This window comes from Rhodanobacter sp. PCA2, assembly GCF_013620825.1.
In the GTDB taxonomy this organism is placed as follows: Bacteria; Pseudomonadota; Gammaproteobacteria; order Xanthomonadales; family Rhodanobacteraceae; genus Rhodanobacter_A.
The window spans coordinates 111,657-169,327 of record NZ_NJIC01000009.1 but is presented as its reverse complement, the minus strand read 5'-3'; the positions used below and the strand labels follow the sequence as shown (position 1 = coordinate 169,327).

Below are 57,671 nucleotides of genomic sequence, written 5' to 3'. Positions count from 1 at the left end.
GATCGTGGACTAAATGTGCTACCAAGCATCTTCGCCACTCGCGTGCTGGTAGTGCTGGAAAAGACATAGTCAGCACGGACCATTCTTCGAGATGATGCGGCTCTGGTCGCAACAAACTCCTTTCCGAAGAATCGGGTCAATTGTCCGATGGTTCGAATCGGACATATAGCCTTCACTCTCTCCCGCTTCAACCATCCCATCTCTGATCAGTTGACTGCAAATATCCCAAAGCTTTTACAACGGCCAGCTGAACCCAAGTACTTGATCGCAACGTGAGTTTTTGCACCTGCGGCGGACACTCTTTCCACGTGAAACTTTAAAGTGGTATACGCCGGACTGATGCCACACCCATCAACAAGCAGATTCATCGGGAATAGCCTCATTTTTCATCTGCCTTTTTGAAGCGCAACTCCGTCGCACCCGCGTCGCCCCATCTGGCGCCTGCATCCGGTGCAATGGCTTCGATCCGCACCGTTATGGCCTGTCCACCGCTGGGCACCTCGACCGACCACCAGCCTGCACCCGGCTCGGCAGCTATATCATGCTTCTGGATCGTTTTGCCATCGACGATCGCTTCTTGAACTATCCGATCCGGTAGCCCTCCAGGGGCATAGCCGTCGTGGATGTCCAACTGCAGACCTTGCTGCGAGCCGCCTGGTTGCGTACACACAACCTCGGCGAAATCTCCCGGACGAGGCTCTCGCGGCAACTGGAAGACCACACTATCGCCGTTGAGCGTGGTCAGCTCGCCACGGTCCATATGGCAGTCGACCTCTGTATGCGGCAAGCGAAGTGCAAAACGGTAATGCAGGTCGTCTCTATTCCACTCCTGCACAGCTACCCACGACTGGACTCTGTCATAGTAATGGGAGCTCACAAGGCAAGTTGCCAAGGCGGCCAACGCGCCTGCCACGAATGCTATACCTGCCCGCGGCTGCTGAGACATGCGCACGAGTGCCACCGTCACTACCAGCGCCTCCAGTGCATCAGTCACGATCAGGAATCGTCCTTGCATGGCCACCAGAACATGGATGCCCATTTTCAACAGGATTGTGCCGATCAGAACCAGCATCAGCGCGCTGCGCTCTCTTATGGCGACGAATACAGCACCCACGAACAGCACATGCAACGCGATCAATCCCCAGTAAACGTAGGGGGCCATCTTGGTTGCAAAACTCGTGGCGGCCGTGCGATTGACCTCGCCTTGAACGTTCGGATCGGTCAGCGCCCAGTATTCCAGCGTTCCATCCTTGTCGCTGGCCGCCGCATAGAGCGCTCCCAAGCGCTGAACGACATGAAGTCCCGGGCGCCGCATGATCTCTTCGATGGCGAGCTTTGCCTGCCCGCGCGCGATGTCGCTTGCCCCATATTCGCCTGCCTGCCCGCCACCCGCCGCCGGTGGCGCCTGCTTCACGATGCGGTTGGAAGGATCGAGCAAGGACGGATCCTTGGCGGCGATGAATGGTTGTGGATCGACCCATCCGAACCCGGCTCCCGGTGCATACGAGCCCAAGATGGATGATCCGCCGTGACTTGTTGTCAGGGCAAAGTTTCCCGTGGCTGCATGCCGCTGCATGCCTATACAGATCAACAGCAGCCATGCGGTTCCGGCAAACGCAAGTGTGCGTTTGAGCCGCAGGCCGGAATCGGTCGGCACCCAGCTCGCTGCAATCGCCAGCGGCAACGCGGCCACGAACATTTCCTCGCGTATGTATCCCGCAACGCACCAGAGGAGCGCGGCCCAAACCGGATACCCCTTTCGGCTTCCCCACAAATTCCGCACCACGAGGCAGGCCAGGGGGATGACCGGCAGCATCACCCAGTTGTCCTGGGCCACGACACTGGAAAAAATCACCAGCGCGGGCTGAAAGGCAATAATGGCCGCTGCCAGGAAACAACCCCACCACGGGACCCGATTCCGCAGCAAAAGAAGTGGAAACAACGGCAGCAAGCCAAGCATGATTGCTGTTGTCATCCGTGCCGTGGTGGTCGGATCCGACGGCACCATGACGATCACCAACGACAAGATCGTCGATGTTCCTTGGCTGAACAGGTTCCAGTACCAGCCGCCGGTGGTGATGCCCTGCGTTGCCAGGGCGTCGGCAAAAGCAACGACCCCCTTGAAATCAGAGTCGGGAATGGTGGGGAAACGCAAGGCTAGGAATACGCGTGCGCCAACCGAGGCTGTTACCAGCAACAAGCAACCCAATAGCCACCATACCGGCCATCCCGGCGCCCGCAAAGATCGCATTTTCACGTCAATGCGCCTCAATCAGATGAATTTCAGCTTGCGACTGGCGAAAACCAGCATGACGAGCAACAAAAGGCCATGCCTCCACCGAGAAATGTTGGTAGTGCCATATTTACGTTCGCGGTATGTGATCGGAACCTCCATCACCTGCAGTCCCATCCGGGCCGCACCGAATATCAGGTCGAAATCGCCAAATGGGTCGAAATCGCCAAAGTAGGAGCGATTTGCCGCCAGCCGCTGATAGTTCTCGCGCGTAAGTACCTTTGTTCCGCACAGCGTATCCTTGAACCGCTGCCCGAGAACAAACGAAAAGGCGGCCGCGAAGAATCGGTTCCCAAGCAAGTTCAGGAAACGCATTGCCTGCTGCTCCATTGGATAAACCAGGCGCGATCCATTGACAAATTCCGCCTTGCCGCTGCTTATTGCCTCATAAAACTTGGGCAAATCTTCCGGGGGAACAGTCAGATCCGCGTCAAGGATCATCAGGATGTCCTTGCTGGCCAAACCGAAACCCTTGCGTACTGCATCGCCCTTGCCTTTTCCATCCTGCTTGACCGCAAGTATCTGGCGCTCCGGATGTTTCCCCTTGATTTCCAGAATCCGCTGCCAAGTGTCGTCGCTCGACCCACCCTCGACAAAGATCAATTCATCGTCAGGCCCCATGGGAGGGACCCGGTCTATGATGTTCTGGATGTTTCCGGCCTCATTGCGCGCGGCCACCACCACACTGACACTCGGACGGACGTCGTGCCCAACCTGCGGTACGGGACGAGCCAAGTACACGTTGACCATCGTCAGCGCACGGAAACCCGGCAACGGAGCAACATAGCGATTCATGAACCAGGACAGCAAGGGAATCTGGACTGGCATCAGCACGCGACTGTCCTTGCGTATCAGCTGAAAGTTCGTCAGTCGGAAGAAGTTGTCGATGTCCCCGGCATCCAACCAATTGGATTCCATCGTTTTCCGGCGCCAGCCGCATATCGTCGCCAGGCGCACCAGTGGACGCCATATGCTGCTGTAGGTAACCACCACAAGCCGGGTGCGCGGGTCCATCGTTTCATTCAGGCTTCCCAGGTAGGACTGGACATCCGGCATGTAATGCAGGTTGCCATTGAGAATCAGATAGTCGATCGCGCGCGCGCCCTGCGTCCGCGCCAATTCATCCAGCGATGAAGACTCGATGCCGTCAAGGAAATGGCCCAGTTCATCGGTCAACGGGTCCAATTCGACAACACGATCGGCCGGCCGCGCGTATAGCCTGATGTACTTCGACATCATGCGATAAAAATATTTTCTCACCGTTTTCTCCAGATCGATTCCGTTTCAGGCCGGGCTTCCGCACCATCATCAACGTGCCGTCGCCTCATGGCCCAGATGAATGCCCCTGGAAGCGTAGCGACCGCGGAGCCGGCCCCATACAGGAGCGAGATGGCAAGCGCCGATTCTCTCGATACCGACAATGCCGACAACCCGACCACCATCGCCCCTTCGCGAACCCCCCACCCATTCAGGGAAATCGGCATCAGGGACAAGAATATCGCCATGGCAACAATAGCCAGCAACAGCAGATACGGGACGTCTAGTCCAAGAGCTGCCGCAAACCAGCGCACTCCTGCAATGCTTACGCTATAGAAGATCATGCTCACCAAAAACGCGTACAGTGCGTCCTTGGACAAAACGCTGTCGCGAACCGACAGCAGCAGGTCGATCAGCTTTCGACGACGACCCTCGCCCCTGAAGTTCACGATGAAGGGAAGCTTGGCGAACAACCAAAGTACGCCGCAGCCTCCGAGCAACCCCGCCATCAACACCATGCTCAGCAGCTTCAACGCCAGCGGCAAACGATTCCACATCAGTGGCAATCCCGCGGCCATAACGACGATTACCGCAGCAATACCGACCATTCGATCAAGCAGCAATGCCTGAAGAGCCCGTGCAAGCCGGGCGCGGCCATGCATGAAATATGCGAGACGTACCGCATCGACGCCAACGCCGGCAGGCAGTACCTGCCCTATGAACGTGGCGGCGTAGGTGGCTCGCACGTAAAACCCTCTCGGCAACGCGATCCCGGAAGCAGATGCGCACAAACTCCACCGCCACGCAGCGAGCAATACCGCAGTGGCAAGTGCGAGCATCGCCACTGCAAGCAGTTGCGGGTCCGCCTTGATCAGGATCCCTCTTACGCCACGCCAATCGACCGCGCGGATGAGAATCGCGAACAGGCCTACGCTGATGAGCAGCTTGAGAGATTGCCGCAGCCACACCTTCCATCGACCGTGATGCGCGGGGCCGCGCACATCGTGGTTCGCCTTGTCATTCATGTGGGCAATCCCGGATCAAGACCTGTAAAGGTGTGTCGACGGTGGCGTCTGACGTCGTGGAATATCCTGTCCAGCGCCACGGCCTTGGCAGCCCATGCATGCTGCCGGATCGCGCTCATGGAAAAATCCATCCCCTCGGTAAGATTTCCCGCCAACTTCTTATCGCGCAATCGGGCCAATTGTTCACTCAGCGCGTCCACTTCGGCCGGCACCACCCATCCACGGCGCAGCTGCGCAACAAAAGCATTCGATGGGTCAGAAACTTTCTGAAATACCTGCAGCAATGGCCTGTTGCTGCCGAGATATTCGTAGATCTTTCCTGGCGTCTGTACGGGATTTGCGTTACCAAGATTCACCAGTATATCGGCGTGCCGCTGCACGGCAAGCACTTCATCGTGCTGAAGATTCTGGCGGACCCTTATAACCCGGGAATGGATCTCCGCATAGCCGCTAAGCCACCGCGGAAGACTGGGGGTCACGACATCAAGAACTACGCCGGGCGTGCGAAGTACCGCTTCAAACAGTTCTTTGCCGCTGCGAAATCGGTAGAAGCGCCCCGTATACAGAAGACGCAATTCACGCCCCCCGGAAGGCAAGTCGACGCTCCGTGTACCCAATTCCGCGACCGTCGGATCAAACCCCTGGGAGACCACCGTGACTTTGCTCGCATTTACTCCATGGCGCGTGCCCAGCAAATCGCGCGTTGCGTCATTCGTAGTTACCAATGCATCGGCACGACTACACACCTCCGCTTCGAGTGCCAGCGCCCGTCGGCGCCAATGCAGCGGGGTATAGTCCGTCAGAACTGGATCGCCCAAATCGGCAATCCATGGCAGGCCACGCCGGACACACTCCGTGCCCAGCATGAGGCTGACCGCGGGCTCATGCGAGCTGATCACCAAGTCGGGCCTGTTGGTTCGCAACCATTCCTGCAGCGCTTTCCGGGCAGGCCGAAGCCATGCGCGCCGGGCATCCGGAAATCGCAGCAACCCCGAGACACGCAACAATCCAGACACTGCATGATTGCGCCATGAGAAACCGGCTGCCAGCCCGTCGCCAGCGTGGTGATCGTCCATCCGCCGCCGCAATCTCAGACGCGCGACGGTACGAAGGACGCCATGTACCAAACCGCGGGAAGCAACCCGCACGATTTCCGGGCCGGCTGCCCATGCCGGGAAAGGTGGCGAACGCCCCAGGGGGTCAGCACAAAGCACCGTCACTTCATGTCCAAGCTTGCATAATTCGGATGCCAGGTAACCCCAACGCAGACCCTGCGGAGAATTGGTGGGCGGGTAATCGTGCGCTAGCAGAAGAATCCGCATCTCACGGAACGTCCCGGCCAATGGCTGCATTCATGCGCCGGCGAGGTCCTGCCGCAGGATGTCCACGATCCTGCCAGCAGCTCTCCCGTCGCCATAGGGTGATACCCCACGCGCCATCTGCCGATACACATGAGGATCGGTCAGCAACTCATTGGCTGCCTGCACGATGGCTTCGCGCCGAGGCCCCACGAGGCGCACGACTTCCGCAGCAACTGCCTCGGGCCGCTCGGTCTCATTCCGCAACACCAGCACCGGCTTTCCAAGTGCAGGAGCCTCTTCCTGCACCCCCCCCGAGTCACTGAGGATCAGGTAGGCACGCTGGAGTGCTGCGATGAATGGCACATAATCCAGCGGAGGGCACAAAGTGATTGACGCATGCCTGCCAAGCATTTCCTCTGCCACGGACTTCACGTTCGGGTTGGGGTGCACCGGATACAGTACATGCACATCCGCATGGCATTGCACTATATCGAGCACCGCCTGACATATTTCACGAAACGGTGCGCCGAAATTCTCCCGGCGATGCGCCGTAACCAGGATCAGGCGCTTGCCTTCCGGCAATGCGATATCCAACTTGGGATCCCGCGATGCCACTTGCATGAGCGCGTCAATGACGGTGTTCCCGGTCACATGGATTGACGCGTCGTCAAAGCCTTCGCGCAGCAGATTCTCCCTGGAGCTTTCGGTGGGTGCAAAATGCCAGCGAGCCAGATTGCCGGCCACGATGCGATTCATTTCCTCCGGAAAGGGATTCCCCATGTCCCCCGTGCGCAGCCCAGCCTCGACGTGGCCAACCGGGATGCGGCGGTAGAAACAGGCCAGCGCAACGGCCATCACCGTAGTCGTGTCGCCCTGGACCAAAGCCACATCGAACGTCCGATCGGACAGGACATCATCCATCGCGGCGAGAATCCGCGCCGTCAGCTGCGCCAAGGACTGATTGGGCCGCATGATGTCAAGATCGATATCGGCTCGAATCGAGAAAGCCTCAAGTACCTGATCCAGCATCTGGCGATGTTGTGCTGTTGCCAAAACAGTAACTTTGGCCCATGACTGGTCACGAAGTGCCAGAACCACCGGCGCCATCTTGATCGCCTCTGGCCGCGTACCAACCACAACGAGGATATTTTTCTGCAGACTCATGAATTCAACTCTAAAGACTCGGAGGCCATTCCGCGGATGCCCAAATCATCGATCAGAAGCTTCCAATCACCAATAAACGCGGCGTCGTCGAACTTCGACGCACATCGCCCCATCCGCATGGCAGCTTCGCCATAGCACCTGAACATCTCCTCGATGCGGTCGGCACCTGCAATCGGGTCGTCCGGGTTGTAAAGATGGGCGATGCCCCCGTCGAGCAGTTCAGAATGCGCCGGGATCGCCGACAGAAGCACCGGCACCCCTGCAGCAATTGCTTCAGCCGCTGCCAGGCCGAAAGATTCGCCGCGCGAAGGCGAAACCATTACCCCTCCATGGCAGCGCCACGCCGCCAGAAACAGCGAGGTCTTGATAAAGTGCAGCGGTGGGAGACGCAAAACGCTTCCCCTCAATCCCGTTCTTTCTATCCGACCATCGAGATCGTAGCCCGGTACCTCGGGGCCGACGATGGCTCCAAGATAAGTACCGGGTTGGCGCCGTTCAAGTTCGACCAGGATATCCAGGAACCCCTGGGGGTTTTTCAATTCGTCGACACGACCAAAAAACAGCAACGAACGCCTGCGCCAAGACGGCAGCTTTGGAGGCGACACCTCAATGCGCGGCGACACACAGTTGCGCAACAGGCGGACCCGGTTGTCCAGCATCGGGCGCTCCGCGATCAATGACCGGGCAAAAGTATGCGACGGCACGACAATCTCTTCCACGTGCGGAGGCAGAGAGTCAAGGTAGGCTCGACCCACCTCATAAGCTGTGTGGCATTCGACCACCCAGTGCGCTCTACCCGACGGGCGAACGGGCAACATCTCCGGGGTATCGATCACGAAGACAATGTCGTAACGGGCCGCATCGAACTCCCTGACCACGCGGATGATGCGCTCCAGTCCTGCCAGACGAATCGTCTCGACAAAGGCACTGAGTCCACCTCCGTCTGCACAGTAGTACACGTCAATCCGGACGTTTTCTCCATTCGCTTCGAATGCGCGCGCGCGATTCAGAAATACCCTTTCCACGCCCCCATAGGTTGCCCACTGATATACAAAGCAAACATCAAGTGACATACAGGCTCCTGATACCGGCCCCGTCCGTGACTGCCTGCAGCAGGGCTTCAAAACGTGCGCTCCATGTCGCGCGTGCGAGGTTGAGTTCAATTTCCTGATAGTTCAATTCTACCCGCGCCAACTCCCTGCATGCATCGACAAATTCGGATACCCCTTCAACAACCCGAACCGCTGGCAAGCCGGCAAGATGCGGGATTCCGGTGCAAACCGTCGGCAGCCCAAAATACAAATATTCGTATATCTTGATCGGATCGACGGCGGCAGCGAGGGTCCCCGGCACGAATGGTACCAAGGCCACGTGCCAATGTTGCGCGTACTCCCAAAGGCGTCCGGGCGGTACCTTGCCGAGCAACGTCACGTTGGGCAAGTCATCAACGGCCCGTCGGGCCCACTCGGGCTCGCCGTAGCCTATAAGCTCGAACTTCGCATCGGGCATTGCCCGCGCAGCCGCCAATATCACTCCCCAGTCGAACCACGCATCGGTGAGGTGGCCGAAATATCCGATTCGCATCGAATTCGCCGATTCGCGGACCCTGCTCGCACACCGTGCATGATCCAACCCAAGAACATCGGGTTTGTAGCCATTGCCGATGACGTGTACATCACTACGCAAATCGCTGAACTTCGCAGCCAACGGGGCTGACACAGCGGCAACGGCATCGGCGGCCAATACTATTTCCCGCTCCGATGCGCTATCGAACCATGGAGCCTGTCCAACTTTCGAAAACTCCTCCCACTCGTCGAGAATGTCGTAGACGACGGCCAGTGCGCGAGCCCGCATGGATTCATGCATCCCCACCAGGATAGGTGCCGGCAAGGTAACAACAAAAAGTGACTGTAAATCGCGCCGCGTATCAAGTAACGCTGCGCGATCCGCCAGATCGTACAAGCCGATCTGCCAGATCCCCGGGTAAACCTCACTGCCGGTTCGAGGCAGTACTTCACCCCTGTGCCACTGCCAAGCGACAAAGATCACCTGATAGCCATGCTCGGCGAGATACTTGGCAAGATTGATCGGGCGCTGATTGACCAACTCGTCGAACTCAAAGGCACACGGGACGATGGCCAGTCTGGGCGCCGAGTTGGCCAATGCAATCCAATCAAACGTGCCGACCGTTTCGGGTACCGGACTGGGCTCGGCGCTGGCGGATTGTGCGTGGCTCCTGACGATTCGCTCCCTCAGGCGCATGAGTCGATGCCGCACGCCTTCCGGCAACCGCCAGTAACTGGAACGCATTGCTGAATAGATCAACTCGCGGCGCTGCGCGCGAGATCCCCCAAGCAGTGCACGAACGAAACGCAGCGGATGTGTAATGCGCCATGAAAGGCTGGAGGTAGTTTTGGCAAGCTCGTCGGATACCATGCCAAGTTGCGCGGATGTCTGGTCCAGCGCCTGACAGGAAGCAGCGTGACCGGCTCTTGCCGACGCCAGATCCGCCGTCACCTTCGCCCTGAGGACGCGCTCTTGTTCCAGATCTTCCCCCAATCGTTCCGATTGGCGATGTAAAGCATCAGCAAACCCACTGGCCGCCCTCAACTCGGCTTCCAATTCGCTGCACACGAGCGTCGCATCCGCTATCGCTGCATCGCGCTCGTTCATTATGGACCGGAGTTCAACCTCCATTTGGGCCGCACCCAACACCCTCGTGCACTCGTCGTGCAACTGCGTGCAGAGCCTGTCAACCTCGCCGCGCAGGTCTTCGGCAGCCTGATTGGCCGCGCCAAGCTCAAGCTCCAACGCCGAGCGTGCCGCACCGGCGTCTGCCAAAACCCTGCCCTGCTCATCAATGACAGCCTGCAGTTGCGCCTCCCGCGGCCCCGCCGCCAGAGCCTTGTCGCGCTCATCCTGTAATTGCACGCAGAGCCTTGCAACTTCTTGACGCAGTGCATCCGCGTCTCGACTGGACCTCCCGTGCTCCCCCTCTAATACCGAGCGCGCATTGTTTGCATCAGACAACGCTTGACTGCGCTCCCCCAGGAGCGCCTCGCATCGGGCCTCCCGCTGCGATGCCGCAAGTACCATCTCGCGCGCTTTGGCAACCTCGTACTCGAGCGCCTTTGTCCTTTCACTCAGTATCTCGATGCGTGTCTGTGCCTGCACCAACTGGCGCAAGCGACCGCCTGCGAGCAAGCTGGCAGGCGACTGCCCGTCGATCCGTATGTTTGCCAGCGTCATCGCACCATGCGACATCGCCTCGATTCTGCTATAGATGACCAACACCTGCTTGCCGTTCCAATATCCGGAATCGTCATCGGACAGGTCTTCGATCGCAGCATGCGCAAGCACGAACCCGTTGCGGATAAAAGCCATGTCCCTGGCGTCAAAGGTATGGAAATGCTCGGAAATTCGCTGATATTCCTCGAAAGGCAGCAGCAGCGCGACATGCGATCGGGCAAATGTCGATAGCCTGTCGAATACTTTCCACGGCTCCTGAAAATGTTCAAGAGTATTTGAAGAAAACACCACATCGTAAACAGGCATGGGCTCATTGAGCACATCCCGGCACAGAAACTCCAGATGTCCGTGGTTCGCAGAGGCGTTTGCAATCGCCTCTCCCGAGAAATCCACACCTGTCACCGGTACTGCAAGCCCGGCAGCAAGTTCACTTGTACCGCTACCCTCTGCGCACCCCCAGTCACACACCGTGGCATGACCGACGCGTATCTCCTGAGTAAACCAATCAGGAAAATTCGCCAAAGCAACTCTGGCGAAAAAACGACTTTGGGATGGCCCCCCCAAGTCGCCCCAGTCGGACTTGAACCGGTGCTCCCAATAGTCCTTGCTATTGATGTCACTGGTATTCATGAGGCCGCTCCCGATCCGTCTTCAGGCACGCATACCCGTTGCGTTATGGGCGGCAGGAAAAGTCCGAACAATCTCCCGGATTGAATGGATGAAAAATAATGTGCGCCTTCAATGTACTCGTAATACTGGATCGCCGCCCCGGCGCGTTCTTCGATGGCAACCACCAAAAGATATTGTCCGGTATTCAAACAATTTTCGAAACGAAAGCAGACTTCGTAGCGATCGGAGCTTTCGTCGAACGAATCATGTCCAACATCCGCAGTAGAGGAAACTATCAGGTCTGTTCCCTTCAAATCCTTGATTGAAAACGCCACTGCCAAGGTGGCCTTGGCCGCGCCCTGGGGAACACGGAAAGCAATTCTCACTTCCAGCAATTCCCGATCATGAAATGCGTCGCGACGCTTGCCGCCCTGATCGAAGACCCCGGCCGATTCGACACATCCCAGATGCGACCCCCAGTGATTGACCGGTTTGGTCCGCCCCATTGATTCCGATTCCGACTCCGGAGAAACTTGCGCCGCCGATGGCAAAGTCGGTTGATCGACGGGAGTTTCTGCCGCGTCAAACAGATATTCCATGTACTGGGCAGTCACCGGAAACACGGACCCGTTCAAGCGCAACGAGCCGCTGTCCAGCCACACAGCTCGATCGCATAGCGTTCGGACGGAGCTGACATCGTGGCTGACGTAAAGAATGGTGACACCCGATTCACGCAGCTTCTTGATCCTGTTCAGGCACTTAATCTGGAAGCGCGCATCGCCAACCGCCAATGCTTCATCCACGATGAGCAGTTTCGGATCTACATGAATCGCGACCGAGAATGCCAAGCGGACGTACATGCCGGATGAATATGTCTTGACGGGCTGATCCATGAAACGCCCGATCTCCGCAAACGCCTCAATGTCATCGAAGCGATCATTTATCTCCTGATGACTCAGCCCGAGAATCGCCGCATTCATGTAGGCATTCTCGCGACCAGTGAATTCGGGATTGAACCCTGCGCCCAGTTCCAACAGCGCCGCTATGCGACCATTGACACTGACCTGTCCACTCGTTGGCGTCACCGTGCCACATACAAGCTGGAGTAATGTCGACTTACCGGATCCATTTCTTCCGATGATGCCGACCGACTCGCCTTTCTTCACCTCAAAATTGATGTCCCTGAGCGCCCAATACTCTCGGTACATGAGCTTGCGTCCGCCCACGATCCCCTGCACCAGCCGATGGTGAGGCTTGTCGTAGATGCGGTAGCACTTGCCGAGCCCGACGAGTGAGACCATTGTTTCATCTGGAACGACAACTTGAGCGGCATCAGAGGACATCGGCAAAGCCCCGGCGGGTTTTCTGAAACAAGGCAAACGCAATCGCTGCGAAGATCAAGGCTTTCAGCATGTAGGAAAGCAAACCGTGAAAATCTGGCACATCCCCCCAGAGCAGGACTGCACGAGCCTGTTCGATGAGAAAGGTCAAAGGATTGAAATTCAGATAGGCCCTGAATTTTTCAGGCACCGACGTCATCGGAAAGAAAATTGGTGATGTATACAGCATCACCATCAGCAGCACACCCACGGTCTGGCCGATATCGCGCACATATACGCCAAGCGCACCCAGCACCCAGCTCGTGGCCACCGAGATGACAGCCAACGGCGCCAATATCAATGGAAAGAACAACAACGTCGAAGGAATCGAGCCAACGAAGACGAGCATGAAGCATATATATACGATCAAGCCGATCAACGCATGGAACAACGATGCCATGACCGAAGCCACAGACAATACATCCAATGGAAATATGATCTTTTTCACGTAATTCGCGTTGGCGACAATGAGCTGCGGGGCACGACTGGCGCACTCCGAAAATGCGCCATAGATGATCAGGCCAACAAACATCGCCGTTGCAAAGGAGCCTCGAGTTGCCCCGCCGATTATCCAATGCGATTTGAAGATCACCGTGAAAAAGAACGTGTAGATTCCGAGCATCAACAGGGGCGTGACGAATGACCAAGCGATTCCAATCATTGATCCACGGTATCTCACCAACACATCGCGACGCGCCAATTGCCAGATCAAGTGGCGATTCGAAACCATGGAGCGCAATGCCGACAGCGGGAAAATAGACGTAGTCACCGCAGCCATTTCAGACTCGCCCCATCGCCGCATCGAGATCGGCCCGGAGGTCCGACAGGTCCTCAACCCCAACTGACAGCCGTATGAGCCCCTCATGGATTCCCAGGCGTTTACGGTTGGCCGGGGGCAGGGAGGCGTGGGTCATGCTGGCCGGATGTTCAATAAGGCTTTCCACACCACCGAGCGACTCGGCCAGCGCGAAGAGTTCGCAGCGTTCCAGCATGCGGCGCGCCCTTTTCAAGCCGCCCTTCACCTCGATGGTGACGATGCCGCCAAAACCGTGCATCTGGCGCTTTGCCAAGGCGTGCTGCGAATGGCTTTTCAGACCTGGATAGATCACGCGTTCGACCGCCGGGTGCTTCTGCAGCCAGCCCGCCAGCTCCAGCGCGCTGACGCAGTGCTGGCGCATGCGCAGATGCAAGGTCTTCAGGCCGCGCAGGGCGAGGAAGGCATCAAACGGACCGGCCACAGCCCCTACCGAGTTTTGCAGGAAGGCCATTTTCTGGGCCAGATCCGCGCTCCCTGCTACCACGACGCCGCCAACCATGTCCGAATGGCCGTTGATGAACTTGGTGGCCGAGTGCAGCACCAGATCGGCACCGTACTCCAGCGGACGCTGCACCATCGGTGAGCAGAAGGTGTTGTCGACCACCAGGATCAGACCGTGCTTCTTAGCGAAAGCCGCGACCTTGGCCAGATCGACCAGCTTCAACATGGGATTGGTGGGCGTTTCGGCCCAGATCATCCGGGTGTTCGGCCTCAGGGCTGCCTTCAACACCGCCATGTCGTTCAGGTCGATGAAGCTGAAATCCAGGGCCGCCGAACGCCGGCGCACCCGCTCGAACAAGCGGTAGCTGCCTCCATAGAGATCATCCATGGCGATCACATGACTGCCGGAATCCAGGAGGTCCAGCGTGGTGGCCGCAGCGGCCATGCCGGAGGCGAATGCAAAGCCGGCCACACCACCTTCCAGATCCGCCACGCAGCGCTCGTAAGCCATGCGCGTGGGGTTTTGCGTGCGCGAGTATTCGTACCCCTTGTGCTTGCCGGGGCTTTCCTGCACATAGGTGGAGGTGGCGTAGATCGGCACCATGATCGCGCCGGTCGAGGGATCGGGATGCTGGCCAGCGTGGATCGCGCGCGTTCCGAATCCGGGATGAGAGGCAGAGGTCTTTTTGGGCATCACCAAGCAACCGTGCTAATGGGAGAGGACCGCCGGAAATCGGCCGTCACGTCAATGAACCGTGCATTGTACCTGTGAGACCGGCAGTTGCCTTAACCGCGGCCAGCATCCTACCCGAACGCCCCTCGCTGGCGTATTTGAGTCACGGGGCGGCCATGCAAAAATGAGGCTTTGTAGCTACGCGGATCGCGCGCGCCCATGCATACCCTTCTCGTGACCGGCGGCGCCGGCTTCATAGGCGCGAACTTCGTGCTCCAGGCGTTGGCCGACGGACGGCGCGTGATCAACCTGGACAAGCTGACCTACGCCGGCAACCTCGACACCCTGGCCTCGCTGCAAGGTGACGCGCGTCACAGCTTCGTGCAGGGCGACATCGGCGACCGTACCCTGGTGGCCAAACTGCTGGCCGAACACCGGCCTGGTGCCATCGTGAACTTCGCCGCCGAATCGCACGTGGACCGTTCCATCGATGGCCCCGCCGAGTTCGTGCAGACCAACGTGGTGGGCACGCTGGGCTTGCTGGAATGCGCCCGCGACTACTGGCGCGGCCTGGAAGGCCCGGCACGCGAGAACTTCCGTTTCCTGCACGTCTCCACCGACGAGGTCTACGGCACGCTGGGCGAGACCGGCATGTTCACCGAGGCCACGCCGTACGCGCCGAACTCACCCTACTCCGCGTCCAAGGCTGCCTCCGACCACCTGGTGCGCGCCTTCCACCATACCTACGGCCTGCCGGTGCTCACCACCAACTGCTCGAACAATTACGGGCCGTTCCAGTTCCCCGAGAAGCTCATCCCGCTGGTGACCGCCAAGGCGCTGTCCGGCGAGGCGTTGCCGGTGTACGGCGACGGCCTCAACATCCGCGACTGGCTGTTCGTGGGCGACCACTGCAGCGCGATCCGCCGCGTGCTGGAAGCCGGCCGCGTGGGCGAGACCTACAACGTGGGCGGCAACGCCGAGCGCACCAACATCACCGTGGTAAAGACGATCTGCGCACTGCTGGACGAGCGTCGCCCGCTGTCCGATGGCCGCAAGCGCGAGTCGCTGATCACCTTCGTGAAGGACCGCCCCGGCCACGACCGCCGCTACGCCATCGACTCCGGCAAGCTGCAGCGCGAGCTGGGCTGGAAGCCCTCGCAAACCTTTGAAAGCGGCATCGCCGCCACGGTGGACTGGTACCTCGCGAACCAGCCATGGGTGCAGCGTGTGCTGGACGGCAGCTACCGCATGGAGAGGCTGGGCGCATGAGCACGAAAGGCATCATCCTCGCCGGCGGCTCCGGCACCCGCCTGCACCCGATCACCCGCGCGGTGAGCAAGCAGCTGCTGCCGGTGTACGACAAGCCGATGATCTACTACCCGCTGGCCACGCTGATGCTGGCCGGCATCCGCGAGATCCTGGTGATCAACACCCCGCACGAGCAGGCGATGTTCCAGCGACTGCTGGGCGACGGCTCGCAGTGGGGTATCGATATCCACTATGCGGTACAGCCCTCGCCCGACGGCCTGGCACAGGCCTTCACCATCGGCCGCGATTTCATCGCCGGACAACCCAGTTGCCTGGTGCTGGGCGACAACATCTTCTACGGCCACGGGTTCACCGAACGATTGCGGCGCGCCACCGCACGCGAGCGCGGCGCCACCGTGTTCGGCTATTGGGTGAGGGATCCGGAACGCTACGGCGTCGCCGAGTTCGACGCCGGCGGCAACGTGGTGGGTCTGGAGGAAAAGCCCGCCAAGCCCAAGTCGCACTATGCCGTCACCGGCTTGTACTTCTACGACGACCGGGTCTGCGACTACGCCGCTTCACTGAAGCCCTCGCCGCGCGGCGAGCTGGAAATCACCGACCTCAACCGCTGCTACCTCGACGATGGCTCGCTGCATCTTGAACAGCTCGGACGAGGCTTCGCCTGGCTGGACACCGGCACGCATGAATCGCTGATGGAAGCGGGTAACTACATACAGACCATCGAGAATCGCCAAGGCCTCAAGGTCTGCTGCCCCGAGGAAATCGCCTTCCTCAACGGCTGGATTGATACGGCGCAGTTGCTGTTGCTGGCCGAGCAGTTAGCCAAGACCGGCTATGGCCAGTACCTGCAGCAAATGGCCAGGGAGGGCGTGGCACGATGAAGCTGATCGAGACGCGCCTGCCAGGCGCCGTGGCGATCGAACCGCAGGTATTCGGCGACGCGCGCGGCTTCTTCTACGAAAGCTACAACGAGGCGAAGTACCGCGAAGCCGGGATCGACCGGCGCTTCGTGCAGTCCAACGTTTCTCGTTCCGCGCAAGGCGTGCTGCGCGGGCTGCATTACCAGTGGCCGAATCCGCAGGGCAAGCTGGTCAGCGTGCTTGAAGGCGAGGTATACGACGTGGCGGTGGACATCCGCCACGGGTCGCCGACCTTCGGCCAGTGGGCGGGCGTGATGCTCACTGCCGAAAATCACCGCCACTTCTGGATCCCGGAGGGTTTCGCGCACGGCTTCTGCGTCGTCTCCGAATTCGCCACCTTCAGTTACCAGTGCACCGCGCTGTACGACCCCAGGGCCGATGCGGGCATACGCTGGAACGACGCGGCGCTGGGCATAGACTGGCCGGTCGCCGAGCCGCTGCTTTCCGACAAGGACGGCAGGGCGCCGCTACTGTCCGACGTCCCCCCGGACCGCCTGCCGAAGTATGCAGCATGAGAATCCTGCTGCTGGGCGCCAACGGTCAGCTTGGCCGCAGCTTCGTCGAGGACGACGGCCTGGCCTCGCGCGGCGAACTGGTCACGGCCAGTCGCCACGGACGGCGCCACGATGGCGCCGTCATCGAGCCGGCCGACCTCGCCGCACCGGATACGCTGCCTGCCCTGCTTGACCGCATCCGCCCCGACGTCATCGTCAACACCGCAGCTTATACCGCGGTGGACCACGCCGAGCAGGAAGAGGCGCTGGCCACGCGCGTCAACGGTGAAGCGGTGGGCGTGCTGGGCCGCTGGGCCGCCGCGCACGGCGCTTTGGTAATCCACTACTCCACCGACTACGTGTTCGATGGCACGGCCACCGCGCCTTATCCCGTCGATGCACCCACCGACCCGCTGGGCGCCTACGGCCGCAGCAAGCTGGCCGGAGAGCAGGCGCTGCACGACAGCGGCGCGGCCCATTTCATCTTCCGCACCGCCTGGGTGTACGCACCGCACGGGCAGAACTTCCTGCGCACCATGCTGCACGTGGGCGCCGAGCGCGATGAACTGCGCGTGGTCGCCGACCAGATCGGCACCCCCACTGGCACCTCGCTGATCGTGGGCGGCACGCTGGCGGCTCTGGATGCCTGGCAAACCGCCGGCGCAGAGCGGCGCCATGCTCTCCAAGGCACCCATCATCTCGTCGCCAGCGGCCATACCAGTTGGCACGGTTTTGCCACGGCGATTTTCGATGAATCGCTGCGGCGGGGGCTGTTGCCGCGCAAGCCGCGCGTAATCGCCATTGCCACCGCCGACTACCCCACACCGACGCGGCGCCCGTCCTGGTCGGTACTGGACAATTCCGGCTTCCAGCAGCGTTTCAGCTATGCTTTGCCGGATTGGCAAGATGGCTTGCACGGCATCATCAGTACGCTTCACACAAACTAAGGATGGCGGAACCATGTTGGTCCCCTTGATTCTCAGCGGCGGCAGCGGCACCCGCCTGTGGCCGGTTTCGCGCAGGAACCTTCCCAAGCAGTTTCTCTCCCTGGCAGGCCACGGCACGCTGTTCCAGCAGACTGTCGCGCGCACGCGCCAACTGCCCGACGTGGCCGCGCCCATCGTGGTGGCCAGCGAGGATCACCGCTTTCTCGCCGCCGAGCAGCTGCGCGAAGCCGGCATCAATGGCGGCACCGTGGTACTGGAGCCGCTGGCGCGCAATACCGCACCGGCGATCGCGCTCGGCGCGCTGGAAGCGCTGAAGCGCGATCCCGAGGCATTGCTGCTGGTGCTGCCCGCCGATCATCTCATCAGCGACACAGCCGCCTTCGTCGCAGCCGTCGGTCAGGTCCTGCCATCTGCCCGGCAAGGTTGGCTGGTCACGTTCGGCATCCGCCCGGATCGGGCCGAGACCGGTTTCGGCTACATCCGCCGTGGCGACGCCATCGGCGATGGAGCGTTCCGCGTCGAGCGTTTCGTGGAAAAGCCCGACCTCGCCACCGCCGAGGGCTACCTCGCCGACGGCGGCTACGACTGGAACTCCGGCATGTTCCTGTTCCGTGCCGACCGCTATCTGGAAGAGCTGGGCCAGCATGCCCCGGCGATGCTGCAGGCCGTACGCGCCGCGCACGCCGCGGCCCATGCCGACCTCGACTTCGTGCGCGTGGACAAGGAGCTTTTCGCCCAGGTGCCCGAGGATTCCATCGACTACGCCGTGATGGAAAAGACCACGCGTGCGGCCGTCATCCCGGTGAGCTGCGGCTGGAGCGACATCGGTTCGTGGTCGGCGCTGTGGCTGGCCGGCGAGCGCGACGCGGACGGCAACCTGCGCGAGGGCGACACGCTCGCCGTCGACACGCACAACTCCCTGCTGCGCTCGCACGACCGCCACCTCGTCGCCACCGTGGGCGTGGACGACCTGGTGGTGGTGACCACGCCCGACGCCACCCTGGTCGCGCACCGCGACGCGGCGCAGGACGTGAAGAAGATCGTGGAGCAGCTCAAGGCCGCCGGCCGCAGCGAGCACTCCTTCCATCGCGTGGTGCACCGCCCCTGGGGCAGCTACGACTCGCTGGAAGCCGGCGAACGCTTCCAGGTGAAGCGCATCGTGGTGAAACCCGACGCGTCGCTGAGCCTGCAGAAGCACCATCACCGCGCCGAGCACTGGATCGTGGTCTCCGGCACGGCCGAGGTCACCTGCGACGACAAGGTGTTCCTGCTGGGCGAGAACCAGAGCACCTATATCCCTCTGGGCAGCACGCACCGCCTGCGCAATCCGGGCAAGGTGACGCTGGAACTGATCGAGGTGCAGTCCGGCAGCTATCTTGGCGAGGACGACATCGTGCGCTACGACGACGTATACGGTCGCGCCTGAGCCACACCATCGAAAGCACTTTCCGCGACGCCCGCCGGTTCCGACGGGCGTTTTTCATGGCTACCGCCGGCGCCGCCTGCGCAAGCGGTATTCGTCCCGCGCCACGTAAGCCGCGGCGCCCAGCACCATCAGCGCCAGCACGTACCAGGTGATCAGGTAGTTGAGATGGTGGTTCGGAAAACGGATCACCGTCATGCCGCCGCGCGGCCACTCGGCTGCGCCCGGATCTGATACCGCATCGGCATCCACGAAGTACGGTGCCACGCCCTGCAAGCCGCGCGCTCTGGCGATGGCCGCCACGTCGCGGGTGTACCAGGTGTCGGTGGCGGGATCGTTGTGCCGGAACAGGGCGGACGGCTCGCTGATCCGCAGCAGGCCGGTCACCATGACCTCGCCCGCGGGCGCCGCCGGGCAATGTCCCTTGAAGTCGCACCAGCCGTCCGGCGCGAAGCCACGATTCACCAGCACGATGCTGCCGTCGTCGCGGCGCAATGGGGTGAGTATCCAGTAGCCGCTGCCGGCCTCGGTGGCGGTCCACACCCGCGTCTGGCGCCCGGGCAGCCAGGTGCCGGAAAGCCGCACGTGGCGGTACTCGGCATTCGCCGCGGTGATCCCGGCCCAGTCGGCGGCCGCCGGCGCGGGTACCGGTGGCGCATGCACGCGCGCGTCGACGCGGGCGATCAGCGCGGTCTTCCACGCCAGCCGGTGCACCTGCCAGGTGCCCAGCGCCACGCAGGCGGAGAACAAGGTGACGCCGAGCAGGGCCAGCAACGCCAAGGCCAGCGGACCGCGCAGGCGGCGCTCGTGGTCGTCGGCAGGCAGCGGCATGTCAGGCATGGTGCGTCGTGATGGCCTGCCGCGCGCTGCGCGGCAGGCGCGGGACGAAGCCGTCCATCAATCGTTGGGCAGGCCGTCCGACTGCCGGCTGATCCACAAAGCGACCAGCGTGCCGATCGCGCCCGACAGCAGGTACAGGCCCACGTAGGGCACGCCGGCATACCGGGCCAGCGCCAGTCCCACCAGCGGCGCAAAGCCCGCACCGATCAGCCAGCCCAGGTCGGAGGTGATCATGGCGCCGGAGTAGCGGAATTCCGGCCGGAAATTGGAACTCACCGCGCCGGCCGCCTGCGCGTGCGTGAAGCCGAGCAGCGCATAGCCCAGGATCACGAACAGGTAGCTGTTCACCACGCCGCCGGCAAGCAGCAGCGCGGTCCAGCCGCTGTAGACCGCGATCAGCAGCGCGCCCACCGCCAGCGTGGTGCGGCGGCCGAAGCGGTTCGCCACCTTGCCGGAGAGGAACATGCAGGGCAGGCACACGAACGCGCCGACGATCTGCACCAGCAGGAAGCTGACCGTCGTCTGCTGCGTGTAGAGGATGGCCCAGGACAGCGGGAAGATGGTCACCAGGTAGAACAGCGCGTAGTTCGCCAGCGGCGCGAACGCGCCCAGCGCGATGTTGTCGCCCTGCGAACGGACCAGCTCGCGCATCGAGGTGGGTTCGAGCTCGCGCTCCTTGAGCTGTTCCGCGTAGCGCGGCGCCACCACCATGCGCAGGCTGGCGAACAGCGACACCACGTTGATCGCGAACGCCGCGAAGAACGGATAGCGCCAGCCCCAGTCCACGAATTCCTGCGGCGTGAGGCTGGACCAGATGTACGCAAACAGCCCCGCGGCGAGGATGAAGCCCAGCGGGTCCGCGAGTTGCGGCAGCATGGCGTACCAGCCGCGCTTGTCCTTCGGCGCCTTGATCGCCGCCAGCGAGGCGAGGCCGTTCCAGCTGCCGCCCAGCGCGAAACCCTGCCCGAAACGCAGTATCGCCAGCACCAGGATCGCGGCCCAGCCCCACGAGGAATAGCCGGGCAGGAACGCCGTGCCGGCGGTCGCCATGCCGAGCAGGAACATCGCGATGGTCAGCTTGGCGGGAAGGCCCAGATGGCGTTGCAGCACCACGAAGAACATCGAGCCCAGCGGGCGCGCGAGGAAGGCCAGCGCGAACACCGCGAACGACAGCAGCATGCCGTCGAAGTGGTTGGCGAACGGAAAGAACACCGCCGGGAACGCCAGCACGCAGCCCAGGCCGAACACGAACAGGTCGAAGGATTGGCAGATGCGACCAATTACCACACCCACCACGAGATCGCCCGCCGTGAGCTGGTCGTGCGAACCCGCGTCGTGCGCGAAGGAGGCCGACGGGTCGGCAGACTGGACATTGCTGATTGACATGGGGAATTCCGTGGCGGAGCGCGTGCAACCGGAGGTTGTCGAGCGGAGCGGCGACGGCACGACGGACGCGACCAGCCGCGTTCGCGCAGCCCTGGTCACGTCCCCGTGCAGCCCCGTTCCACGCCCGGACGAAGGGTCCGACCGGCGAAACTCGACTGCCGAGTAGTATTATAGGCACTCCCGGGTGAGCGGCATAAGCAGGCTCCCCGTCATTCCCCTGGACAAACTGCGCGTATCCATGACAGTGAAACGTCTTCGCGGCTTGCTGCTGCTTCCGCTTGCGCTGCTCGCCGGCTGCCATCTGGCACTGATCAGCCCCTCCGGCGACGTCGCCCGGCAGCAGAGCGACATCATGATCATCACCACGGCGATCATCATGCTGATCGTCGGGCCGGTGCTGGTGGCGATCGGCGTCATCGCCTGGCGATACCGATCATCCAACAAAAACGCCCGCTACGACGCCCACTGGGACCATTCGCCACAGCTGGAACTGCTGGTGTGGGCGGCGCCGGTGCTCATCATCGTCGCGGTCGGCGCGATCACCTGGATCGGCACCCACCAGCTCGACCCGTACCGCCCGCTGGATCGCGTCGCCGCCGGCAAGCCGGTGGCCGCGGACGTCAAGCCGCTGGAAGTGGACGTGGTGTCGCTGCGCTGGAAGTGGCTGTTCTTCTATCCGCAGTACGGCATCGCCACGGTGAACCAGCTGGCCGCGCCGGTCGACGTGCCGATCCGCTTCAAGCTCACGTCGGACGAAATGATGGATGCGTTCTCCGTGCCCGACCTCGCCGGCATGATCTACACCATGCCCGGCATGCAGACCGTGCTGCACGCGGTGATCAACAAGCCGGGGCAGTACCCGGGCTTCTCCGCGAACTACAGCGGCGCGGGCTTCACCGACATGCGCTTCACGTTCGAAGGCATGAGCCAGCAGGACTTCGACCAGTGGGTGGCCAAGGCCCGCGATGGCGGCGGCGCGCTCGACATCCAGGCCTACGACCAGCTGCGCCAGCCCGAACGCAACGTGCCGGCGCGCTCCTGGGCCAGCTTCGAGCCCGACCTTTTCCGGCGCATCCTCGAACGCTGCGTCCTGCCCGGCGAGACGTGCATGAGCGAAACGATGGCCGCCGGCGGCCACGCCGGCCATGCCATGCAGGACATGCCGGGCATGCACGAAGACGGCGCCGCGCCCGCGGGCGCCGCCACGCCCGCCGGGACGCAGCCTGCCGCGACGCATTGATCCAGTTCAGAGATCCAAACCATGCTTGAAGCCACCACCCAAGCTGCCGCCAGGAGTTTCCTGTTCGGCCGGCTCACGCTCGACTCGCTGCCGTTCCTGAAACCCGACCTGGAGGGGCGCATCGTCCTGGTCACCCTGCTGGTGGTGCTGGCCGGCGGCCTCGCCCTGCTCGGCTACGTCACCAAGAAGCGGCTGTGGGGCTACCTGTGGCACGAGTGGTTCACCAGCGTGGACCACAAGAAGCTCGGCATCATGTACATGATCCTGGGCACCGTGATGCTGCTGCGCGGCTTCGCCGACGCGGCGATGATGCGCGCGCAGCAGGCGATCGCGTTCGGCCCGAACACGGGTTACCTGCCGCCGGAGCACTACGACCAGATCTTCACGGCGCACGGCGCGATCATGATCTTCTTCGTGGCGATGGCCTACATCGTCGGACTGATCAATTACGTGATGCCGCTGCAGATCGGTTCGCGCGACGTGGCGTTCCCGTTCCTCAACAACATGAGCTTCTGGTTCACGTTCTGGGGCGCGATTCTGTTCATGGTGTCGCTGTTCGTGGGCGACTTCTCCACCGCCGGCTGGCTGGGCTATCCGCCCGTTTCCGAGCTGCAGCAGGGCCCGGGCGTCGACTACTACATCTGGGGCCTGCAGCTGTCCGGCGTGGGCACGCTGCTCAGCGGCGTCAACTTCGTGGTCACCATCGTGAAGATGCGCGCGCCCGGCATGACGATGATGAAGATGCCGGTGTTCACCTGGACCTCGCTGTGCACCAGCGGCCTGATCATCGCCACGTTCCCGGTGCTCACCGCCACGCTGCTGCTGCTCTCGCTGGACCGCTACCTGGGCATGCATTTCTTCACCAGCGACTTCGGCGGCAACGTGATGATGTACATCAACCTGATCTGGGTGTGGGGCCACCCGGAGGTGTACATCCTGGTCCTGCCGATCTTCGGCGTGTACTCCGAGATCGTGCCCACGTTCTCGGGCAAGCCGCTGTTCGGCTATTCGTCCATGGTCTACGCGACCTGCGCGATCATGATCCTGTCGTACCTGGTGTGGCTGCACCACTTCTTCACGATGGGCTCGGGGCCGGACGTCAACTCGTTCTTCGCGCTGACCACGATGATCATCTCCATCCCCACGGGCGTGAAGATCTTCAACTGGCTGTTCACCATGTACCGCGGACGCGTGCAGTTCACCGTGCCGATGCTGTGGACGATGGGTTTCCTGTTCACCTTCACGATCGGCGGCATGACCGGCGTGATGCTGTCGGTGGCGCCGGCGGACTTCCTGCTGCACAACAGCCTGTTCCTGATCGCGCACTTCCACAACGTGATCATCGGCGGCGTGGTGTTCGGCGTGTTCGCGGCGGTCAACTACTGGTTCCCCAAGGCCTTCGGCTTCAAGCTGGACGAGTCCTGGGGCAAGGCCAGCTTCTGGTTCTGGCTGATCGGCTTCTGGGTGGCGTTCACGCCGCTGTACATCATGGGCCTGATGGGCGTGACCCGCCGCCTCAGCCACTTCGACAACCTGGCCCTGCAGCCGTATTTCATCGTCGCCGGCTTCGGCGCCTTCCTGATCGCGCTCGGCATCCTCACCTTCGTGATCCAGATCGTCGTCAGCGTCATCCGGCGCAAGGCCTACGCCGTGGGCAACGACCCGTGGAACGGCCGCACGCTGGAATGGGCCGCCTCCTCGCCGCCGCCGCCGTACAACTTCGCGTTCGTCCCGAACGTGCGGGCGCGCGACGCGTGGATGGACATGAAGGCGCACGGCTACCGGCGTCCGCTGGAGGGCTTCAACCCCATCCACATGCCGAAGAACACCGCCGCGGGCGTGGTCATAGCCACGTTGTCCTTCGTCTGCTGCTTCGCCCTGGTCTGGTACATCTGGTGGCTGGCGGTGGCGTCCTTCGTGGGCCTGGTCGTGGCCAGCATCGTGCACACCTTCAACTACCGTCGCGACTTCCACATCCCCAGGGATGAGGTGCGCGCATTCGAACACAGCGGCAACTGGCAGCCGGAAAACCAGGGAGCCAACGCATGAGCGCCACGGCGGTCGATACCACCGGCAACCTGCAGTCGCCGTTCCTCTGCAGCGAGGAGCCGCACGCGCCGAACGGAAGCCTGCTCGGGTTCTGGATCTACCTGATGAGCGACTGCTTCATCTTCGCGTCGCTGTTCGTCTGTTATGCGGTGCTGGGCACCAGCACCGCAGGCGGCCCGACCGCGGCGGAGGTGCTGGACCTGCCGGGCCTGGCGGTGAATACCGCCCTGCTGCTGGTCTCGTCGGTGACGTTCGGCTTCGCGATGCTGGAGATGGCGCGCAAGCGCAAGACGGCCATGCTGGCGTGGCTGGCGGTGTCCGGCCTGCTGGCGGCGGCCTTCGTGACGCTGGAAATCCACGAGTTCCTCGGCATGATCGCGGAGGGCGCCGGCCCCGGCCGCAGCGCGTTCCTGTCCTCGTTCTTCACCCTGGTCGGCACGCACGGCCTGCACGTTTCCGTCGGCATCCTGTGGCTGGTGGTGCTGATGGTGCAGCTTGGCAAGTTCGGTATCACCGAAGCGAACGTGCGGCGCCTGCAGTGCCTCAGCATGTTCTGGCACTTCCTCGACCTGGTGTGGGTCGGCGTCTTCAGCTTCGTCTATCTGGCAGGTGTGCTGCGATGAGCCATTCCACTTCCCACGACCTCGCGCACGGCCACGAGCCGGGCCACGACGAGCACGCGAACCACGGCACGCTGCGCAGCTACCTCACCGGTTTCGCGCTGGCGGCCATCCTCACCATCATCCCGTTCTGGCTGGTGATGGGCCAGGTGTTCGCCAACCACTGGGTGACCATCACCATCGTGCTGGCGCTGGCGGTGGTGCAGATCTTCGTGCACATCGTCTACTTCCTGCACCTCGACGCGCGCGGGGAAGGCGGCTGGAACCTGCTGTCCTTCGTCTTCACCGTGGTGTTGGTGGTGATCGTGCTGGGCGCTTCCATCTGGGTGATGTACACCGAGAACACCTTGATGATGCCGATGTCGCCGCAGTACCAGCACAGCGCGGATACCTGAGCGCCCGACGCCGCGCCGGCGGATGGCGCCAGCACGGCCACGCACTTCCCGATGCCTTCATGCCGTGTCGAACCACGGCATGAAGGCATCTTCGTTTGCGCAGTCATGCGAACATCCCGGTAGCCGCCTCCGGTTCTTGCCGAAGGGAATCCGGGACTCGCCCATGACCGCGTTTGCCGCACCCCGATCCAGCCGCACCGGCTACCGCCGGCCAGGCCTCATCGCGCTGTGCCTGGCGCTGTTCGCGGGCATCCCGGCGACGTGGGCGGCGACGCCTCCTGCGGAGCGCGCGGGCGCCACATCCCGGGCGACGAAAACCCTGGCGGACACCACTTGCCGGGCCATCGCCACGCGCGTGGACGCGGTCCCGGGGAACGCGCCGCTGCTGCTGCGCAGCTACGACAGCCTCGACGGCCACGGCGCGCCCGGCCTGCCGCCCCTGCACTCGGCGGCCTTCACCTACGACAACGCGCTCGCCGTGATCGCCCTGCTCGCCTGTGGCAAGCAGGCGCAAGCCGAACGCATTGCCGAAGCGCTGCGGCTGGCGGCCACGAACGACTCGCGACTGCGCGACGCCTACCGCGCCGGCGCGGTCGGCAACGGCAAACCGCTGCCGAACGGCTGGTGGGATGCGCGGCAGAAGCGCTGGATCGACGCCGCCCGCGACTACTCCGGCGCCTATCAGGACGGCAGTTCATGCGGCAACCTCGCCTGGGCGGCGCTGGCGTTCCTGACCATGCACGACGCCACCGGCGACGTGCGCTGGCGCGACGCGGCCGTGCGCCTCGCGGACTGGGTGGTGCAACACGCCACGGACGCGCGCGGCGCGGGCGGCTTCAGCGGCGGCATCGAATCCTACCTGCTGGTGCCGCAGAAGGCGCCGTGGAAATCGACCGAGCACAACATCGACCTCGTCGCGCTGTTCGACTGGCTGCAACGCAGCGCCGCCCCGGGCGACTGGGCCGCACAGGCGAGGCGTGCGCGCCGCTTCGTCGACGCCCAATGGGATACGGAGAGCGGGCATTTCTGGATGGGCACCACCGCCGACGGCGCCACCCCGCTGCATGCGCCGTCCGCCCTCGACGTGCAGCTCTGGGCGCTGCTGCTGCCCGATGCGCCAGGCGAGTGGCGGCGCGCACTCGCCTGGGTGGAGCGCACCCACGCCACCCGGGGCGGCTTCGATTTCACCGGCACCCGCGACGGCCTGTGGACGGAAGGCACGGCGCAGGCCGCACTGGTCTATCGCCAACAGGGCCGCGACGCCGAGGCGGACAGGCTGCTCTCGATCCTCGCGCGGCAGGTGTCTCCCGGCGGCTTGCTGTGGGCCACGCCGCAGGAACGCGTCGCCGCGCCGTACTCGTACTACCACCACCAGCCACACCTCGGGGCGACGGCCTGGGCCGTGCTCGCCGCGCTGGATCGCAACCCCTACCTGCCTGCAGGAAGCACGGTCGCGCGACAGGCTGCAGACAGCCGATGAAGTTCCGTCCGCGGATGGACACACCCATTGATTTCCCGTTCCAGCGACACGGAGGACACACACGACTCCCCCCTGGTCCGACAGCTCCGTGGGCGTTTCGCGCCCCCTAACCTGCTGCCTCCGATGCAGCTCCGAGGAAGCGCTCGACGATCCCCGGCAACATCGGATCGACGGGAATCGTGTAGTGGGTGGTGTCCGGCACGATGGCGAACTGGTTTGCGGGCCGCAGGGAGCCATCGATCCCGGCGTCGCGCCGGCCGCCTCCCAAGGCCTTCCAGAATTCGATCATGTGTTTGGGCCGGATGGCGTCGGCGTCGGCATAGACCAGCAGTGTGCGTGCCTGAAGCTTGGCGACCCCGGCGCTCCAGTCGAAGGGGCGTTTGGTCAGGTCGCCGACCTTCCTGAAGAGGTTGGTCCAATCGACATCGGGATACGCCTTGCCCAACGGCGATGCCTCGACGCCAGGGCCGAGCGTGGCGGCGTTGGCTTCCAACTGTTGGAAGGCTGCCACTCCCTCCGGATAAAAGCCGTCCTGCCTCATCGCCGCGGACACGAGTACGAGCCGGTCGACTGCAGCCGGATGGCGGATAGCCGTCTGCAGCGCGACGCTGGAGCCGAGCGAGTAGCCCATGACGTCGGCCTTGCCGAGATCCAGATGGCCGATCAGGGCGGCGATGTCGTCGCCCATCGTTTCACTGCGCAGTGGCCGGTCCGTGTCTGGCGTGCCCCCGTGTGCCTGGAGATGAGGCGCGATCACCTGCCGCCCCTTGGCCAGCGCGGCCAGATTGCTCCCGAAGCTGTCCGGGTCGATGCCGCCGTGGAGAAGAATGAGCGGCTTGCCGGCGCCATGCACGCTGTAGAAGAGATGCTGGCCATTGACGTCGGCAAAATGCTCGTTCGACATGGCGGGAGCCTTCCTGGCTTGAACGGGAAGGACCGCAGTCAGCACTGCGGTCGCCACGGCGGTCTTGAGGAAATCGCGCCTGAGCATATCGTCCTCACATGGCGCCGGACTGGCCGGCGCCGCTGGCGATTGCGTGCTTCACCGTCATCCCTTCCATGCGCCAGGGCCGCGGCGTGGTCACGACCTGTCCGCGAGCAACTCGTCCAGCTGCGCGAACTGCTCGGGCAGGCCTTCCGCCGAACCGGCGAGGGCTTCGTCGAGGGCCGCTTCCGTGGGGTAGCGTTCGTGGAAGGTGACCAGCGTCCTGCCGTCGTTTTCCTCGAACGTCACCGTGGTCACGGCACCCTGATCGCTTTCTTCGTTCGTCCAGACGATGCGCTTGTTCGGCGTGACTTCCCGGTAGGTGCCGAAGAACGCCATCGGCTGATCGAAAGCCGGATGGCTGAACACGAGGCGGTACGCGCCCCCGGTGCGAACATCCATGTCGCACGAGACCAGCGACATGCCCGCCGATTTCGGCACCCACCAAAGCTTGAACAGCTCGGGATTGCTCCATGCTTCGAACACGATGTGCGGCGGGGCATCGAACGTCCGCGTCACGACGAGTTCGCGATCGGACTTGCGTTCCACGGCAGTGCGGTTCCTGGCGACGGAGCTAGCTTCTCTTGCTTTTGGCATCTACCTTCTCCTTGCGTTTCAGGTGTTCGACGAGTTCGTCCAGCGCGTCAAAGCGCGCGCTCCAGAGTTGGCGGTGCTGCTCGATCCAGGCGGCCTCTTCTTCCAGCCGGCGCAGTCCGAGCGTGCAGGTCCGTACGCGCCCGACCTTCTGCGTGGTCACCAGCCCTGCCTGCTCCAGGATGCTGACGTGCTTCCTCATGCCCGTAAGGGTCATGTGGAACCTTTGGGCAAGGTCGGTGATCGAGGCGTCCGCCCCCCCGAGCTGCTCCAGCACGCCGCGTCGGGTGACATCGGCGAGCGCGGCGAACGTTGTGTCGAGGCGGGCTTGATAGTGAACCATATGGTTCACTGTAGGATGCGCATGGGCGATTTGCAAGCGCCCGGCCTCGCGGGCACAAATCGCACGTAGCCCCTTCCGCTCCGGCCCAGGCTGCGCATGCCGAGCGTCGGGAAAATTTCGACCGGCGACTTTGTGGCAGCCGTATCAAGACATCGGACGACTGGCCCAGTCATCCACCACGCAGCCGCGCCCCTCACGCCAGTGGCGAAAGGCAACGATCACCGGTTCGCAACTTTATTGTCCAGGACCCAACTTTATTGTCGAAGGACAACATTCGCGCAAGCCGCGCTGGATCACTCCACCGTCACCGACTTGGCGAGGTTGCGCGGCTGGTCCACGTCGGTGCCACGCAGCACGGCGACGTGGTAGGCGAGCAGTTGCAGCGGGACGGTGAAGACGGCGGGGGCGATGAAGTCGCCGCCGGCGTCGATGCGCAGCAGGTGGCCGCGGGCGGCGTTGCCGTCCATCGGCGCGGCGCTGTCGGCGAACACGATCAGCTCGCCGCCGCGTGCGCGCACTTCCTGCAGGTTGGACTTCAGCTTGTCCAGCAGCGGGCCGTTGGGCGCCACCGCCACCACCGGCATGTCCTCGTCCACCAGCGCCAGCGGGCCGTGCTTGAGCTCGCCCGCGGGGTAGGCCTCGGCATGGATGTAGGAGATTTCCTTGAGCTTGAGCGAACCCTCCAGCGCGACCGGGAACTGCGCGCCGCGACCCAGGAACAACGCGTGGTGGCGCGGGATGAAATGCTCGGCCAGTTCCACGATCTGCGGCTCCAGCGCCAGCGCCCGCTCGATCGCGCCGGGCAGCGCCTGCAACTGCGCGCACAGGCTCGCGTAGCGCGCATCGTCCAGCCCGCGCTGCCGCGCCAGCTGCAGGGACAGCAGCGCGAGCGCGGCGAGCTGGGTGGTGAAGGCCTTGGTGGACGCCACGCCGATCTCGGGGCCGGCGCGGGTCATCAGCTTGAGGTCCGCCTCGCGCACCACCGAGGACTCGGGTACGTTGCAGATCGCCAGCGTGCCGAGGTAGCCGCGCCGCTTCGATTCGCGCATCGCGGCCAGCGTGTCGGCGGTTTCGCCGGACTGCGAGATCGCCACGAACAGCGTGCCCTCGGGCACCACCGCCTCGCGGTAGCGGTACTCGCTGGCCACCTCGACGGCGACCGGCAGGCGTGCGTATTCCTCGATCCAGTACTTCGCCACCATGCCGGCGTGGTAGCTGGTGCCGCAGGCGATGATGTGCACGCCGCGCACCTTGGCCAGCAGCTCGTCGCCGCCCACGCCGAAGATGTTCGGCAGCACGCCGTTCGCGCCCAGGCGCGACTCCAGCGTGTCGGCCACCGCGCGCGGCTGCTCGAAGATTTCCTTCTGCATGTAGTGGCGGTATTCGCCGCGCTCCACCGCGTCGGCGGACAGCTCGCTCTCGTGCACCCCGCGTTCCACCGGCTGGCCGTCGAGGCCGAACACCTGCGCGCGCTCGCGGGTGATCTCGACGACGTCGTCCTCGTCGAGATAGATCATGCGGTTGGTGACCTGGATCAGCGCCTGCGCGTCCGAACCCAGGAAGTGCTCGCCGATGCCCACGCCCACCAGCAGCGGCGCGCCGCGACGGGCGCCGACCACGCGGCCCGGTTCGTCGGCGCTGACCACGGCGATCGCGTACGCGCCTTCCAGTCCACGCACCACGGCCAGCACCGCCTCGCGCAGGCCGAGGCCGCCGGCGATGCGTTCCTCGATCAGCGCCGCGATCACCTCGGTGTCGGTCTCGGAGGTGAACACGTGGCCGCGCGCCTTGAGCTCCTCGCGCAGGCTGGCGTAGTTCTCGATGATGCCGTTGTGGACGATGGCGACGCGGCCGGCGATGTGCGGATGCGCGTTCGCCTCGTTCGGCACGCCGTGGGTGGCCCAGCGCGTGTGCGCGATGCCGGTGCCGCCGGGCAGCGGCGCGGCGAGGTATTGCGCCTCCATCTCGCGCACCTTGCCCTTGGCGCGCACGCGGCGGATCGTGCCGCCTTCCAGCACGGCCAGGCCGGCCGAATCGTAACCACGGTATTCCAGCGCCTTCAGGCCCGCGATCAGCAGGGGCGCCACGTCACGCTGGGCGACGGCAGCGACGATTCCACACATGGCTGAAGCTCCTTGTCGAGTGATGCGTGCCGGCGCGGCCGACGTGAACGGCGACTGTGCCGTGCGCGCGTTTCAACCGGCTTTCAGCCCGCGTACCGCTCAGTTCACCTTGCGGCGCAGCCAGTTGAGCAGGTCGATGCGGGTGATCAGGCCGAGGAAGCGCTCCCCGTCCATCACGATCGCCACGTGGCCGCGCTCGAACACCGGCAGCAGCGATTCGATCGGCGAGCGCACGTCGAGCATCTGCAGTTCGGCGATCATCGCCACCGACACCGGATCGCGGAAGCGCGTCTCGTCGGCATGCACGTGCAGCAGCACGTCCGACTCGTCGACGATGCCCACCAGCCTGTCGCCGTCCATCACCGGAAGCTGCGAGACGTCATACAGTTTCATGCGTGTATAGGCGGTGATCAGCAGCTCGTTCGGGCCGATCACCACGGTGTCGCGCTTGGCGAACGGGCGCAGCAGCAGGTCGCGCAGGTCGCCGTGCTGCTCGCGTTCGAGGAAGCCGTTGTCCAGCATCCAGTAGTCGTTGTAGAGCTTGGAGAGGTACTTGTTGCCGGTGTCGCAGACCAGGGTCACCACCCGCTTCGGGCTGGCCTGCTCGCGGCAATACTTCAGCGCCGCGGCGAGCAGGGTGCCGGTGGAGGAACCGCCCAGCACGCCTTCCTTCGCCAGCAGTTCGCGGGCGGCGAGGAAGCTCTCCCTATCGGAGATCGCGTAGGCCTTCTTCACCCGGCTGAAGTCGCTGATCGACGGCAGGAAATCCTCGCCGATGCCTTCCACCAGCCAGCTCGACGACTTGGTGGAGAGCGTGCCCTCGTTGATGTACTGCGCGAGGATGGAACCCACCGGGTCGGCCAGCACGATCTCGGTGTGCGGCGAGGCCTTGGCGAAGTACTGCGACAGGCCGGTCATGGTGCCGGAGGAACCGCAGCCCACCACGATGGCGTCGATGCGCCCGTCCATCTGCTCGAGGATCTCCGGCCCGGTGCTCTCGATGTGCGCGCGCGGGTTGTCCGGGTTGCCGAACTGGTTGATGAAATACGCGCCGGGCGTTTCGCGGGCGATGCGCTCGGCCATGTCCTGGTAGTACTCGGGGTGCCCCTTGGCCACGTCCGAACGGGTGAGCACCACTTCGGCGCCCATCGCCTTGAGGTTGAAGATCTTCTCGCGGCTCATCTTGTCCGGCACCACCAGGATCAGCCGGTAGCCCTTGGCCTGCGCCACCAGCGCGAGGCCCAGGCCGGTGTTGCCGGCGGTGCCTTCGACCAGGATCGCGCCGGGCTTGATCCTGCCGGCCTTTTCCGCGCCTTCGATCATCGACAGGCCGATGCGGTCCTTGATCGAGCCGCCGGGGTTCGCGCTTTCCAGCTTCAGGAACAGCTCGCAAGGGCCCGCGTCCAGGCGCTGCGCGCGCAGCATCGGGGTATGTCCGATCAGTTCGAGGACATTCTGCTGGACGGTCATGGGGGCTCCGTTGCGTGGCGGGCCGGTGGCAGGCCTGCGTCACCGGGGAAGGGCCATGATAGCCGAGCGCTGCGGACGGGCCGGGTGGAAACGTTGCGGCCCCGGTATCTTCCAGGGCGGAAGCTGCCGGGGCCGTCGTGATCGCGGAGTCGGTTCAGAACCCGCTCAACTGGATAGATGCCGTCGCCCTTCCCACATGCGTTCCAGGCGTATCTTGGCGTGCAGTTTTTCTTTCTTCATGCTGGCTAGGGTGATGTCGTCCAGCGGAAGCACGCCGATCTCGGCGTCGTGCACCTTGCTGTCGAGTTCCCGATGATGCTGATAGAGGCGGCGGAACTCCGCATCGGCCTTCATCAATGCTTCCACGTCATCACGCTGCTGGTTTTCGAACATGATCCAACCTCCTCGTGAGTGAGCATGCGGGCGCCGCTGGCGCCCGTCCGCCGGGTCCGGACACGCGCGCGCCCTCGCCCGCCCGCACCGGCAAGCCGGATGGCGGGCGGAAACTGGCGGGCGGAAACTGGCGGGCGAGTGGTGCATGGTTCGAACCGGCGGGCCATGGAGCGAAACGGCTCCATTGCGGTTGACCCTACTCCCCCCCGAAAAGTGCCGCAAGCGTCCGCGGCAGACATTTCGACGCAGGGGTGTTCACTAGTGAAACCGGCCCGAAAAGCTGTCAAAACAGCTACTTGCGAATGATCGCCGGACTCGCCCCGGGGCACGCGAGGCACGAAGTTTGCACGCGGCGCGGGACCGCGTCGCAGCCGCTGGCGGGAACCCGGGCAGCCGGGGAACGGCTGCCCGCGCCATCCCCGTCGCCGGGGAATCGCAGGGGCTTACGGCTTGCTGCCGTCCTGCATCTGCGCGCGCATGGCCTTGGCGGCCTTGGCCGCCAGTTCGGCCTCGCGCTTGGCGGCCTTGGCGACCCGGCTCTGGGCCTCGGCCAGCTTCTTCGCCTTGGCCGCCTCGGCCTGGGCCTGCTCGGCCGCCTGCGAATAGGCCTGGCCCTGCTCCTGCAGGCGCTGCGCCTCTTCCTGCGCCATCTGGTACTGCAGGCGCTGGCGCTCCAGCTCGCGGCGGGCGGTATCGGCCTCGCGACGGCTGTTTTCCAGCTGGATCTGGTCGTGCTCGCGGTCGAGCTGGGCCAGCTTGGTCTGGGCGTCCTGGAACTGGGCGGAGGCCCGCGCCAGGTCCACCCGCCGCTCGGCGATGTACAAGGCATGCGGCCGCTCGCGCGATCCGGCTTGCGCCAGCTGGGCGATCGCGTTGCGCGCCAGCGCCTGCTCGGCCTGGGCGTAGTTGCCCAGCACCGGGTCGCCGGCGAGCTGGTTGAGGTTGCCGGTCAGGCGGTCGACATCGATGTCGTCGCGCTTGGCGTGGGCGGTGGCGACGATGCCCAGCGCCATCACGGCGGTGGCGATCACGGTGGCGATGCGCTTCATGGCTGGCCTCCCGCAGGCTGGAAGCCCTGGCCTGCGTTCGAATCCTGGTCGCGGGACGGCGGGTTCTGCGCGGGCACGCTCTGGAAGCCCTGCCCCGACGACGACGGCGGCGGCGCGAGTTCCGAATCCGACGGCGCCGGCATGTCCTCCAGCGGGGCCGCGGGTGGCAACGCGCCCGCACCGGCCGGCGGGGGCGCGCTGCCGGCGGTGGCCGGCAGCGGCAAGGGCTTGGCGAACTCGGCCGCAGCCGCGGCGGCGGCCTGGGCGCCCTGCTCGCGCAGCTCGGCGTTCGCGTTCATCTTGGACTGGATCTTCGCCCGCGCGGCGCCGAGGTTGGCCTTGACCCGCGCCAGTTCGGCGTCGGCCCGCGACTCGGCGGCCAGGTCGGCCGCCAGTTCGTACTTGCGGGCGGCCATCGCCCCCTGGGCCTGCTGGAACTTGTCCTGGGCGAAGCCCAGATCCACCGGATCGTAGTCGGCCGCGCCGGCATCGCGCGCGGCCTGCAGCTGCGTCTGCGCCAGGTTCATCGAATCGTTCGGCGGCGGGACGCTGGCGCAACCCGCCAGCACGAGCAGTCCGGCCAGCACGCCGGCCAGCGCAACTTGCCGCCCCGGGCCACGCAGGCGCGCCGGATACCGGGGTGACGAGGGGGAGATGTGCACCATCACGCATTCCTGACTAAGCTTCTGCGCGTATTGTGTGCGGGCACAATCGTTCATTGCAACGAGCACACTCACAGGGGATTTGGCGTGGATATCGGTTACTTCCTCAAACTGATGGTCGACAAGGGGGCCTCGGACATGTTCCTGTCCACCGGCGCCCCGGTGAACATCAAGGTCGAGGGCAAGCTCTATCCGCTCGGCAACACCGGCTTGCCGGGCGGCATGGTGAAAAAGATCGCCTATTCCCTGATGGACGAAGGCCAGGTGCCGCAGTTCGAGCGCGACCTCGAGCTCAACATGGCGCTGGCGGTGAAGGAGGCCGGGCGCTTCCGCATCAACGTGTTCAAGCAGCGCGGCGAAGTGGGCATGGTGATCCGCGCGATCAAGAGCGAGATCCCCAACGTCGAGCAGCTGCAGCTGCCGCCGATCTTCCGCGAGCTGATCATGGAGCCGCGCGGGCTGATCCTGGTGGTCGGCGCCACCGGCTCGGGCAAGTCGACCACGCTGGCCTCGATGATCGACCACCGCAACACCAACTCCGCCGGCCACATCCTCACCATCGAGGACCCGATCGAGTACCTGCACCGGCACAAGCGCTCCATCGTCAACCAGCGCGAGGTGGGGCTGGACACCCACACCTACCACGAGGCGCTGAAGAACGCGATGCGCGAGGCGCCGGACGTGATCATGATCGGCGAGATCCGCGACACCGACACGATGGAGGCGGCGATCTCGTTCTCCGAGACCGGCCACCTGTGCCTCGCCACCCTGCACTCCAACAACGCCGACCAGACGCTGGAGCGCATCCTCAACTTCTTCCCCGAGTCGGCGCACAAGAACGTGCTGATGAACCTCGCGCTGAACCTGCGCGCAGTGATCAGCCAGCGCCTGGTGGTGGGCAGGGACGGTCGCCGCCTGCCCGCGGTGGAAGTGCTGCTGAACACCCCGCTGATCCGCGACATGATCCGCCGCGGCCAGATCCACGAGGTGAAGGAGGCGATGGACCGCAGCCTGCAGGACGGCATGCAGACCTTCGACCAGTCGCTGTACCGGCTGTACAAGGAAGGCCGCATCGAGCTGGACGAGGCGCTCAACAAGGCCGACTCCCGCGACGGCCTGGCGCTGAAGATCCGCCTCGCCGAAGGCGGCAGCAACGCCAGCGAAAGCGCGTTGATGGGCGGCAGCAACGACCCCTACGGCATGGGCTACTGACCGCGCCGGCAGGCGCGCGCCCTACTCGTCGTCGCCGGGTTCCGGCGCCGCCAGCGACTGGCCGTCCTCGACGCGGTTGCGGTACAGCGCCGCGCGCACCAGCAGCATCAGCGTGATCGGCGTGGTCAGGGTGAGGAACACGCCGATCAGCAGCACCTGCAGCGCCGGCCGCCCCTGCGCCAGCGAGAACGCGACCACGCAGGCGGCCACCATGAAGAACGTGCCCAGCGTGCTGCCCAGCGTGGGCGCGTGCACACGCCGGTAGAAGTTGCGCAGCCGCAGCAACCCCAGCGAACCGACGCAGGCGAAGCCCGCGCCCAGCAGCACCAGCACGCCCACCAGCACGGCCGCCCACGGCGGCAGGGCTTCGATCAGGCTCATTCGATCACCTCGCCGCGCAGCAGGAACTTCGCGAACGCCAGGGTGCCGGCGAAACCCAGCAGCGCGATGATCATCGCCGCCTCCACGTACAGCACGCTGTCGCTGCGCAGACCCACCGTCAGCAACAGCAGCATCGCGTTGACGTAGAACGCATCCAGCGCCAGCACGCGATCCTGGGCGCGCGGGCCGCGCAACATGCGCAGCAGCGCGCAGGCCATGCCCAGCACCAGCAGCAGTTGCGCCGCGACCAGCGCGCCGCCCAGGAATGCATGGCTCATTGGAACATCTCCAGCAGCGGGCGTTCGTAGCGGCGCTTGATGGTGTCGATCCAGATCGCCTCGTCGGCCAGGGCGAGCACGTGGATCAGCAGCACGCGCCGCACCGGGTCGTGGTCTACCCAGATCGTGCCCGGGGTGGAGGTGACGATGCAGGCCAGCAGCGCCAGCCCGTACGGGTCTTCCAGCTCCAGCGGGATCGCCACGAAGCCCGACCGGCCGCGCCAGCGCGGCCTCAGCACCACGCCGGCCACCGCCAGGTTGGAGCGCACGATGTCGTACACCACCCGCAGCGCCAGCGGCAGCAGCCGCCAGGGCTGGCGCAGCCGTGCGCGCGGCGGCTGCAGCTTGCCGAACGCCCACGCCAGGCCCAGCGCCAGCGCGCCGCCCAGCAGCCAGTCGCCCGGCGCCAGGCTGCCGCGCATCAGCAGCCATACCAGCAGCAGGAAGCCGGCCATCAGCGGATGCGGCAGCCAGCGCCTCACGGCAGCACCACCCGGATATAGCCGTCCGGCCAGTGCAATTGCGCCGCCGTGGCCTGCAGATAGCGCATCGGCGCCTCGCCCAGCACGGTGAGCAGCAGGCACAGCCCCAGCAGGATCGCCACCGATGCCACCGCGCCGTTGTGGATGGGCGGGAACACCCAGTCGTCCTCCCAGAACACCTGGATGCCCACACGGCACATCGCGACCACCGTGCCCAGGCCGCCCGCCACGATCAACGCGAACAACATCATCGCCTCCGCCCCCGCCCCCACCAGCGGCGCCAGCAGCGCGAACTTGGCGAGAAAGCCGGACAGCGGCGGCAGGCCCGCCAGCAGCAGCGCGGCGATGAAGAATCCGCCGGCCAGCAGCCGCACCGGCGCCGGCTGCGTGGGCTGGCTCTCGTCCTCGTCGGCGTACAACGCGAGGCCGCCCGGATCGTAGGCTTCCAGCAGCGGCGCCTCCTCCGCGTCGTCGCGCGGCGCGATCAGGCCGGCCAGCAGGAAGAACGCCGCCACCGCCAGGGTGGACACCACCAGATAGGCCAGCGCGCCGGCGATCACCGCCGGCTGGCCCACGCCGATCGCGCCCAGCAGGCTGCCCGAGGACACCAGCACGTTGTAGCCGGCCAGCCGGCTCAGCTCGCGCGCGCCCAGCATGCCCGCCACGCCGGTCGCCACGGTAGCCGCGCCGCCCCACAGCAGCCAGCCGCTGCCGAAGCCGGCCGAGGCCGCGCCGGCGCCTGCGCCGAACAGCAGCAGGCTGAGTCGCAGCAGCACGTACACGCCCACCTTGGTCATCACCGCGAACATCGCCGCCACCGCCGACGGCGCGGCGGCGTAGCTGCGCGGCAGCCAGAAACCCAGCGGCCACATCGCCGCCTTCACCAGGAACGCCACGCCGAGGATCGCCGCGCCGGCATGCAGCAGCGCGCGGGTGTTGGCCGGCACCTGCGGCACCAGTTGCGCCAGCGCCGCCATGTTCAGCGTGCCGGTGACGCCGAAGATCAGGCTCACCCCGACCAGGAACAGCAGCGAGGCCAGCAGGTTGATCGCGATGTAGTGCAGGCCGGCGCCGACCCGCTGCGCGCTCGGGTGGTGCAGCGCCAGTCCGTACGAGGCCGCCAGCAGCACCTCGAAGAACACGAACAGGTTGAACAGGTCGCCGGTGAGGAAGGTGCCGTTGAGGCCCATCAGCAGGAACTGCGCCAGCGGCTGCAGCGCGCTGCCCGGCCGCCGCCAGCGACCCAGCACCACCGGCAGCAGCGCCAGCGCCAGCACCGCGGTGAGCAGCAGCATCAGCGCCGACAGCCGGTCGGCCACCAGCACGATGCCGAAGCGCGCCGGCCAGCCGCCGATGCGGTACACCAGCGTGGTGCCGTCGCCCACCACGGCCAGCAGCGCCAGCGCGAAACCCAGCAGGCCCAGGCAGGAAAGCGCGCCCAGCGCGCTGGCGGCGCCGCGGCGGCGCTCGCCCAGCAGCAGTTGCAGCGCGGCCGCGGCCAGCGGCAGCAGGATGGGGCCGGCGAGCAGGTGCGCGTTCACGGCGCACCGTCCTTGCCGTCGACATGGTCGCTGCCGGTGAACCCGCGCGAGGCCAGCAGCACCACCAGGAACAGCGCGGTGGTGGCGAAGCCGATCACGATCGCGGTGAGCACCAGCGCCTGCGGCAGCGGGTCGGCGTACTCGATCAGCCCCGCCCCCTCGCGCAGCACCGGATCGGCGCCCAGTCGCAGGCCGCCGACGCAGAAGATGAAGAGGTTCACCGCATAGGACAGCAGGGTCAGCCCCATGACCACCTGGAACGTGCGCGGGCGCAGCAGCAGCCACACCCCGCTGCCGCCCAGCACGCCGATCGCGAGTGCCAGCACCAGTTCCATCAGCCGTCCTCCTTTCCGGCATCGGTCGGCGCGCGCGGCTGGCGCAGCGACTGGTGCGCCAGCGCCACCAGCATCAGCGAGGTGGCGCCCACCACCACGCCGAACACGCCCAGGTCGAACAGCAGCGCGCTGGCCAGCGGCAACTCGCCCAGCAGCGGCAGCACCACATGGCGCGAATGCGAACTGAGGAACGGATGGCCGAACGCCAGCGCGCCCAGCCCCGTCGCCAGCGCCAGCAGCAGGCCCAGGCCGACCCAGCGCAGCGGCGCCACCTTCAGCCGCGCCTCCACCCAGCGCGCGCCGCGGGCCATGTACAGCAGCACCAGCGCCACCGACACCGTGATGCCGGCGGCGAAGCCGCCGCCAGGCAGGTCGTGCCCGCGCAGGAACAGGTGCATGCCGAACAGCACGATCACCGGCGCCATCAACTGCACGATCAACCCGGGAATGCGCAGGTAGTCGGCGCCGCCGGCATCGTAGCCGTCCTCGCGCGTAGCCCCCTGCAGGCGCTGCTGCATCGGCGCGCCCACGCTCTCCACCGCCGGGCGGAAGCGGCGCAGCAGCGCGAACACGCTGAGCGCCACGATCGCCAGCACGCTGATCTCGCCCAAGGTGTCGAAGCCGCGGAAATCCACCAGGATCACGTTGACCACGTTGTGGCCGCCGCCCTGGCTCAAGGCGTTCTCCAGGTAGAAATGCGAGGCGGAATTGGCCACCGGGTGCAGCATCGCCGCGTAGGCCAGCCCCGCCAGCCCCAGCCCCACGACTCCCGCCACCGCGCCGTCGCGGTAGCGGCGCCAGCGCGCCGGCGGCGCATCGGGCGACAGGCCGGCCACGCGCTTGGGCAGCCAGCGCAGGCCCAGCAGGATCACGATGGTGGTGACCACTTCCACCAGCAACTGGGTGGCGGCGAGGTCGGGCGCGGACAGCCACACGAAGCTCACGCAGGACACCAGCCCCGCCCCGCCCACCAGCACCAGCGCCGCCAGCCGGTGGAACTTCGCCTGCCGCACGGCGCCCAGCGCGCAGACCGCGCCCAGCAGCCACAGCAGCGCGAAGCCCGGGTCCACGGCGGAGGCGCGCAGGCCGAAATGCATGGGCGTGCCGTACATCGCGAGGCCCGCGGCCAGCGCCGCCGCCAGCACGATCACCCGCAGTTGCGGCTGCAGCCGGCGGCCGGAATACGCCGGTTCCAGCGCTTGCGGCAGGGTGGAGGTGAGCAGCGCCAGCACCCGCTCGAACACGCGCTGCGCGCTGAACCGGCCCAGCAACGGCAGCGTCTCGCGGCGGGCGAACCAGCCGCGCAGCCCGGCGTACGCCACGCAGCCGCCGGCAAACGCCAGCACGCTCATCAAGAGCGGCGCGTTGACACCGTGCCATATCGCCAGGTCGAACGCCGGCAACGCCTCGCCCAGCACCGCGCCCGCGGCGAGGTCCAGGGTGGGTCCGATCACCTGCGCGGGCAGCACCCCCACCAGCACGCAGGCCAGCACCAGCAGGCCGATCGGCAGGCGCATCCAGTACGGCGGCTCGTGCGGCGTGCGCGGCAACCCATCGCGCAGGCGACCGAGGAACACGCCCACCGCGAAACGCAGCGAGTAGATCACCGAGAACATGCTGGCCAGCACCGCCAGGCCCGCCGCCAGCGTGTCCACGGTCAACCCGCGGTGGGTGGACAGCGCCGCCGCAAAGAACATTTCCTTGGACAGGAAGCCGTTCAGCAGCGGCACCCCGGCCATCGCCGCGCTGGCCACCAGCGCCAGCGTCGCGGTGATCGGCATGACATGGCGCAGACCGCCCAGCCGGCGCAGGTCGCGGGTGCCGGTTTCGTGGTCCACCGCGCCGGCGGCCATGAACAGCGAGGCCTTGAAGGTGGCGTGGTTGACGATGTGGAAGATCGCCGCCACCGCGCCCAGCGTGCTGCCCAGGCCCAGCAGCATGGTGATGAGGCCCAGGTGGCTGATCGTGGAATACGCCAGCACGGCCTTCAGGTCCTGCTGGAACACCGCCGAGGCAGCGCCCAGCAGCAGGCTGGCCAGGCCTGCGCCGCCGATGATCCAGAACCACGCCTCGGTGCCGGCCAGCACCGGCCACAGCCGCAGCAGCAGGAACACGCCGGCCTTCACCATGGTCGCCGAGTGCAGGTAGGCCGACACCGGGGTGGGCGCGGACATCGCCTGCGGCAGCCAGAAATGGAACGGGAACTGCGCGCTCTTGCTCAGCGCGCCCAGCGCCACCAGCACCAGCATCGGCACGTACCAGGGATGCGCGCGCACCGCGTCGCCCGCGGCGAGGATCGCGTCCAGGTCGTAGCTGCCCGCGATGTGCCCCAGCAGCAGCAGGCCGGCGAACAGGCACAGGCCGCCGCCCGCGGTGACGATCAGCGCGGTGCGTGCGCCCTCGCGCGCCGACGCGCCCTGGTTCCAGTAGCCGATCAGCAGGAACGAAAGCAGGCTGGTCAGCTCCCAGAAGAATGCCAGCTGCACCACGTTGCCCGCGGTCACCACGCCGACCATCGCGCCCATGAAGGCCAGCAGCAGGCCGTAGAAGCGGCCCAGCCTGTCCTCCTCCGGCATGTAGTAGCGCGCGTACACCACCACCAGCAGGCCGATGCCGCAGATCAGCAGCAGGAACAGCCAGGCCAGTCCGTCCACCCGCAGTACCAGGTCCAGCCCCAGCGAGGGCAGCCACGGCAACACCGTGCGCAGCACCGCGCCGTCGGCCAGCCAGGGCCGCACCGCCAGACTCAGTCCCAGGGCCAGCGCCGCCACGCCGATCGCCAGCCAGGTCGCCGCCTGCCGGTGCCGCATCCGCCACGCCAGTGCCGCGCCCGCGAACGGCAGGCAGAGCAAGGCGAACGAAACGGTGTCGTGGGGCATCGGGCCTCCATGGCGGAAAAGGGTGGCGCGCACCGCGGCACGCCCTCCATGGCGGTACGGGGAGCGGCGACAAGGCGCGCAGTCTCCGGAGTCTACAGGGCGCGACCGGCAGCCGCCAAAGCGGCACGGCGAGCACGACTTGGCGTCCGCCATCCGCCTGCCTATAGTCGGTCACACGCCGCCGGAGTGCCCGCATGACTGCCGCCCTCTCCTCCGCCCCGCCGCGACGCATCCTGCTGGCCATCGACCTGCGCAGCCGCAGCGATCGCGCCAGCGATCGCGCCGTGCAACTTGCCGCGCAATGGCAGGCCGCGCTGCACGTGGTGCACGTGTTGCCGCAGGCCGACGACGGCTGGCCCATGGCGCCGCTGGCGACCTGTGACGGGCCCACCCCGTCCGCCGCGGTGCCGGCCGAACGGCAACTGCGCCGCGACTTCGGCGAGACGGCGGCCGTGCATGTGGTCGAGGGCGATCCGGCCACCGCGATCCTCGCCGTCGCCGTCGAACAGCAGTGCGAGCTGATCGTGCTGGGCGCCAGCGATGCGCCGCCCGCGGGCCGGCTGGGCCGGGTGGCCGAAGCCTTGCTGCGGCGCTCGCCGGCCTCGCTGCTGGTGGTGAAGCAGCGCGCCCGCGCCGCCTACGGCAAGCTGCTGGTCGGCACCGATTTCACCGCCGAGTCGCGCCACGGCCTGCTCGCCGCGGCCGAGTGGTTCCCCGCGGCGCGGCTGGCCCTGCTGCACGTGCTGGACATCCCCTACCGCTCGCTGTGGCTGGACGCCGGCCACGGCGAGGAGCTGGCGCGGATGGAGCACGCCACCATGCAGGCCTTCGTCGCCGCCACCCCGCTGGACGGGCACCGCCTAGCGAAGACGTGGGTCGAGCACGGCCACCCGGAGTTCGTGCTGCACGACTGCGCACTGGAGCAGGAGATGGACCTGGTGGTGATCAGCGCGTTCCGCCGCGGCCTGGCGTTCCATCTGCTGGTGGGCGGCACCGCGCGCCGGGTGGTGCCGGCCGCGCCCTGCGACGTGCTGCTGGTGCGCGCGCCGTCATAGCACCCCGTTCCCGCATGCGCCCGGCTCACGCCGCGTCGGGCTGCGCCTCCGGCGCGGCGGCGCGGAACGCGTCCAGCTCGCCGCAGGCGGCGGCGATGCGGGCGATGGTGGGGTAGTCGTCCAGCGCCACTTTCCAGCGGTGCGCGTTGTACACCTGCGGCACCAGGCAGGCGTCGGCCAGTCCCGGCGTGTCGCCGTGGCAGTAGCGGCCGGTGGCCGCGTCGCCGGCCAGCATCGCCTCCATCGCGGCGAAGCCGGCGGCGATCCAGTGCCGTACCCATGCCCCCCGCTGCGCCTCGCCGACGCCCAGTTCGCGCTCCAGGTATTGCAGCACGCGCAGGTTGCCCAGCGGATGGATGTCGCAGGCCACCGCCTGCGCCAGCACCCGCACCCGCGCGCGGCCGCCGGCATCGGCTGGCAGCAGGGGCGGCCGGGGGCGGGTTTCCTCCAGGTACTCCATGATCGCCAGCGACTGCGTCAGCACCCGGTCGCCGTCGCGCAGGCTCGGAACCAGCTGCTGCGGGTTCATCGACGCGTAGTCCGCGGCATGCTGCTGGCCGCCGTCCTTCACCAGATGCACGGGACGGTTTTCCCAGGGCAGCCCCTTCAGCGCCAGCGCGATGCGCACGCGATAGGCGGCGCTGGAGCGCCAGTAGCCGTACAGCACAAGACTGGAAGCCATGTGTCCACTCCCTGCAACGGAAAAGCTGCAGTGTAATTTGCATCGCCCCGGAAGCGCCGGGACAATACGGGCTTTCCGCCGCCGCGGCAGCCCTTTCCGAACCACGGGAGTTTCCACGTGTCCGTCACCCGCATGAGCGACCTCGACCTGCACGGCAAGCGCGTGCTGATCCGCGAAGACCTGAACGTGCCGATCGACGATCACGGCCGGATCACCTCCACCCAGCGCCTCGACGCCGCCCTGCCGACGATCAAGGCCGCGCGCGACGCCGGCGCGAAGGTGATGGTGCTCTCGCACCTGGGACGCCCGAAGGAGGGCCAGTTCGACGAAGCCTCCTCGCTGGCGCCGGTGGCTGCGTGGCTGGGCGACAAGCTCGGCAAGCCGGTGCGCCTGGTGCGCGATTACCTCGACGGCGTGGACGTCGCCGACGGCGAGGTGGTGGTGCTCGAGAACTGCCGCATGAACGTCGGCGAGGGCAAGGACGACGAGGCGCTGTCGAAGAAGTACGCCGCGCTGTGCGACATCTTCGTGATGGACGCCTTCGGCACCGCGCACCGCGCCCAGGCCTCCACCCACGGCGTGATCAGATACGCTCCCATCGCCGCCGCCGGCCCCCTGCTCTCGGCCGAACTCGATGCGCTGGGCAAGGCGCTGGAGAACCCCGCGCACCCGTTGCTGGCCATCGTGGCCGGCTCCAAGGTCTCCACCAAGCTCACCCTGCTGGAGAACCTGATCGGCAAGGTCGACCAGCTGATCGTGGGCGGCGGCATCGCCAACACCTTCATCGCCGCGCTGGGCCATTCGGTGGGCAACTCGCTGGTGGAGATGGACCTGCTCGACGCCGCGAAGAAGGTGCTCGCCGACGCGAAGCGCCGCGGCGCGGAAGTGCCGCTGCCGGTGGACGTGGTGGTGGCGCCGGAATTCTCCGCCAACGCCCCGGCCACGGTGAAGCCGGTGGACCAGGTGCGCGACGGCGAGATGATCCTGGACATCGGCCCGGAGACCGCGCAGCGCTACGCCGCGCTGATCGCCAAGGCCGGCACCGTGGTGTGGAACGGCCCGGTGGGCGTGTTCGAGTTCGACGCCTTCGGCAAGGGCACCGAGACGCTGGCCCGCGCGATCGCCGCGTCGCCCGCGTTCTCCATCGCCGGCGGCGGCGACACGCTGGCCGCGGTGGACAAGTACGGCATCGAGCACGACGTCTCCTACATCTCCACCGGCGGCGGCGCCTTCCTGGAATTCCTGGAAGGCAAGGAGCTGCCGGCCGTGGCGGCGCTCAGGGCGCGGGCCGCGAAGTAATGCTCTGCCTGTTCGACCTCGACGGCACGCTGATCGATTCCGAGCCCGGCATCACCGCCTGCATCCGCTACGCCTTCGACAAGCTGGGCGTAGCGGCGCCGGCCGACCTGCGGCCATGGATCGGTCCGCCGCTGCGCCACGGCTTCGCGCCGCTGCTGGACCACGACGCCGGGCGCGTGGAGGCGGCGGTGGACTACTACCACGAGCGCTTCGCCACGCTGGGCTGGCGCGAGCACGCGGTCTACCCCGGCATGGCGGCGACCATCGAGCGCCTGCAGGCTGCCGGCCACACGCTGGCCGTGGTCACCAGCAAACCCGAGCGCCACGCCCGGCCCATCGTCGAGCACCTGCCGTTCGGCGACGCGTTCACGCGCCTGTACGGCCCCGATCCGTCCAGCGCACACAGCGAAAAGGCGTCGATGATCGCCGCCGCGCTCGCGGATTTCGGCGCCCAGCCCGAGCAGGCCGCGATGATCGGCGACCGCCGCTTCGACATCGAAGGCGCCTTGGCGAACCGCGTGCGCGGCGTCGGCGTGCTGTGGGGTTTCGGCAGCCGCGAGGAACTGGAACTGGCTGGCGCGCAGGCGCTGGCGCACGATCCGGCGCAGCTCGCCGCGCTGCTGGCGGCCTGACGCTTCCGCCACCAACGAAAACGCCGCGGCAAGCCGCGGCGTTTTCGTTTGGGCGAGGCCCGCGTATCAGCCGGCGACGCGCTTCACCGCATCGACCACGTTCGTCACCGTGATGCCGAAGTAGTCGAACAGCTGCTCGGCCGGGGCCGAGGCGCCGAACGTCGTCATGCCGATCACTTCGCCGTCCAGGCCCACGTACTTGCGCCAGAAGTCGGTGATGGCGGCCTCCACGGCCACGCGCGCACGGCACCAGCCGGGCAGCACGCCTTCGCGGTATTCCAGCGGCTGCGCGTCGAAGCTCTCGGTGCACGGCATCGACACCACGCGCACCGGCACGCCCTGCTGGGCCAGCGTGCGCATCGCTTCCATCGCCAGCTCCACCTCGGAGCCGGTGGCGATCAGGATGGCCTTGAACTTCGTGTCGGCCGGATCGGACAGCACATAGGCGCCGCGCGCGATGTCGGCCACCTGCTGCGCGTTGCGCTGCTGGTGCTTGAGCGTCTGGCGCGAGAACACCAGGCAGGACGGGCCGTCCTTGCGCTCGATCGCCGCCTTCCACGACGCCGCCGATTCCACCGCGTCGCAGGGGCGCCACACGCGGTTGTTCGGGATGTAGCGCAAGGTGGCCAGGTGTTCCACCGGCTGGTGGGTGGGGCCGTCCTCGCCCAGGCCGATCGAGTCGTGGGTGTAGACGTGGATGGAATGCGCGGGGATCAGCGCGCTCATGCGCACCGCGTTGCGCGCGTAGTCGGAGAACACCAGGAAGGTGGCGTCGTAGGGGATGAAGCCGCCGTGCAGCGCCAGGCCGGTGCCGATCGCGGTCATGCCGAACTCGCGCACGCCGTAGTGGATGTAGTTCGCGGCCGGGCTGGTCTCGGTGACGCTGACCGAACCCTTCCAGATCGTGAGGTTGGAGCCGGCGAGATCCGCCGAGCCGCCGATCAGCTCCGGCAGCAGCGGGCCGAACGCGTTCAGCGCCATCTGCGAGGCCTTGCGGCTGGCCACGTCCGGACCCTCGGCCTGCATCTTCTCGACGTAGGCCTGCGATTCGGCCGCCCAGTTTTCCGGCAGCTTCGCGGCGAGACGGCGCTGCAGCTCGGCAGCCAGTTCCGGGTTCGCCCTGGCGTAGTCGGCGAACAGCGCGTTCCATGCCGCCTCGCGCTTCGCGCCGGCCTGCTTCGCGTCCCAGCCGGCATAGATCTCGGCGGGGATCTCGAACGGGGCGTAGCGCCAGTCCAGCATGTCGCGCGCGGCGGCGATCTCGTCCTTGCCCAGCGGCGCGCCGTGGCAGGCTTCGGTGCCTTCCTTGTTGGGCGAACCGAAGCCGATGATGGTCTTGCACATCACGAGGGAAGGCTTGCCGGTCTCGGCCTTGGCGGCGGCGATGGCGGCCTTGATCTTCTCGGCGTCGTGGCCGTCCACGTCGCGGATCACGTGCCAGCCGCAGGCCTCGAAGCGCGCCGCGGTGTCGTCGGTGAACCAGCCCGGCACCTCGCCGTCGATGGAAATGTTGTTGTCGTCGTAGATCAGGGTGAGCTTGCCCAGCTTCCAGGTGCCGGCCAGCGAGATCGCCTCCTGCGAGATGCCTTCCATCAGGCAGCCGTCGCCGCAGAACACCCAGGTGTGGTGATCGACCACGTCGAAGCCGGGGCGGTTGTAGCGCTCGGCCAGCACCTTCTCGGCCAGCGCGAAGCCCACGCCGTTGGCGATGCCCTGGCCCAGCGGGCCGGTGGTGGTTTCCACGCCCACCGTCTCATGCGCCTCGGGATGGCCCGGGGTCTTGGAATGCAGCTGGCGGAAGCGCTCCAGCTCGCTCATCGGCAGGTCGTAGCCGCTCAGGTGCAGCAGCGCGTACTGCAGCATGGAGCCGTGGCCGTTGGAGAGCAGGAAGCGGTCGCGGTTGAACCAGTGCGGGTTGGCCGGGTTGTGGCTGTGGAAGTCGTTCCACAGCACCTCGGCGATGTCGGCCATGCCCATCGGCATGCCCGGGTGGCCGGACTTGGCCTTTTCCACGGCGTCCATGGCGAGGGCGCGCACGGCGTTGGCAAGTTGGCGGCGGGTGGTCATGGGTCTTCTCCGGGAAGGGGCGGCGAAAGGTTCCCATTGTCGCCGATCCACGCCGTCGCTGTCGCCCGCAAGTCCCTACTTAACTCAACCTTAATTCCACACTGCCGGGTATGGAAACCCTTCAGGCCCATATCGTTCTAATCCCCCGCATGGCCGGAAAGGCCATGCACGGACACGTTCGCCCTTTCCCCTGTCCCCAAGGCTGTGTCCGTTCCCACAAAAGAGGAGTAATTCCCATGAAGAAGTCCCTGCTTGTCCTCACTTTCGCGAGCATCGGCCTGGTCGCCGCTCCCGTCTTCGCCCAGGACAACACCGCTCCCGCCCAAGGCAGCGGCAACTACCAGTCCAGCCAGCCGATTGGCAGCGGCAACTGGTTCATCGGCGCCAACGTCGGCCGCACCAATGGCAGCGACACCGGCGGCTTCGGCAGCAACGGCTCCGGTTTCAATTTCCTCAAGGGCGAGAAGGGTCGGCGCACCGGTTACGGCGTGCTCGGCGGCTATCGCTGGAAGGTCGGCAACGACCTGGGCCTGGGCCTGGAGGCCGGCTACGCCGACCTCGGCAACTTCCGCGTGAAGAATGTCTTCAACTCGCAGGACGTCAACCAGACCTCCAGCACCAATGCCCTGCGCGGCTGGCTGCTTGGCGCCAACGGCCGCATCAACCTGACGCAGCAGTGGTACCTCAGCGCCCATGGCGGCTATTTCCGCTCCAACGACAACGACCACAGCTTCAACAACAGCATCGGGCAGGACCTGGGCCTGACCAGCGGCGGCCGTTCGGACCGCAGCAGCTGGTACGCGGGTCTCGGCACCGGCTGGGACATCAACGAGCATGTGGGCGTGGGCGTGCAGTACGACTACTTCCACGCCAATGCCGGCAAGATCAAGGACACGACCACCGGCGAGGTCTCCACGGGCCTGAAGCGCTCCACCGGCATCGTCTCGATCGCCGGCGAATACCGCTTCTGAGATCGCAACTCGCTGTAAAAGCTGAAGAACGGGCGCCTCGGCGCCCGTTCTTTTTGGGCCGCCCCGACCTTGCCATGAATCTTAATCTTTCCTTAATATTATACTCACGAGTATTGAATTTCTCCTGGCGAACCCGATCTAAGGACATGTGACGCCGATGTCCCATCGGCCCACGCGGCACCGTCCCTTTCCCCAACCGGCCGGCGACCGCCTTTCCATAACAGGAGAAATCTCCATGAAGAAGACCTTGCTCGCCCTCTCGCTCGCCGCTGCCGGCATGCTGACCATCCCCGCCGCGTTCGCGCAGAACGCGCCGTCCGACAACGCCGGCTGGTTCGTCAACGGCAACGTGGGTCGCACCGCGATCAACAACGGCCCGTACGACGGCCACGACACCGGTTACGCCCTGAACGGCGGCTACCGCTGGTCGCTGGCGCCGAACTTCGCGCTGGGTGCCGAGGTGGGCTACAACGACCTTGGCAACATCCACGCCAGGAACATCTTCAACAGCTCGCCGGTGATCGAGCGCGGCAAGTCGCAGCTGCATGGCTGGACCGCCGGCGCCAACGCCCGCTTCGACCTCAGCCGGGACTGGTACCTGAGCGGTCGCGCCGGCGTCTACAGCTGGACCGGCCACGGCCTCAGCAACGAGGTGAACCCGGTGCGCAAGAGCCTGGACGACACCAGTTGGTACGCCGGTGCGGGCGTGGGCTACAACCTCAACCGCAACCTCAGCGTCGGCCTGAACTACGACTACTTCGACGCCCAGCGCCGCAACGTGGACCTCAGCACCGACATGGTTTCGGTCAGCGCGGAATACCGCTTCTGAGCGCGGCATCGATCCATGGGCAAAACGAAACGGGCGCCGCAAGGCGCCCGTCTCTTTTTGCGACCGCGGACGACTGGAGGGCTCAGCCGTTCCAGCGGCCCAGCGCGGCGAGGCCGTTGTCCCTGGCGCGCGCGTGCACGGTCTTCTGCGCCTCGGCGTAGTTCGCCTTCATGTCCTTGGCCCACAGCTTCAGCGCGGCCTGCTGCATGGCGCGGCCGTAGGAGAACGACAGCGGCCACGGGTGCGGGCCGATGCGGTTCATCGCGTTGAGGTGGGCGGTGGACTGCTCGTCGGTCTGGCCGCCGGAGAGGAACACGATGCCCGGCAGCGAGGCCGGCACGCAGGTCTTCAGCACGCGCACGGTGGCCTCGGCCACTTCCTCGACGTCGGCCTGCTCGGAGGAATCCTTGCCCGGGATCACCATGCTGACCTTGAGGATGGTGCCTTCCAGCATCACGTTCTGCTCGTACAGCGCGTTGAACAGGCTGCGCAGCACGGCTTCGTGCACCTCGTAGCTCACCTCGATGCTGTGGTCGCCGTCCATGATCACTTCGGGCTCGACCATCGGCACCAGGCCGGCTTCCTGGCACAGCGCGGCGTAGCGGGCCAGCGCGTGGCAGTTCGCCTCGATCGCGGTGGAGGAAGGGTTGTCGTCGGAGATGTTGATCACCGCACGCCACTTGGCGAACTGGGCGCCCAGCTTCACGTATTCCTCCAGGCGCGGACGCAGGCCGTCCAGGCCTTCGGTGACCACGTCGCCGGGGAAGCCGGCCAGCGGCACCGGGCCCTTGTCGACCTTGATGCCGGGGATGATGCCGGCCTTCTTCATCACCTGGGTGAACGGCACGCCGTCCCTGGTGGACTGGCGGATCGTCTCGTCGTACAGGATCGCGCCGGAGATGTGCTCGTTCAGGCCCGGCGTGGTGAGCAGCAGCTCGCGGTAGGCGCGGCGGTTTTCCTCGCTGTTCTCGATGCCGACGGCCTCGAAACGCTTCTTGATGGTGTTGGTCGACTCATCGATGGCGATGATGCCCTTGCCGGGCGCCACCATGGCCAGGGCGACGCTTTCGAGATCTTCAATACTCATGACGGCTCCGTACGGCGAGGCAACAGCGGCCCGCGCGAGGGTGGGCGCCGCCCCGCGGCGGGACGGCGTGATTAAAGCCGCAGATTATAACGGAACCGCCCGGCCCCGCAGTCCGGGGCCGGGCGCGGGGCCTCAGCTGCCGTAGCCGGGCAGCTTGCAGGTGTCGATCAGCTGCTGTTTCGCGGCCGGGTCGTCGGGGGAATTGAACGGCACGATGTAGTAGGTGGCGATGGGCTGGCCGATCTTGTTGGTCAGCGAGGGGCCGTAGCGGAAGTTCTTCACCGCGGTCACCGCGGTCTGGCCGAGGTCGCTCTTCGGCTCCAGCTTCGCCAGCTGCACGTGCATGGGCACGCCGTCGGAACCGATCGTGTAGGTCACCGCCGCGCAGCCGGGCTTGGTGAGGTTGAGCCCGGTGTTCGGCAGATCGGTGTTGACCTTGGTGTTGAGCAGGATCCAGTAGTGGTACAGGTTCTGCGGATCGATCCTGTTCGCCTGCGCCAGCACCGGCGCGGCGCAGGCCAGGGCCGGGATCAGCAGCAGGGAACGGACCAGACGGCGCGCGCGGGAGTTCATGGGGGCTCCGGTGGAAGTGGGACGGCGGGGCCAGTCTAGCCCCGGGCGCCCGTTCCGTGTCGCCGCGGGCGCACCGCCCCGTTCAGAGTTCGCGCAGGCTGTCCACCGCGCCGCCCGCACCCACGGCCAGCAGCTTGAGCGTGTTGGTGCCGCCCACGTGGCCCACGCGGTCGCCGTAGGTGATGACCACGCTGTCGCCTTCGACCAGCTTGCCCTGGGCGAACAGCAGCCGCACCGCGGCGCGGGTGGACGACGCCATGCTCTGGTTCTCGCCGTGGCTGAATTCCACCGCGCGCACGTCGCGCAGCACCTGCATGCGGCGGCGCGCGGCGGCGAACGGCGACAGGCCGTAGATCGGCACCGCGCTGCGGTAGCGCGACAGCCATTGCGCGGTGGCGCCGGATTCGGTGAGCGCCACGATCGCGCGCACGCCGAGCTGCGCCGCCAGCACCATCGCGGCCAGCGCGATCGCCTGGTCGGTGCGGCTTAGATGGGGGGCGGCGTTGGTCAGATCCTCCTTGGGCTCGAACTGGCGCTCGGCGCCGAGGCAGATGCGCGCCATCGCCGCCACCGCCTTGTCCGGATGGGCGCCGGCGGCGGTCTCCTCCGACAGCATCACCGCGTCGGTGCCGTCGATCACCGCGTTCGCCACGTCGAGCACTTCGGCGCGCGTGGGAATGGGCGAGCGCACCATCGACTGCAGCATCTGCGTGGCGGTGATCACGGCGCGGTTGCGCTGCACCGACTCGCGGATGATCTTCTTCTGCAGACCGGGCAGTTCGGCGTCGCCGATCTCCACGCCCAGATCGCCGCGCGCCACCATCACCACGTCGGAGGCGTCGATGATCTCGCCCAGCACGGGGATCGCGTCGGCGCGCTCGATCTTGGACACCAGCGCGGCGTTGCCGCCGGCCTCGTGCAGCAGGCGACGCGCCTGGTGCATGTCCTCGGCCGAGCGCACGAAGGAGACGGCGAGGAAATCCGCGCCGATCTCGGCGGCGAGCTTGATGTCGGCCTTGTCCTTGTCGGACAGCGCGGAGACGGAAAGGCCGCCGCCCTGGCGGTTGAGGCCCTTGCGGTCGGAGAGCTTGCCGCCCACCAGCACGGTGCAGCGGATCTCGGTGCCCACCACCTCCTCCACGGTGAGCGCGACCAGGCCGTCGTCCAGCAGCAGCACGTCGCCGGGGCGCACGTCGCGCGGCAGGTCGAGGTAGCTCACGCCCACGCGGTGGATGTCGCCGGGCGGCGCGTCGGCGCGGCAGTCCAGCACGAACGGCTCGCCGAGCTCGAGCTGGATCGGGCCGTTCGCGAATTTCTCCACGCGGATCTTCGGCCCCTGCAGGTCGGCGAGCACGCCCACCTCGCGGCCCGCGGCGGCGGCGGCGGCCTTTACCGCGGCGGCGCGGGCGCGATGGTCGTCGGGCTGGCCGTGCGAAAGGTTGAGGCGGACGACATCGACGCCGTTGGCGATGATCTGTTCGAGCATCCCGGGTGCGTCGGTGGCGGGACCCAGGGTGGCGACGATCTTGGTGCGGCGCAGCGGGGTGGGGGTCATGCGGTGGCCTGATGGGCTATGGACGTCCGAATGCATTCGGCTGCCGGGGAGGCTAGCAGATGCCGGGCGCGATGCGGGGCTGCATTCGTATGTAATGCCCCATGTAACGCCGCGCGCGACGCCTCAGTCCAGGAACGCAAGGTTCAGCACCTCGGCCAGGCGGCGCCCGGCGATGCGCAGCCGGGTCTCGGCCACCGGCAGCTCGGCATCGACATAGGCCTGGTCTATCTTGTGGCCGTCCGGGTAGAAGCCCGGCTCCGCCGTTATGCGGCAGGATTCCTCGGCCCACTGCGCATAGGGATCGTCCAGCGGCGCGATGGTCGGCGGCAGCGCCACCGGGCCTTCCGCATCGAGCTGCTGCGTGTACGCCTCCCACTCCAGGCCGCGCGTCTTCAGCAGGCCGGAGTCCCAGACCCGGTGCAGGTTGCTGCCCTTGCCCTCGAACTGCACCTGGTATTTGTTGCCGCCGAGGTCGTCGCGGTAACCGGCGTGCAGCGGCTGGTGCACGTCGCCCATGAAGTGCACCACGAACATCAGCGCCTCGCGGCGGGCGCTGTCCGGCTGCGAGCGGTCGCGAAGGACATCCACGTAGTGCTGCAGGGCGCCCACGATGCATTGGCCGTCGCGGCAGTCGCGCGGCGGCACGTAGTCGCAGGCCGGGCCGCCGCGGAAATTGATGTAGTGCTGCCTGCGCGTCTGCTGCCACAGCGCCGCCTGGGCGGGATCGTCCTGGATCTGGTCGGCCCAGTTCGCGACATCCGCCAACTGCGTGGTGTGCTGCGGCGCGAGCAGGCGTTCCACCTCGGCCCTGGCGGCGGGGCTCAGGTGGCGCTGCGCCAGTGCGGCGACGATGCGGTGACCCTGCGGCCCCCAGGCCTGCGCGGCGGGCGCGACCAGCAACAGGGCGGCCAGCACGATGGCCCCGGCCCGGCGGATGGATGACATGCGGAAACCCCTGTGGCGAAGATGGCGGGGACGCATCTTGCCACAGTGGTCGTGACATCCGGCCGCAGTCGCTGCGTCGGGAACGCCCCGTCAGGCCTCGCCCACGTGCAGCAGCACGCCGTCCGCGTCGTGCACACTCACCGCCACGCGTATGCCTTGCCGCACGCTCTCGGTGACGATGCAGAAATCCTCGAACTGCGCCATCGCGCGTTCCACGTGCTCCAGCGCGGCAGCCGCGTCGGCAAGCTGCAGGTCCACCCCGATATGCACGATGCGCCAGCGGCCGTGCTCGTTGCGCTGCATGGTGGCCAGCGCCTTGGCCGAGAGTCCCTGCGGCTCGTTCTTGAACTTGCGCAGCGCGAACAGCAGGCTGGCGCACAGGCAGTTCGCCACGGCGGCGGCCAGCAGCCGCGACGGATTGGGGCCGGCGTCATGGCCCAGCGGGGCGGACTCGTCGGTGGCCAGGTCGGGCACCGCGGTGCCGTCGAAGCGCACACGGAATTCGTAATCGCCTACCCGTTCCAGGCTCAGTTCCAGGGTCTGCTCGTCGCTCATGGCTTCACTCCTTCACGATGGCGCGCGGCGCCCGCCAGCCACGCGTAGTACAGCAGCGGGATCACCACCAGGGTCAGCACGGTGGATACCAGGATGCCGAAGATCAGCGACACCGCCAGGCCCTGGAAGATCGGGTCGTCGAGGATGAACAGGCCGCCCAGCATCGCCGCCGCCGCGGTCAGCGCGATGGGCTTGGCCCGCACCGCCGCCGCGTCGATCACCGCGTCCGCCAGCGGCCGGCCCGCGGCCAGCGCGTGGTTGACGAAGTCGATCAGCAGGATGGAGTTGCGCACGATGATGCCGGCCAGCGCGATCATGCCGATCATGGAGGTGGCGGTGAACTGCGCGCCGAACAGCGCGTGCCCGGGCATCACGCCGATCACCGTGAGCGGGATCGGCGCCATGATGATCAGCGGCACCAGGTAGCTGCGGAACTGCCCCACCACCAGAAGGTAGATCAGCAGCAGGCCGCCCATGTAGGCCAGCCCCATGTCGCGGAAGGTCTCGTAGGTGATCTGCCACTCGCCGTCCCACTTCACCGCGATGCCCGCGGTGTCCGCCGGCTGGCGGATGAAATACTGGGACACGGACTGCCCGTCGAGCGTGGCGTGCGCGAGCGTGCCCACCAGCGCGAACATGCCGTAGAGCGGGCTGTCGGTGCTGCCAGCGTCGTCGCCGGTGACGGTGGCATAGGGCAGCAGATCCTTGTGGTAGGCGGCATCCTCCCAGCCTGCTTCGTGCACGCTCGCCACCGCCGACAAGGGCACCAGCGCGCCGCCCTGCGCACGCACGCGCAGCGCCAGCAGCCGGTCCATGCCGGCCTGGTCGGCAGCCGGCAGGCGCAGCCGCACCGGCACCGCATGGCGCGCATGGCCGTCCATGAGATAGGTGGCGTCGTCGCCGGAGAGCGCGGTGCGCAAGGCCTGCACGATGGTCGCCTGGGTCAGCCCCAGCCGCGCGGCGCGCTCGCGGTCCACCGTCACCACGGCGCGCGGCGCGTCGGCTTCCTCGCTGTTGTCCACGTCCACGATGTCGTGGTTGCCGCGGAACAGTTGCTCCAGTTGCAGCGCGGCCTGGCGGATCGTGCGCGCGTCCGGTCCGTAGACCTCGGCCACGATGGGCGCCATCACCGGCGGACCGGGCGGCACCTCGACCACCTTCAGCGCGGCGCCGTAGCGCGCCGCGATCGCCGCCAGCGCGGGGCGGGCGTCCAGCGCGATCTCGTGGCTCTGGCGGTGGCGCGCATCCTTGTCCACCAGGTTGACCTGCAGGTCGCCGACCAGCGGCCCCTGGCGCAGGTAGTACTGGCGCACCAGGCCGTTGAACGTGATCGGCGCGGCGGTGCCGGCGTAGCCCTGCCAGTCCCTGACCTCGGGAATGGTGGCGACCTGGGCGGCCAGCGCATGCAGCAACTGGTTGGTGCGCTCCAGCGTGCTGCCCGCGGGCATGTCCACCACCAGCTGGAATTCGCTCTTGTTGTCGAACGGCAGCATCTTCAGGATCACCGCCTTCGCCACCACCAGCCCCACCGAGGCCAGCACCAGCGCGCCCATGCCGGCGAACAGCAGGCGCCGGCGGCGACGCCCGCGCACGCCCTCGAGGAACGGCCGCATCAGGCGCTGGAACAGGCGCAGCAGCCGTCCGCCCGCCGCTTCGTGGGCGGCGCCGCCGCTGGCGCCGTCGGCCGGGTGCAGGCGCAACAGCCGCAGCGCCAGCCACGGCGTCAGCACCAGCGCCACCGCCAGCGACAGCAGCATGCCGGCCGAGGCATTGATCGGGATCGGCCGCATGTACGGCCCCATCAGCCCCGAGACGAAGGCCATCGGCAGCAGCGCCGCGATCACCGTGAAGGTGGCGAGGATGGTCGGCCCGCCCACCTCGCTCACCGCCTCGGGAATCGCCTCGCGCAGGCTGCGCCCGCCCAGCGCCATGTGCCGGTGGATGTTCTCCACCACCACGATGGCGTCGTCGACCAGGATGCCGATGGAGAAGATCAGCGCGAACAGCGACACGCGGTTGATGGTGAAGCCCATCGCCCACGACGCGAACAAGGTGAGCGCCAGGGTGACGATGACCGCGCTGCCCACCACCAGCCCTTCGCGCCAGCCCAGCACCAGCACCACCAGCAGCACCACCGACAGCGTGGCCAGCAGCAGGTGCAGCAGCAGGCTGTCGGCCTTGGCGGTGGCGGTCTGGCCGTAGTCGCGGGTCACCGCCACGTGCACGCCGGCGGGGATCTCCGTGTTGCGCAGCGCCTGCAGCCGCGCGCGGATCGCGGTGGTGATGTCGGCCGCGTTGCTGCCGGCCTTTTTCGCGATGGCGATGGTGACCGCCGGCGCGTCGCCGGTGGCCGGGCCGGGCTTGCCGGCCGGGCTGCCGAACCAGGCGTAGCTGGCCGGCAGGTCGGCGCCGCGCTGCACGCTGGCGACGTCGGAGAGATGTACAGGGGCGCCGTCCTTGAGCCCGATCACCAGGTTCGCCACGTCGCCGGCGCTGGCGAGGAAGCGGCCGGCGGTGACCGGCGCCGCGCGATTGCCCGCCACCTGGTCGCCGGCCTGCGCCACCACGTTCGCGGCCTTGAGCGCGCCGGCAAGGTCGCCGACCGCCATGCCGTAGGCGGCCAGCTTGCCAGGATCGAGTTCGACCATCACCGCGCGCTCGGGCGCGCCGACCGTGTACACGTCGCGCGTTCCCGGCACGCGCTTGAGCTCCGTCTCCAGCGTGTGCGCCACCTCCGCGAGTTGCACCGGGCCGGTGTCCGGGCGATCGCTCCACAGCGCGAGCGCCATCACCGGCACGTCGTCGATGCCCATGGCCCGCACCAGCGGCTGGCCCACGCCCAGGCCCGCGGGCACGAAGTCGCGGTTCTGGTAGATCTGGTTGTACAGCCGCACGATGGCGGTCTGCCGCGGCACGCCCACCGCGTACTCCACGGTGAGCACGGCCACGCCGGGCCGGCTCACCGAATAGACGTGCTTCACGCCCTGCAACTCGGAGAGCTTCTGCTCCAGCGGGAAGGCCACCAGGTTCTCGACGTCGCGCACCGAGGCGCCGGGGAACGGCACCGTGACGTTGGCCATGGTGACGTCGATCTGCGGCTCCTCCTCGCGCGGCGTGATCGCCATCGCGGCGAGGCCCAGCAGCAGCGCGGCGAGCGCCAGCACCGGGGTCAGCGGCGACGACTGGAAGATGCGCGCGATGCGTCCCGCGAAGGACAACTCCGGCGTGCTCATGGCGCGCCCGCGCCGCGCCGAGCGATCAGCCAGCGCGCGGCCGCGTCGGGATCGGCGGCAATGTGTTCGCCCGGCGCGAGTCCCGCCAGCACCGTCGCGCGATCGCCGCGCACGTCGCCGATGCGCAGCTGGCGCAGCGACACGGCGTCGCCGTCGACCACGTACACGCCGGTCAATTCGCCCCGCCGCA

The 57,671-nt window shown here is 66.3% G+C and carries 52 protein-coding genes (2 of these 52 cut by a window edge); 17 read left to right on the top strand and 35 right to left on the bottom strand.

From position 1 onward, the window contains the following. On the top strand, positions 1-69 hold the 3' end of the coding sequence (locus PCA_RS02905; RefSeq protein ID WP_181300775.1) for a methyltransferase domain-containing protein. 681 nt of this gene lie to the left of the window's left edge; 69 of the gene's 750 nt are visible here — the last part of the coding sequence; its start codon lies beyond the left edge, outside the window; its stop codon occupies positions 67-69. 310 nt (positions 70-379) lie between these two features. Here the strand turns inward: PCA_RS02905 and PCA_RS02900 are convergent, their stop codons facing one another. From PCA_RS02900 to PCA_RS02855, 10 genes are all read right to left on the bottom strand, one after another. Continuing rightward, positions 380-2,155 carry a hypothetical protein gene (locus PCA_RS02900; protein ID WP_181300774.1) on the bottom strand — a complete coding sequence of 592 codons (1,776 nt, stop codon included), beginning with the start codon at positions 2,153-2,155 and terminating at the stop codon, positions 380-382. A gap of 117 nt (positions 2,156-2,272) precedes the next feature. Then, positions 2,273-3,553 carry a glycosyltransferase family 2 protein gene (locus PCA_RS17765; protein WP_181300772.1) on the bottom strand — a complete coding sequence of 427 codons (1,281 nt, stop codon included), beginning with the start codon at positions 3,551-3,553 and terminating at the stop codon, positions 2,273-2,275. Then, entirely contained in the window at positions 3,550-4,575 is a 1,026-nt protein-coding gene (locus tag PCA_RS02890; RefSeq protein WP_181300770.1) for a lysylphosphatidylglycerol synthase transmembrane domain-containing protein, read from the bottom strand. The genes PCA_RS17765 and PCA_RS02890 overlap by 4 nt, the downstream gene beginning before the upstream one ends. Then, complete coding sequence (locus PCA_RS02885) at positions 4,572-5,897, bottom strand: glycosyltransferase (protein WP_181300768.1); 1,326 nt, start codon at positions 5,895-5,897, stop codon at positions 4,572-4,574. The genes PCA_RS02890 and PCA_RS02885 overlap by 4 nt, the downstream gene beginning before the upstream one ends. A 30-nt stretch (positions 5,898-5,927) precedes the next feature. Further along, on the bottom strand, positions 5,928-7,040 hold the full coding sequence (gene wecB / locus PCA_RS02880; protein WP_181300766.1) for a UDP-N-acetylglucosamine 2-epimerase (non-hydrolyzing): 1,113 nt from the start codon (positions 7,038-7,040) through the stop codon (positions 5,928-5,930). Then, positions 7,037-8,113 carry a glycosyltransferase family 4 protein gene (locus tag PCA_RS02875; RefSeq protein WP_181300764.1) on the bottom strand — a complete coding sequence of 359 codons (1,077 nt, stop codon included), beginning with the start codon at positions 8,111-8,113 and terminating at the stop codon, positions 7,037-7,039. Before PCA_RS02875 ends, wecB begins: the two co-directional genes overlap by 4 nt. Then, a complete protein-coding gene (locus tag PCA_RS02870) occupies positions 8,103-10,919 on the bottom strand; it encodes a methyltransferase domain-containing protein (protein ID WP_181300762.1) in 2,817 nt (938 codons plus the stop codon). Before PCA_RS02870 ends, PCA_RS02875 begins: the two co-directional genes overlap by 11 nt. Then, positions 10,916-12,241 carry an ABC transporter ATP-binding protein gene (locus PCA_RS02865; protein ID WP_181300760.1) on the bottom strand — a complete coding sequence of 442 codons (1,326 nt, stop codon included), beginning with the start codon at positions 12,239-12,241 and terminating at the stop codon, positions 10,916-10,918. The genes PCA_RS02870 and PCA_RS02865 overlap by 4 nt, the downstream gene beginning before the upstream one ends. Then, positions 12,231-13,055 (bottom strand): ABC transporter permease, encoded by an 825-nt coding sequence (locus tag PCA_RS02860; protein ID WP_181300758.1) that lies wholly within the window; start codon positions 13,053-13,055, stop codon positions 12,231-12,233. Before PCA_RS02860 ends, PCA_RS02865 begins: the two co-directional genes overlap by 11 nt. A 1-nt stretch (position 13,056) precedes the next feature. Next, positions 13,057-14,229, bottom strand: a complete 1,173-nt coding sequence (locus PCA_RS02855) for a PLP-dependent aspartate aminotransferase family protein (RefSeq protein WP_181300756.1) — start codon at positions 14,227-14,229, stop codon at positions 13,057-13,059. Positions 14,230-14,427: 198 nt separating this feature from the next. Between PCA_RS02855 and rfbB the strand changes: the two genes are divergently transcribed. From rfbB to PCA_RS02830, 5 genes are read left to right on the top strand one after another with little or no spacing between them, the layout of a single operon-like run. Then, positions 14,428-15,477: a dTDP-glucose 4,6-dehydratase gene (rfbB, locus tag PCA_RS02850; protein WP_181300754.1), complete on the top strand. Its 1,050-nt coding sequence runs from the start codon at positions 14,428-14,430 to the stop codon at positions 15,475-15,477. Further along, on the top strand, positions 15,474-16,358 hold the full coding sequence (gene rfbA / locus PCA_RS02845) for a glucose-1-phosphate thymidylyltransferase RfbA (RefSeq protein WP_181300752.1): 885 nt from the start codon (positions 15,474-15,476) through the stop codon (positions 16,356-16,358). Before rfbB ends, rfbA begins: the two co-directional genes overlap by 4 nt. Beyond that, the gene (rfbC, locus tag PCA_RS02840; RefSeq protein ID WP_181300751.1) at positions 16,355-16,912 is read left to right on the top strand and encodes a dTDP-4-dehydrorhamnose 3,5-epimerase; all 558 of its coding nucleotides are present in this window, start codon (positions 16,355-16,357) and stop codon (positions 16,910-16,912) included. The genes rfbA and rfbC overlap by 4 nt, the downstream gene beginning before the upstream one ends. After that, positions 16,909-17,838: a dTDP-4-dehydrorhamnose reductase gene (rfbD, locus tag PCA_RS02835; RefSeq protein ID WP_181300749.1), complete on the top strand. Its 930-nt coding sequence runs from the start codon at positions 16,909-16,911 to the stop codon at positions 17,836-17,838. Before rfbC ends, rfbD begins: the two co-directional genes overlap by 4 nt. A 13-nt stretch (positions 17,839-17,851) precedes the next feature. Then, a complete protein-coding gene (locus PCA_RS02830) occupies positions 17,852-19,264 on the top strand; it encodes a mannose-1-phosphate guanylyltransferase/mannose-6-phosphate isomerase (protein ID WP_181300747.1) in 1,413 nt (470 codons plus the stop codon). A gap of 60 nt (positions 19,265-19,324) precedes the next feature. Here PCA_RS02830 and PCA_RS02825 read toward each other — a convergent pair whose 3' ends face one another. Both PCA_RS02825 and PCA_RS02820 read right to left on the bottom strand, forming a co-directional pair. Further along, positions 19,325-20,101: an SURF1 family protein gene (locus PCA_RS02825; RefSeq protein WP_255436614.1), complete on the bottom strand. Its 777-nt coding sequence runs from the start codon at positions 20,099-20,101 to the stop codon at positions 19,325-19,327. A gap of 57 nt (positions 20,102-20,158) precedes the next feature. Continuing rightward, a complete protein-coding gene (locus PCA_RS02820; protein WP_219918485.1) occupies positions 20,159-21,487 on the bottom strand; it encodes an MFS transporter in 1,329 nt (442 codons plus the stop codon). A 244-nt stretch (positions 21,488-21,731) separates the two neighbouring features. On the opposite strand from PCA_RS02820, the gene cyoA reads away from it, so the two are divergent. The 5 genes from cyoA to PCA_RS02795 all read left to right on the top strand — a co-directional run bounded on the left by cyoA (position 21,732) and on the right by PCA_RS02795 (position 27,271). Then, positions 21,732-22,727: a ubiquinol oxidase subunit II gene (gene cyoA, locus PCA_RS02815; RefSeq protein ID WP_343204397.1), complete on the top strand. Its 996-nt coding sequence runs from the start codon at positions 21,732-21,734 to the stop codon at positions 22,725-22,727. 21 nt (positions 22,728-22,748) lie between these two features. After that, a complete protein-coding gene (gene cyoB / locus PCA_RS02810) occupies positions 22,749-24,776 on the top strand; it encodes a cytochrome o ubiquinol oxidase subunit I (protein ID WP_181300743.1) in 2,028 nt (675 codons plus the stop codon). After that, positions 24,773-25,399, top strand: a complete 627-nt coding sequence (cyoC, locus tag PCA_RS02805) for a cytochrome o ubiquinol oxidase subunit III (RefSeq protein ID WP_181300741.1) — start codon at positions 24,773-24,775, stop codon at positions 25,397-25,399. Before cyoB ends, cyoC begins: the two co-directional genes overlap by 4 nt. Then, positions 25,396-25,791: a cytochrome o ubiquinol oxidase subunit IV gene (gene cyoD, locus PCA_RS02800; RefSeq protein WP_181300739.1), complete on the top strand. Its 396-nt coding sequence runs from the start codon at positions 25,396-25,398 to the stop codon at positions 25,789-25,791. Before cyoC ends, cyoD begins: the two co-directional genes overlap by 4 nt. A gap of 163 nt (positions 25,792-25,954) precedes the next feature. After that, entirely contained in the window at positions 25,955-27,271 is a 1,317-nt protein-coding gene (locus tag PCA_RS02795) for a hypothetical protein (RefSeq protein WP_181300737.1), read from the top strand. 106 nt (positions 27,272-27,377) lie between these two features. Here PCA_RS02795 and PCA_RS02790 read toward each other — a convergent pair whose 3' ends face one another. The 8 genes from PCA_RS02790 to PCA_RS02755 form a co-directional block, all read right to left on the bottom strand. After that, positions 27,378-28,175: an alpha/beta hydrolase gene (locus PCA_RS02790; protein ID WP_181300735.1), complete on the bottom strand. Its 798-nt coding sequence runs from the start codon at positions 28,173-28,175 to the stop codon at positions 27,378-27,380. A gap of 177 nt (positions 28,176-28,352) precedes the next feature. Further along, complete coding sequence (locus tag PCA_RS02785; RefSeq protein ID WP_343204396.1) at positions 28,353-28,805, bottom strand: SRPBCC family protein; 453 nt, start codon at positions 28,803-28,805, stop codon at positions 28,353-28,355. A 25-nt stretch (positions 28,806-28,830) separates the two neighbouring features. Next, positions 28,831-29,193 carry a helix-turn-helix domain-containing protein gene (locus PCA_RS02780; protein WP_181301132.1) on the bottom strand — a complete coding sequence of 121 codons (363 nt, stop codon included), beginning with the start codon at positions 29,191-29,193 and terminating at the stop codon, positions 28,831-28,833. Between the two features lie 293 nt (positions 29,194-29,486). Beyond that, complete coding sequence (glmS, locus tag PCA_RS02775) at positions 29,487-31,316, bottom strand: glutamine--fructose-6-phosphate transaminase (isomerizing) (RefSeq protein WP_181300731.1); 1,830 nt, start codon at positions 31,314-31,316, stop codon at positions 29,487-29,489. 99 nt (positions 31,317-31,415) lie between these two features. Beyond that, positions 31,416-32,786, bottom strand: coding sequence for a pyridoxal-phosphate dependent enzyme (locus PCA_RS02770; protein WP_181300729.1), 1,371 nt, complete (start codon positions 32,784-32,786; stop codon positions 31,416-31,418). 165 nt (positions 32,787-32,951) lie between these two features. Further along, a complete protein-coding gene (locus tag PCA_RS02765; protein ID WP_181300727.1) occupies positions 32,952-33,179 on the bottom strand; it encodes a YdcH family protein in 228 nt (75 codons plus the stop codon). A gap of 443 nt (positions 33,180-33,622) precedes the next feature. Further along, complete coding sequence (locus tag PCA_RS02760; RefSeq protein WP_181300725.1) at positions 33,623-34,228, bottom strand: hypothetical protein; 606 nt, start codon at positions 34,226-34,228, stop codon at positions 33,623-33,625. After that, entirely contained in the window at positions 34,225-34,893 is a 669-nt protein-coding gene (locus tag PCA_RS02755; protein ID WP_255436612.1) for a DUF4398 domain-containing protein, read from the bottom strand. The genes PCA_RS02760 and PCA_RS02755 overlap by 4 nt, the downstream gene beginning before the upstream one ends. Before the next feature lie 84 nt (positions 34,894-34,977). Between PCA_RS02755 and PCA_RS02750 the strand changes: the two genes are divergently transcribed. Continuing rightward, positions 34,978-36,102, top strand: a complete 1,125-nt coding sequence (locus tag PCA_RS02750; protein ID WP_343204395.1) for a PilT/PilU family type 4a pilus ATPase — start codon at positions 34,978-34,980, stop codon at positions 36,100-36,102. Between the two features lie 21 nt (positions 36,103-36,123). Here PCA_RS02750 and mnhG read toward each other — a convergent pair whose 3' ends face one another. From mnhG to PCA_RS02725, 6 genes are read right to left on the bottom strand one after another with little or no spacing between them, the layout of a single operon-like run. Then, positions 36,124-36,483 carry a monovalent cation/H(+) antiporter subunit G gene (gene mnhG / locus PCA_RS02745; RefSeq protein ID WP_181300723.1) on the bottom strand — a complete coding sequence of 120 codons (360 nt, stop codon included), beginning with the start codon at positions 36,481-36,483 and terminating at the stop codon, positions 36,124-36,126. After that, a complete protein-coding gene (locus tag PCA_RS02740; RefSeq protein WP_181300721.1) occupies positions 36,480-36,761 on the bottom strand; it encodes a K+/H+ antiporter subunit F in 282 nt (93 codons plus the stop codon). The genes mnhG and PCA_RS02740 overlap by 4 nt, the downstream gene beginning before the upstream one ends. After that, complete coding sequence (locus tag PCA_RS17475) at positions 36,758-37,243, bottom strand: Na+/H+ antiporter subunit E (RefSeq protein ID WP_343204394.1); 486 nt, start codon at positions 37,241-37,243, stop codon at positions 36,758-36,760. Before PCA_RS17475 ends, PCA_RS02740 begins: the two co-directional genes overlap by 4 nt. Then, positions 37,240-38,784, bottom strand: coding sequence for a monovalent cation/H+ antiporter subunit D (locus PCA_RS02735; RefSeq protein WP_343204393.1), 1,545 nt, complete (start codon positions 38,782-38,784; stop codon positions 37,240-37,242). Before PCA_RS02735 ends, PCA_RS17475 begins: the two co-directional genes overlap by 4 nt. Continuing rightward, positions 38,781-39,119: a Na+/H+ antiporter subunit C gene (locus PCA_RS02730; protein WP_181300719.1), complete on the bottom strand. Its 339-nt coding sequence runs from the start codon at positions 39,117-39,119 to the stop codon at positions 38,781-38,783. Before PCA_RS02730 ends, PCA_RS02735 begins: the two co-directional genes overlap by 4 nt. After that, entirely contained in the window at positions 39,119-41,998 is a 2,880-nt protein-coding gene (locus PCA_RS02725; protein ID WP_181300717.1) for a monovalent cation/H+ antiporter subunit A, read from the bottom strand. Before PCA_RS02725 ends, PCA_RS02730 begins: the two co-directional genes overlap by 1 nt. A gap of 194 nt (positions 41,999-42,192) precedes the next feature. Between PCA_RS02725 and PCA_RS02720 the strand changes: the two genes are divergently transcribed. Continuing rightward, positions 42,193-43,053, top strand: coding sequence for a universal stress protein (locus tag PCA_RS02720; RefSeq protein ID WP_181300715.1), 861 nt, complete (start codon positions 42,193-42,195; stop codon positions 43,051-43,053). A gap of 25 nt (positions 43,054-43,078) precedes the next feature. On the opposite strand, the gene maiA is transcribed toward PCA_RS02720, so the two are convergent. Then, positions 43,079-43,735 (bottom strand): maleylacetoacetate isomerase, encoded by a 657-nt coding sequence (maiA, locus tag PCA_RS02715; protein WP_181300713.1) that lies wholly within the window; start codon positions 43,733-43,735, stop codon positions 43,079-43,081. A 117-nt stretch (positions 43,736-43,852) separates the two neighbouring features. On the opposite strand from maiA, the gene PCA_RS02710 reads away from it, so the two are divergent. Further along, entirely contained in the window at positions 43,853-45,034 is a 1,182-nt protein-coding gene (locus PCA_RS02710) for a phosphoglycerate kinase (RefSeq protein WP_181300712.1), read from the top strand. After that, a complete protein-coding gene (locus tag PCA_RS02705; RefSeq protein ID WP_181300710.1) occupies positions 45,034-45,666 on the top strand; it encodes an HAD hydrolase-like protein in 633 nt (210 codons plus the stop codon). Before PCA_RS02710 ends, PCA_RS02705 begins: the two co-directional genes overlap by 1 nt. A 66-nt stretch (positions 45,667-45,732) precedes the next feature. Here PCA_RS02705 and tkt read toward each other — a convergent pair whose 3' ends face one another. Beyond that, positions 45,733-47,733, bottom strand: coding sequence for a transketolase (tkt, locus tag PCA_RS02700; protein WP_181300709.1), 2,001 nt, complete (start codon positions 47,731-47,733; stop codon positions 45,733-45,735). A gap of 236 nt (positions 47,734-47,969) precedes the next feature. Here tkt and PCA_RS02695 point away from each other — a divergent pair, with 236 nt between their 5' ends. Continuing rightward, on the top strand, positions 47,970-48,704 hold the full coding sequence (locus PCA_RS02695; protein WP_181300707.1) for a porin family protein: 735 nt from the start codon (positions 47,970-47,972) through the stop codon (positions 48,702-48,704). A gap of 235 nt (positions 48,705-48,939) precedes the next feature. Then, the gene (locus PCA_RS02690; RefSeq protein ID WP_181300705.1) at positions 48,940-49,533 is read left to right on the top strand and encodes a porin family protein; all 594 of its coding nucleotides are present in this window, start codon (positions 48,940-48,942) and stop codon (positions 49,531-49,533) included. Positions 49,534-49,615: 82 nt separating this feature from the next. Here the strand turns inward: PCA_RS02690 and PCA_RS02685 are convergent, their stop codons facing one another. The 7 genes from PCA_RS02685 to PCA_RS02655 all read right to left on the bottom strand — a co-directional run. After that, positions 49,616-50,620, bottom strand: a complete 1,005-nt coding sequence (locus PCA_RS02685; RefSeq protein ID WP_181300703.1) for a class I fructose-bisphosphate aldolase — start codon at positions 50,618-50,620, stop codon at positions 49,616-49,618. Positions 50,621-50,752: 132 nt separating this feature from the next. After that, a complete protein-coding gene (locus PCA_RS02680) occupies positions 50,753-51,193 on the bottom strand; it encodes an energy transducer TonB (RefSeq protein WP_181300701.1) in 441 nt (146 codons plus the stop codon). A gap of 82 nt (positions 51,194-51,275) precedes the next feature. Further along, positions 51,276-52,748 (bottom strand): pyruvate kinase, encoded by a 1,473-nt coding sequence (gene pyk, locus PCA_RS02675; protein ID WP_181300699.1) that lies wholly within the window; start codon positions 52,746-52,748, stop codon positions 51,276-51,278. 123 nt (positions 52,749-52,871) lie between these two features. Next, positions 52,872-53,693 (bottom strand): S1/P1 nuclease, encoded by an 822-nt coding sequence (locus PCA_RS02670; protein ID WP_181300697.1) that lies wholly within the window; start codon positions 53,691-53,693, stop codon positions 52,872-52,874. Between the two features lie 90 nt (positions 53,694-53,783). Continuing rightward, complete coding sequence (locus tag PCA_RS02665; RefSeq protein ID WP_181300695.1) at positions 53,784-54,248, bottom strand: OsmC family protein; 465 nt, start codon at positions 54,246-54,248, stop codon at positions 53,784-53,786. Further along, positions 54,245-57,481 (bottom strand): efflux RND transporter permease subunit, encoded by a 3,237-nt coding sequence (locus PCA_RS02660; protein WP_181300693.1) that lies wholly within the window; start codon positions 57,479-57,481, stop codon positions 54,245-54,247. Before PCA_RS02660 ends, PCA_RS02665 begins: the two co-directional genes overlap by 4 nt. Next, positions 57,478-57,671, bottom strand: the end of a protein-coding gene (locus PCA_RS02655) for an efflux RND transporter periplasmic adaptor subunit (RefSeq protein WP_343204392.1). Its footprint extends 898 nt past the window's final position; only the last 194 of its 1,092 coding nucleotides appear in the window; its start codon lies beyond the right edge, outside the window; its stop codon occupies positions 57,478-57,480. The genes PCA_RS02660 and PCA_RS02655 overlap by 4 nt, the downstream gene beginning before the upstream one ends.

Coding starts and splice junctions, on each gene's coding strand:
- PCA_RS02770 (WP_181300729.1), bottom strand. CDS start 32,786: ATGACCGTCCAGCAGAATGTCCTCGAACTGATCGGACATACCCCGATG.
- rfbA (WP_181300752.1), top strand. CDS start 15,474: ATGAGCACGAAAGGCATCATCCTCGCCGGCGGCTCCGGCACCCGCCTG.
- PCA_RS02690 (WP_181300705.1), top strand. CDS start 48,940: ATGAAGAAGACCTTGCTCGCCCTCTCGCTCGCCGCTGCCGGCATGCTG.
- maiA (WP_181300713.1), bottom strand. CDS start 43,735: ATGGCTTCCAGTCTTGTGCTGTACGGCTACTGGCGCTCCAGCGCCGCC.
- PCA_RS02665 (WP_181300695.1), bottom strand. CDS start 54,248: ATGAGCGACGAGCAGACCCTGGAACTGAGCCTGGAACGGGTAGGCGAT.
- PCA_RS02860 (WP_181300758.1), bottom strand. CDS start 13,055: ATGGCTGCGGTGACTACGTCTATTTTCCCGCTGTCGGCATTGCGCTCC.
- PCA_RS02870 (WP_181300762.1), bottom strand. CDS start 10,919: ATGAATACCAGTGACATCAATAGCAAGGACTATTGGGAGCACCGGTTC.
- PCA_RS02885 (WP_181300768.1), bottom strand. CDS start 5,897: ATGCGGATTCTTCTGCTAGCGCACGATTACCCGCCCACCAATTCTCCG.
- PCA_RS02685 (WP_181300703.1), bottom strand. CDS start 50,620: ATGAGTATTGAAGATCTCGAAAGCGTCGCCCTGGCCATGGTGGCGCCC.
- PCA_RS02780 (WP_181301132.1), bottom strand. CDS start 29,193: ATGGTTCACTATCAAGCCCGCCTCGACACAACGTTCGCCGCGCTCGCC.
- PCA_RS02755 (WP_255436612.1), bottom strand. CDS start 34,893: ATGGTGCACATCTCCCCCTCGTCACCCCGGTATCCGGCGCGCCTGCGT.
- PCA_RS02725 (WP_181300717.1), bottom strand. CDS start 41,998: ATGCCCCACGACACCGTTTCGTTCGCCTTGCTCTGCCTGCCGTTCGCG.
- rfbC (WP_181300751.1), top strand. CDS start 16,355: ATGAAGCTGATCGAGACGCGCCTGCCAGGCGCCGTGGCGATCGAACCG.
- PCA_RS02705 (WP_181300710.1), top strand. CDS start 45,034: ATGCTCTGCCTGTTCGACCTCGACGGCACGCTGATCGATTCCGAGCCC.
- mnhG (WP_181300723.1), bottom strand. CDS start 36,483: ATGAGCCTGATCGAAGCCCTGCCGCCGTGGGCGGCCGTGCTGGTGGGC.
- wecB (WP_181300766.1), bottom strand. CDS start 7,040: ATGAGTCTGCAGAAAAATATCCTCGTTGTGGTTGGTACGCGGCCAGAG.
- PCA_RS02790 (WP_181300735.1), bottom strand. CDS start 28,175: ATGTCGAACGAGCATTTTGCCGACGTCAATGGCCAGCATCTCTTCTAC.
- PCA_RS02730 (WP_181300719.1), bottom strand. CDS start 39,119: ATGGAACTGGTGCTGGCACTCGCGATCGGCGTGCTGGGCGGCAGCGGG.
- PCA_RS02795 (WP_181300737.1), top strand. CDS start 25,955: ATGACCGCGTTTGCCGCACCCCGATCCAGCCGCACCGGCTACCGCCGG.
- PCA_RS02670 (WP_181300697.1), bottom strand. CDS start 53,693: ATGTCATCCATCCGCCGGGCCGGGGCCATCGTGCTGGCCGCCCTGTTG.
- PCA_RS02695 (WP_181300707.1), top strand. CDS start 47,970: ATGAAGAAGTCCCTGCTTGTCCTCACTTTCGCGAGCATCGGCCTGGTC.
- glmS (WP_181300731.1), bottom strand. CDS start 31,316: ATGTGTGGAATCGTCGCTGCCGTCGCCCAGCGTGACGTGGCGCCCCTG.
- PCA_RS02765 (WP_181300727.1), bottom strand. CDS start 33,179: ATGTTCGAAAACCAGCAGCGTGATGACGTGGAAGCATTGATGAAGGCC.
- PCA_RS02875 (WP_181300764.1), bottom strand. CDS start 8,113: ATGTCACTTGATGTTTGCTTTGTATATCAGTGGGCAACCTATGGGGGC.
- PCA_RS02740 (WP_181300721.1), bottom strand. CDS start 36,761: ATGAGCCATGCATTCCTGGGCGGCGCGCTGGTCGCGGCGCAACTGCTG.
- rfbB (WP_181300754.1), top strand. CDS start 14,428: ATGCATACCCTTCTCGTGACCGGCGGCGCCGGCTTCATAGGCGCGAAC.
- rfbD (WP_181300749.1), top strand. CDS start 16,909: ATGAGAATCCTGCTGCTGGGCGCCAACGGTCAGCTTGGCCGCAGCTTC.
- PCA_RS02820 (WP_219918485.1), bottom strand. CDS start 21,487: ATGTCAATCAGCAATGTCCAGTCTGCCGACCCGTCGGCCTCCTTCGCG.
- pyk (WP_181300699.1), bottom strand. CDS start 52,748: ATGACCCCCACCCCGCTGCGCCGCACCAAGATCGTCGCCACCCTGGGT.
- cyoC (WP_181300741.1), top strand. CDS start 24,773: ATGAGCGCCACGGCGGTCGATACCACCGGCAACCTGCAGTCGCCGTTC.
- cyoB (WP_181300743.1), top strand. CDS start 22,749: ATGCTTGAAGCCACCACCCAAGCTGCCGCCAGGAGTTTCCTGTTCGGC.
- cyoD (WP_181300739.1), top strand. CDS start 25,396: ATGAGCCATTCCACTTCCCACGACCTCGCGCACGGCCACGAGCCGGGC.
- tkt (WP_181300709.1), bottom strand. CDS start 47,733: ATGACCACCCGCCGCCAACTTGCCAACGCCGTGCGCGCCCTCGCCATG.
- PCA_RS02680 (WP_181300701.1), bottom strand. CDS start 51,193: ATGAACTCCCGCGCGCGCCGTCTGGTCCGTTCCCTGCTGCTGATCCCG.
- PCA_RS02825 (WP_255436614.1), bottom strand. CDS start 20,101: ATGCCTGACATGCCGCTGCCTGCCGACGACCACGAGCGCCGCCTGCGC.
- PCA_RS02720 (WP_181300715.1), top strand. CDS start 42,193: ATGACTGCCGCCCTCTCCTCCGCCCCGCCGCGACGCATCCTGCTGGCC.
- PCA_RS02660 (WP_181300693.1), bottom strand. CDS start 57,481: ATGAGCACGCCGGAGTTGTCCTTCGCGGGACGCATCGCGCGCATCTTC.
- PCA_RS02855 (WP_181300756.1), bottom strand. CDS start 14,229: ATGCCCAAAAAGACCTCTGCCTCTCATCCCGGATTCGGAACGCGCGCG.
- PCA_RS02890 (WP_181300770.1), bottom strand. CDS start 4,575: ATGAATGACAAGGCGAACCACGATGTGCGCGGCCCCGCGCATCACGGT.
- PCA_RS02760 (WP_181300725.1), bottom strand. CDS start 34,228: ATGAAGCGCATCGCCACCGTGATCGCCACCGCCGTGATGGCGCTGGGC.
- PCA_RS02865 (WP_181300760.1), bottom strand. CDS start 12,241: ATGTCCTCTGATGCCGCTCAAGTTGTCGTTCCAGATGAAACAATGGTC.
- PCA_RS02830 (WP_181300747.1), top strand. CDS start 17,852: ATGTTGGTCCCCTTGATTCTCAGCGGCGGCAGCGGCACCCGCCTGTGG.